59 protein-coding genes and 1 riboswitch (1 of these 60 only partly in view) are annotated in these 56259 nt (G+C 75.4%); of the genes, 24 read left to right on the forward strand and 35 right to left on the reverse strand.

Annotated features, from left to right (window positions below; genetic code table 11):
• The coding region (locus ACI78V_RS12165; protein ID WP_456851160.1) for a phage tail tip lysozyme at positions 1 to 705 on the forward strand (705 nt) is incomplete at its 5' end.
• Between the two features lie 36 nt (positions 706 to 741).
• Here ACI78V_RS12165 and ACI78V_RS12170 read toward each other — a convergent pair.
• Positions 742 to 1569 carry a hypothetical protein gene (locus ACI78V_RS12170; RefSeq protein ID WP_456851161.1) on the reverse strand — a complete coding sequence of 276 codons (828 nt, stop codon included), beginning with the start codon at positions 1567 to 1569 and terminating at the stop codon, positions 742 to 744.
• 221 nt (positions 1570 to 1790) lie between these two features.
• On the opposite strand from ACI78V_RS12170, the gene ACI78V_RS12175 reads away from it, so the two are divergent.
• Both ACI78V_RS12175 and ACI78V_RS12180 read left to right on the forward strand, forming a co-directional pair.
• Positions 1791 to 2966: an acyl-CoA dehydrogenase family protein gene (locus tag ACI78V_RS12175; RefSeq protein WP_456851162.1), complete on the forward strand. Its 1176-nt coding sequence runs from the start codon at positions 1791 to 1793 to the stop codon at positions 2964 to 2966.
• 7 nt (positions 2967 to 2973) lie between these two features.
• On the forward strand, positions 2974 to 4125 hold the full coding sequence (locus tag ACI78V_RS12180) for an acyl-CoA dehydrogenase family protein (protein ID WP_456851163.1): 1152 nt from the start codon (positions 2974 to 2976) through the stop codon (positions 4123 to 4125).
• A gap of 80 nt (positions 4126 to 4205) precedes the next feature.
• On the opposite strand, the gene ACI78V_RS12185 is transcribed toward ACI78V_RS12180, so the two are convergent.
• Both ACI78V_RS12185 and ACI78V_RS12190 read right to left on the reverse strand, forming a co-directional pair.
• Positions 4206 to 5060, reverse strand: coding sequence for an HDOD domain-containing protein (locus ACI78V_RS12185; protein ID WP_456851164.1), 855 nt, complete (start codon positions 5058 to 5060; stop codon positions 4206 to 4208).
• Entirely contained in the window at positions 5060 to 7123 is a 2064-nt protein-coding gene (locus ACI78V_RS12190) for a putative bifunctional diguanylate cyclase/phosphodiesterase (RefSeq protein ID WP_456851165.1), read from the reverse strand. The genes ACI78V_RS12185 and ACI78V_RS12190 overlap by 1 nt, the downstream gene beginning before the upstream one ends.
• A gap of 243 nt (positions 7124 to 7366) precedes the next feature.
• On the opposite strand from ACI78V_RS12190, the gene ACI78V_RS12195 reads away from it, so the two are divergent.
• Genes ACI78V_RS12195 through ACI78V_RS12215 form a run of 5 tightly spaced genes read left to right on the forward strand, consistent with a single transcriptional unit; the run spans position 7367 to position 12719 of the window.
• Positions 7367 to 8938, forward strand: coding sequence for a Re/Si-specific NAD(P)(+) transhydrogenase subunit alpha (locus ACI78V_RS12195; RefSeq protein ID WP_456851166.1), 1572 nt, complete (start codon positions 7367 to 7369; stop codon positions 8936 to 8938).
• On the forward strand, positions 8935 to 10341 hold the full coding sequence (gene pntB / locus ACI78V_RS12200; RefSeq protein WP_456851167.1) for a Re/Si-specific NAD(P)(+) transhydrogenase subunit beta: 1407 nt from the start codon (positions 8935 to 8937) through the stop codon (positions 10339 to 10341). Before ACI78V_RS12195 ends, pntB begins: the two co-directional genes overlap by 4 nt.
• A 46-nt stretch (positions 10342 to 10387) precedes the next feature.
• Complete coding sequence (locus ACI78V_RS12205; protein WP_456851168.1) at positions 10388 to 11260, forward strand: MEDS domain-containing protein; 873 nt, start codon at positions 10388 to 10390, stop codon at positions 11258 to 11260.
• A complete protein-coding gene (locus tag ACI78V_RS12210) occupies positions 11257 to 12213 on the forward strand; it encodes an anti-sigma factor RsbA family regulatory protein (protein WP_456851169.1) in 957 nt (318 codons plus the stop codon). The genes ACI78V_RS12205 and ACI78V_RS12210 overlap by 4 nt, the downstream gene beginning before the upstream one ends.
• 59 nt (positions 12214 to 12272) lie before the next feature.
• Complete coding sequence (locus tag ACI78V_RS12215; RefSeq protein WP_456851170.1) at positions 12273 to 12719, forward strand: hypothetical protein; 447 nt, start codon at positions 12273 to 12275, stop codon at positions 12717 to 12719.
• A gap of 7 nt (positions 12720 to 12726) precedes the next feature.
• On the opposite strand, the gene ACI78V_RS12220 is transcribed toward ACI78V_RS12215, so the two are convergent.
• Genes ACI78V_RS12220 through ACI78V_RS12230 form a run of 3 tightly spaced genes read right to left on the reverse strand, consistent with a single transcriptional unit; the run spans position 12727 to position 14332 of the window.
• Positions 12727 to 13278, reverse strand: coding sequence for a GXWXG domain-containing protein (locus ACI78V_RS12220; protein WP_456851171.1), 552 nt, complete (start codon positions 13276 to 13278; stop codon positions 12727 to 12729).
• Positions 13275 to 14105, reverse strand: a complete 831-nt coding sequence (locus tag ACI78V_RS12225; protein WP_456851172.1) for a pentapeptide repeat-containing protein — start codon at positions 14103 to 14105, stop codon at positions 13275 to 13277. The genes ACI78V_RS12220 and ACI78V_RS12225 overlap by 4 nt, the downstream gene beginning before the upstream one ends.
• A 17-nt stretch (positions 14106 to 14122) precedes the next feature.
• A complete protein-coding gene (locus tag ACI78V_RS12230; protein WP_456851173.1) occupies positions 14123 to 14332 on the reverse strand; it encodes a DUF4177 domain-containing protein in 210 nt (69 codons plus the stop codon).
• A 75-nt stretch (positions 14333 to 14407) separates the two neighbouring features.
• Between ACI78V_RS12230 and ACI78V_RS12235 the strand changes: the two genes are divergently transcribed.
• Positions 14408 to 14785, forward strand: coding sequence for a VOC family protein (locus tag ACI78V_RS12235; RefSeq protein ID WP_456851174.1), 378 nt, complete (start codon positions 14408 to 14410; stop codon positions 14783 to 14785).
• Positions 14786 to 14790: 5 nt separating this feature from the next.
• Here ACI78V_RS12235 and ACI78V_RS12240 read toward each other — a convergent pair whose 3' ends face one another.
• On the reverse strand, positions 14791 to 15207 hold the full coding sequence (locus tag ACI78V_RS12240) for a hypothetical protein (protein ID WP_456851175.1): 417 nt from the start codon (positions 15205 to 15207) through the stop codon (positions 14791 to 14793).
• Positions 15208 to 15268: 61 nt separating this feature from the next.
• Here ACI78V_RS12240 and ACI78V_RS12245 point away from each other — a divergent pair, with 61 nt between their 5' ends.
• On the forward strand, positions 15269 to 15643 hold the full coding sequence (locus ACI78V_RS12245; RefSeq protein WP_456851176.1) for a DUF2784 domain-containing protein: 375 nt from the start codon (positions 15269 to 15271) through the stop codon (positions 15641 to 15643).
• Here ACI78V_RS12245 and ACI78V_RS12250 read toward each other — a convergent pair.
• From ACI78V_RS12250 to ACI78V_RS12275, 6 genes are all read right to left on the reverse strand, one after another.
• Complete coding sequence (locus ACI78V_RS12250; RefSeq protein WP_456851177.1) at positions 15633 to 16361, reverse strand: DUF72 domain-containing protein; 729 nt, start codon at positions 16359 to 16361, stop codon at positions 15633 to 15635. The two genes, ACI78V_RS12245 and ACI78V_RS12250, sit on opposite strands and share 11 nt — an antisense overlap.
• Before the next feature lie 17 nt (positions 16362 to 16378).
• Positions 16379 to 17227: an SDR family NAD(P)-dependent oxidoreductase gene (locus ACI78V_RS12255; protein WP_456851178.1), complete on the reverse strand. Its 849-nt coding sequence runs from the start codon at positions 17225 to 17227 to the stop codon at positions 16379 to 16381.
• Positions 17224 to 18717, reverse strand: a complete 1494-nt coding sequence (locus ACI78V_RS12260) for a flavin-containing monooxygenase (protein ID WP_456851179.1) — start codon at positions 18715 to 18717, stop codon at positions 17224 to 17226. Before ACI78V_RS12260 ends, ACI78V_RS12255 begins: the two co-directional genes overlap by 4 nt.
• Before the next feature lie 61 nt (positions 18718 to 18778).
• On the reverse strand, positions 18779 to 19429 hold the full coding sequence (locus ACI78V_RS12265; protein WP_456851180.1) for a TetR/AcrR family transcriptional regulator: 651 nt from the start codon (positions 19427 to 19429) through the stop codon (positions 18779 to 18781).
• Positions 19426 to 20064 carry a class I SAM-dependent methyltransferase gene (locus ACI78V_RS12270; protein WP_456851181.1) on the reverse strand — a complete coding sequence of 213 codons (639 nt, stop codon included), beginning with the start codon at positions 20062 to 20064 and terminating at the stop codon, positions 19426 to 19428. The genes ACI78V_RS12265 and ACI78V_RS12270 overlap by 4 nt, the downstream gene beginning before the upstream one ends.
• A gap of 124 nt (positions 20065 to 20188) precedes the next feature.
• Positions 20189 to 21061: an aggregation-promoting factor C-terminal-like domain-containing protein gene (locus ACI78V_RS12275; RefSeq protein ID WP_456851182.1), complete on the reverse strand. Its 873-nt coding sequence runs from the start codon at positions 21059 to 21061 to the stop codon at positions 20189 to 20191.
• Between the two features lie 227 nt (positions 21062 to 21288).
• Positions 21289 to 21436: riboswitch (cyclic di-AMP (ydaO/yuaA leader) on the reverse strand.
• A 195-nt stretch (positions 21437 to 21631) separates the two neighbouring features.
• Between ACI78V_RS12275 and ACI78V_RS12280 the strand changes: the two genes are divergently transcribed.
• Together ACI78V_RS12280 and ACI78V_RS12285 are read left to right on the forward strand one after the other, a co-directional pair.
• Positions 21632 to 22780, forward strand: a complete 1149-nt coding sequence (locus ACI78V_RS12280; protein WP_456851183.1) for an LLM class flavin-dependent oxidoreductase — start codon at positions 21632 to 21634, stop codon at positions 22778 to 22780.
• The gene (locus tag ACI78V_RS12285) at positions 22777 to 23397 is read left to right on the forward strand and encodes an FMN reductase (RefSeq protein ID WP_456851184.1); all 621 of its coding nucleotides are present in this window, start codon (positions 22777 to 22779) and stop codon (positions 23395 to 23397) included. The genes ACI78V_RS12280 and ACI78V_RS12285 overlap by 4 nt, the downstream gene beginning before the upstream one ends.
• Positions 23398 to 23424: 27 nt before the next feature.
• Here the strand turns inward: ACI78V_RS12285 and ACI78V_RS12290 are convergent, their stop codons facing one another.
• On the reverse strand, positions 23425 to 24150 hold the full coding sequence (locus tag ACI78V_RS12290; RefSeq protein WP_456851185.1) for an AmiS/UreI family transporter: 726 nt from the start codon (positions 24148 to 24150) through the stop codon (positions 23425 to 23427).
• Positions 24151 to 24348: 198 nt separating this feature from the next.
• On the reverse strand, positions 24349 to 24615 hold the full coding sequence (locus ACI78V_RS12295; protein WP_456851186.1) for a hypothetical protein: 267 nt from the start codon (positions 24613 to 24615) through the stop codon (positions 24349 to 24351).
• Positions 24616 to 24737: 122 nt separating this feature from the next.
• Here ACI78V_RS12295 and ACI78V_RS12300 point away from each other — a divergent pair, with 122 nt between their 5' ends.
• Entirely contained in the window at positions 24738 to 24905 is a 168-nt protein-coding gene (locus ACI78V_RS12300; protein ID WP_456851187.1) for a hypothetical protein, read from the forward strand.
• Between the two features lie 60 nt (positions 24906 to 24965).
• Here ACI78V_RS12300 and fmdA read toward each other — a convergent pair whose 3' ends face one another.
• From fmdA to ACI78V_RS12330, 6 genes are all read right to left on the reverse strand, one after another.
• Positions 24966 to 26219 (reverse strand): formamidase, encoded by a 1254-nt coding sequence (fmdA, locus tag ACI78V_RS12305; RefSeq protein WP_456851188.1) that lies wholly within the window; start codon positions 26217 to 26219, stop codon positions 24966 to 24968.
• Positions 26220 to 26302: 83 nt separating this feature from the next.
• A complete protein-coding gene (locus ACI78V_RS12310) occupies positions 26303 to 26581 on the reverse strand; it encodes an FmdB family zinc ribbon protein (RefSeq protein ID WP_456851189.1) in 279 nt (92 codons plus the stop codon).
• Positions 26582 to 26747: 166 nt separating this feature from the next.
• Complete coding sequence (locus ACI78V_RS12315; protein WP_456851190.1) at positions 26748 to 28322, reverse strand: FMN-binding glutamate synthase family protein; 1575 nt, start codon at positions 28320 to 28322, stop codon at positions 26748 to 26750.
• A gap of 28 nt (positions 28323 to 28350) precedes the next feature.
• A complete protein-coding gene (locus ACI78V_RS12320) occupies positions 28351 to 29946 on the reverse strand; it encodes a gluconokinase (RefSeq protein ID WP_456851191.1) in 1596 nt (531 codons plus the stop codon).
• Between the two features lie 83 nt (positions 29947 to 30029).
• Entirely contained in the window at positions 30030 to 30896 is an 867-nt protein-coding gene (locus ACI78V_RS12325) for a hypothetical protein (protein ID WP_456851192.1), read from the reverse strand.
• 202 nt (positions 30897 to 31098) lie between these two features.
• Positions 31099 to 32430: an MFS transporter gene (locus ACI78V_RS12330; protein ID WP_456851193.1), complete on the reverse strand. Its 1332-nt coding sequence runs from the start codon at positions 32428 to 32430 to the stop codon at positions 31099 to 31101.
• A gap of 226 nt (positions 32431 to 32656) precedes the next feature.
• Here ACI78V_RS12330 and ACI78V_RS12335 point away from each other — a divergent pair, with 226 nt between their 5' ends.
• The 9 genes from ACI78V_RS12335 to ACI78V_RS12375 all read left to right on the forward strand — a co-directional run bounded on the left by ACI78V_RS12335 (position 32657) and on the right by ACI78V_RS12375 (position 43804).
• Positions 32657 to 34309, forward strand: coding sequence for a flavin-containing monooxygenase (locus tag ACI78V_RS12335; RefSeq protein ID WP_456851194.1), 1653 nt, complete (start codon positions 32657 to 32659; stop codon positions 34307 to 34309).
• 121 nt (positions 34310 to 34430) lie between these two features.
• Entirely contained in the window at positions 34431 to 34832 is a 402-nt protein-coding gene (locus tag ACI78V_RS12340; protein WP_456851195.1) for a cupin domain-containing protein, read from the forward strand.
• Between the two features lie 171 nt (positions 34833 to 35003).
• Positions 35004 to 36305 (forward strand): hydroxyacid-oxoacid transhydrogenase, encoded by a 1302-nt coding sequence (locus tag ACI78V_RS12345; protein WP_456851196.1) that lies wholly within the window; start codon positions 35004 to 35006, stop codon positions 36303 to 36305.
• A gap of 124 nt (positions 36306 to 36429) precedes the next feature.
• Positions 36430 to 37005, forward strand: a complete 576-nt coding sequence (locus ACI78V_RS12350; RefSeq protein ID WP_456851197.1) for a glycosyltransferase — start codon at positions 36430 to 36432, stop codon at positions 37003 to 37005.
• 182 nt (positions 37006 to 37187) lie between these two features.
• Entirely contained in the window at positions 37188 to 38588 is a 1401-nt protein-coding gene (locus ACI78V_RS12355) for a sensor histidine kinase (protein WP_456851198.1), read from the forward strand.
• Positions 38585 to 39226 carry a response regulator gene (locus tag ACI78V_RS12360; protein WP_456851199.1) on the forward strand — a complete coding sequence of 214 codons (642 nt, stop codon included), beginning with the start codon at positions 38585 to 38587 and terminating at the stop codon, positions 39224 to 39226. Before ACI78V_RS12355 ends, ACI78V_RS12360 begins: the two co-directional genes overlap by 4 nt.
• Before the next feature lie 43 nt (positions 39227 to 39269).
• On the forward strand, positions 39270 to 42116 hold the full coding sequence (locus tag ACI78V_RS12365; protein ID WP_456851200.1) for an FAD-binding and (Fe-S)-binding domain-containing protein: 2847 nt from the start codon (positions 39270 to 39272) through the stop codon (positions 42114 to 42116).
• 29 nt (positions 42117 to 42145) lie between these two features.
• Positions 42146 to 42631: a cation:proton antiporter regulatory subunit gene (locus ACI78V_RS12370; protein ID WP_456851201.1), complete on the forward strand. Its 486-nt coding sequence runs from the start codon at positions 42146 to 42148 to the stop codon at positions 42629 to 42631.
• Positions 42632 to 42643: 12 nt separating this feature from the next.
• Complete coding sequence (locus tag ACI78V_RS12375) at positions 42644 to 43804, forward strand: cation:proton antiporter (protein WP_456851202.1); 1161 nt, start codon at positions 42644 to 42646, stop codon at positions 43802 to 43804.
• Between the two features lie 35 nt (positions 43805 to 43839).
• Here the strand turns inward: ACI78V_RS12375 and ACI78V_RS12380 are convergent, their stop codons facing one another.
• The 10 genes from ACI78V_RS12380 to ACI78V_RS12425 form a co-directional block, all read right to left on the reverse strand.
• The gene (locus ACI78V_RS12380) at positions 43840 to 44496 is read right to left on the reverse strand and encodes a GDSL-type esterase/lipase family protein (RefSeq protein WP_456851203.1); all 657 of its coding nucleotides are present in this window, start codon (positions 44494 to 44496) and stop codon (positions 43840 to 43842) included.
• Positions 44497 to 44690: 194 nt separating this feature from the next.
• The gene (gene fabG / locus ACI78V_RS12385) at positions 44691 to 45461 is read right to left on the reverse strand and encodes a 3-oxoacyl-ACP reductase FabG (protein WP_456851204.1); all 771 of its coding nucleotides are present in this window, start codon (positions 45459 to 45461) and stop codon (positions 44691 to 44693) included.
• A 70-nt stretch (positions 45462 to 45531) separates the two neighbouring features.
• Positions 45532 to 45990, reverse strand: a complete 459-nt coding sequence (locus tag ACI78V_RS12390) for an AAA family ATPase (RefSeq protein ID WP_456851205.1) — start codon at positions 45988 to 45990, stop codon at positions 45532 to 45534.
• A 70-nt stretch (positions 45991 to 46060) separates the two neighbouring features.
• Complete coding sequence (locus ACI78V_RS12395) at positions 46061 to 46321, reverse strand: hypothetical protein (RefSeq protein ID WP_456851206.1); 261 nt, start codon at positions 46319 to 46321, stop codon at positions 46061 to 46063.
• A gap of 90 nt (positions 46322 to 46411) precedes the next feature.
• Complete coding sequence (locus tag ACI78V_RS12400; RefSeq protein WP_456851207.1) at positions 46412 to 47713, reverse strand: AI-2E family transporter; 1302 nt, start codon at positions 47711 to 47713, stop codon at positions 46412 to 46414.
• A gap of 226 nt (positions 47714 to 47939) precedes the next feature.
• Entirely contained in the window at positions 47940 to 48128 is a 189-nt protein-coding gene (locus ACI78V_RS12405; RefSeq protein ID WP_456851208.1) for a hypothetical protein, read from the reverse strand.
• Between the two features lie 124 nt (positions 48129 to 48252).
• Positions 48253 to 48999 carry a dienelactone hydrolase family protein gene (locus ACI78V_RS12410; protein WP_456851209.1) on the reverse strand — a complete coding sequence of 249 codons (747 nt, stop codon included), beginning with the start codon at positions 48997 to 48999 and terminating at the stop codon, positions 48253 to 48255.
• A 48-nt stretch (positions 49000 to 49047) separates the two neighbouring features.
• Positions 49048 to 49593 carry a hypothetical protein gene (locus tag ACI78V_RS12415; protein ID WP_456851210.1) on the reverse strand — a complete coding sequence of 182 codons (546 nt, stop codon included), beginning with the start codon at positions 49591 to 49593 and terminating at the stop codon, positions 49048 to 49050.
• Between the two features lie 96 nt (positions 49594 to 49689).
• Positions 49690 to 50256 carry a hypothetical protein gene (locus ACI78V_RS12420; RefSeq protein WP_456851211.1) on the reverse strand — a complete coding sequence of 189 codons (567 nt, stop codon included), beginning with the start codon at positions 50254 to 50256 and terminating at the stop codon, positions 49690 to 49692.
• A gap of 39 nt (positions 50257 to 50295) precedes the next feature.
• Positions 50296 to 50763 (reverse strand): PPOX class F420-dependent oxidoreductase, encoded by a 468-nt coding sequence (locus ACI78V_RS12425; RefSeq protein WP_456851212.1) that lies wholly within the window; start codon positions 50761 to 50763, stop codon positions 50296 to 50298.
• 75 nt (positions 50764 to 50838) lie between these two features.
• Between ACI78V_RS12425 and ACI78V_RS12430 the strand changes: the two genes are divergently transcribed.
• Together ACI78V_RS12430 and ACI78V_RS12435 are read left to right on the forward strand one after the other, a co-directional pair.
• Positions 50839 to 52164, forward strand: coding sequence for an AI-2E family transporter (locus tag ACI78V_RS12430; RefSeq protein WP_456851213.1), 1326 nt, complete (start codon positions 50839 to 50841; stop codon positions 52162 to 52164).
• A gap of 71 nt (positions 52165 to 52235) precedes the next feature.
• A complete protein-coding gene (locus ACI78V_RS12435) occupies positions 52236 to 53186 on the forward strand; it encodes a proteasome assembly chaperone family protein (RefSeq protein ID WP_456851214.1) in 951 nt (316 codons plus the stop codon).
• Positions 53187 to 53330: 144 nt separating this feature from the next.
• Here the strand turns inward: ACI78V_RS12435 and purU are convergent, their stop codons facing one another.
• From purU to ku, 4 genes are all read right to left on the reverse strand, one after another.
• Positions 53331 to 54227, reverse strand: coding sequence for a formyltetrahydrofolate deformylase (purU, locus tag ACI78V_RS12440; protein ID WP_456851215.1), 897 nt, complete (start codon positions 54225 to 54227; stop codon positions 53331 to 53333).
• A 72-nt stretch (positions 54228 to 54299) separates the two neighbouring features.
• Complete coding sequence (ligD, locus tag ACI78V_RS12445) at positions 54300 to 55220, reverse strand: non-homologous end-joining DNA ligase (protein ID WP_456851216.1); 921 nt, start codon at positions 55218 to 55220, stop codon at positions 54300 to 54302.
• A 37-nt stretch (positions 55221 to 55257) separates the two neighbouring features.
• Positions 55258 to 56244: a non-homologous end-joining DNA ligase gene (gene ligD, locus ACI78V_RS12450; protein ID WP_456851217.1), complete on the reverse strand. Its 987-nt coding sequence runs from the start codon at positions 56242 to 56244 to the stop codon at positions 55258 to 55260.
• Position 56245: 1 nt separating this feature from the next.
• On the reverse strand, positions 56246 to 56259 hold the end of the coding sequence (ku, locus tag ACI78V_RS12455) for a non-homologous end joining protein Ku (protein WP_456851218.1). Its footprint extends 1042 nt past the window's final position; 14 of the gene's 1056 nt are visible here — the last part of the coding sequence; its start codon lies off the right edge, out of view — the gene reads right to left on this strand; it ends in the stop codon at positions 56246 to 56248.

Below are 56259 nucleotides of genomic sequence, written 5' to 3' on the forward strand. Positions count from 1 at the left end.
GCCGCCGCCCTCACCGGGCGGCCCCCCGGGCCCGGCCCGACCCCCACCCCCCCGGCGCCGGTGCCCACACCTCCGGTCCCGGGCCCGGGACCGGACTGGAGCCAGGTGCCCGCGGAACAGCGCATGCGCTACGTCATGGGGCTGCTCGTGCAGCGCTACGGCTACCCGGTCAACGGCGCCGCGGGCATCGTCGGCAACCTCTGGGCGGAGTCGGGCATCATCCCCAGCCGGCTGGAGGGCAGCCGGCCCGAGACGCCGATGCGGGCACCCGACGTGCACGGGAGGCTCGTCGACTTCACCCCCGACGACGTCGTCGACCGCGGGCCCGGCCGCGGCCCGAGGCTGCCCGGCGTGGGACTGGCGCAGTGGACCTGGCGGCCGCGCCGCGAGGGGTTGTTCCGGCACGCGTTCGGCGGCCGCGTGCTCGGGGGCGCGATCCTGTTCGACATGGACGCCCAGGTCGACTACCTGGTCCACGAGCTGCAGCGCAGCTACCCCGGCGTGGACGCGGTGCTCCGGCGTCCGGACGTCACCGTGGACGACGCCTGTGACGAGGTGCTGTACCGCTTCGAGACGCCCGGCAGCGTCCTCGGACCGGACCGCGCGCTGCTCCCCCGGTCACACCCGCAGGTGCAGCGGGTCTTCGCCGAGCGCCGTCGGTACGCCCACCGGGCGCTGGCGGCGTACCGGGCGACCTCCGGGTGAGACGCCACCACCGGCGGCGTCGGCGGCCGGCCGGGGTCAACGGCCGGCGTCCAGGAGGGTGAGGACGGCGTCGGCGGTGCCCGGCGCCAGCGGCAGGTGCGGCAGGACGCCGCCCAGCTCGTCGGGCTCCAGCCCCTCGGCCAGGAGGGCGCCCAGCAGCCGGTCGGCGTCCCCCGGTGCCACCGGCTCGCTCAGCCGCGCCTCGGCCAGCGCCGCGCGGGCCAGGAACACCGCACCCGAGGCGGCCGGGTCCTCCGTGGCCGGCGCCGGCGCCGGGTCGGCCGCGCCCCGGGTGAGCGCCTCAGCGGCACGGACCAGCGACAACGGCAGCCCCTCGGCCTCGACGTCCAGCAGGGGGACGTCGGCCAGCGCGGCGAGCACGAGGTGCTCGGCCTCGGTGCGCAGCGGCGCCTCCCACTCCCCCGCGCGGACGACGCCGGCCGGGTCGCGGCCGTCCTCCCCCAGGTCGTCGAGCAGTTCGGCCCACTCGGCGTGGCGGGTGGCCCGGGCCCGCTCGACGGCGATCACGCAGGTGGCCAGCACGAACGGCTCGATGACCTCGCGGTCGAAGCGGTCGGCGTAGAGCACGCCGTCGGCGTCCACGGCGTTGAGCGCGTCGCGGAAGCTGCCGGGGCGGGCGTCGCCGAGGTCGAGGCGGCCGTCCTCCTCGCCGCTGAGCGGCTGGCCCCGGGCCACCCGGTCGGCGTTGGTGCCGCCGGTCTCCACCAGCCGGCCCCGCCGCCGTTCGTGGTGCGGGCGGTCGGAGATCCCGACGCTCCAGGCGCAGGCCTCGGCGATCAGCGCGGGCACCCGCTCCCGCAGCACCTCACGCGTCAGCTGACCCATCCAGTCGACGTCGAACACACCCCCGAGCGTCCCCCGCGGCGGCCCCCGACGCTCGCGCGGGTGACCGTGTGTGCGGGTCACGGGGAACCCGGGACCTGCCCGTCCGCGCCTGTCGAGCGCGGGCGCCGACGCGCCGCCGCCCCGGGACTACCGGCCAGTAGCAAGTGTGGGATCGTCGGGATCCCCACCTGCGAGACGGCGGCCACACCAGGGGTGGCCGTCGTCAGGAGAGAGGTCCGATGCGGTTGCAGCTGTCCCCGGAACTGGAGGCCTTCCGGGAGGAGATGCGGACGTTCTTCACCACCCGGGTGCCGCAGGAGATCCGCGACACCGTCGCGGCCCGGCGGCACGTGTCGAAGGAGCACTACGTCCGGACCCAGCGCGTCCTCAACGCCGCCGGGCTCGCCGTGCCGCACTGGCCGGTGGAGTGGGGCGGCCGGGACTGGACGCCGCTGCAGCGCCACATCTGGCGTGAGGAGATGCAGCTGGCCAACGTGCCGGAGCCGCTCGCCTTCAACACCAGCATGATCGGCCCGGTCATCGCGGCCTTCGGCAACCAGGAGCAGAAGGAGCGGTTCCTGGCCAGGACGGCCAACCTCGACATCTGGTGGTGCCAGGGCTTCTCCGAGCCCGACGCCGGCTCCGACCTCGCCTCGCTGCGCACCACCGCGGTACGCGACGGCGACGACTGGGTGGTCAACGGTCAGAAGACCTGGACGACGCTCGGGCAGCACGCCGACTGGATCTTCTGCCTCGTCCGCACCGACCCGACCGCGGAGAAGCGGCAGCGCGGCATCTCGATGCTGGTCTTCCCCATGGACTCCCCCGGGGTCACCCTGCGGCCGATCGAGCTCCTCGACGGCAGCTTCGAGGTCAACGAGGTCTTCTTCGAGGACGTCCGGGTGCCGGCGGAGAACCTCATCGGCGAGGAGAACCGCGGCTGGGACTACGCCAAGTTCCTCCTCGGCAACGAGCGGGTGGGCATCGCCCGCGTCGGCGCCACCAAGCGGCTGCTGGCCCAGGCCAAGGAGTACGCGCAGGCGATCACCGTCGACGGCCGCCCGCTGGCCGAGGACCCCCGCACCGCCGGACGCATCGCCGAGGTGGAGAACGAGCTGCTGGCCCTCGAGCTGACCGCGTTGCGGGTGGTGGCCAACTCCGCCGACGGCCGGCCGCACCCGGCGTCCTCGGTGCTGAAGCTGCGGGGCTCGGAGCTGCAGCAGGCCGCCACCGAGCTGATCGTCGACATCGCCGGCCCGCTCTCGGTGGCCTCGTTCGCCGACGGGGGCTCCGAGGTCCCCGACTGGGCACGGGTGGCCACGCCCGAGTACCTGAACTACCGCAAGGTCTCCATCTACGGAGGCTCCAACGAGGTGCAGCGCACCATCATCGCCGGCACGATCCTGGGGTTGTGAGGTAGCCGTGGACTTCGACTACGACAGCGAGCAGAACGACCTCCGGGAGGCCGTGCGCGGCCTGCTGGAGCGGGCCTACGGCGACAGCGAGCAGCGCCGGAAGGTCGTCGCGCAGGACCCGGGCTTCGACGAGAAGACCTGGGCGCGCCTGGCGGAGATGGGCCTGCTCGGCCTGCCCTTCGCCGAGGAGGACGGCGGCATGGGCGCCGGCCCGGTCGAGGTGGCGATCGTCGCCGAGGAGGTGGGCCGCGTGCTCGCGCCCGAGCCCTTCGTCGAGGCCGTCGTCCTCGCCGGCGGCGTGGTGGCCGCGGTCGGCACCGGCGCCCAGCGCGCGGCGGTGCTCGGCCCGCTGTCCGAGGGCACCAGCGTGCCGGCGTTCGCCCACGCCGAGCCGGGGACGCGCTGGAGCCCGTCGGCGTCCGCGGTCACCGCGACGCAGGACGGCGGCACGTGGCGGCTGACCGGCGTCAAGGAGCCGGTGCCGAACGGCGCGCGGGCCGACGTCCTCGTCGTCTCCGCGGTGGTCGACGGGGGCACGGCGCTGTTCCTCGTCCGGGGCGGTGCCGAGGGCCTGACCCGCACCGGGTACCGCACCCACGACGGCGGCCGCGCCGCCCACGTGCGGTTCGACGGCACCCCGGCCGAGCTGCTCGGCGAGGGCACGGCGGACCGCACCGCCGAGGTCGAGAGGGCGCTGGCCGTGGCCCGCATCGCCTACAGCCACGAGGCGATCGGCGCCATGGAGACCGCGCTGCGGACCACCGCCGAGTACCTCAAGACCCGCAAGCAGTTCGGGGTGACGCTGAGCAAGTTCCAGGCGCTCACCTTCCGGGCGGCCGACATGTACATCGCCCTGGAGCTGGCCCGCAGCACCGCGCTGTGGGCCTCGATGGTCGTCGACGCCGGCGGGGACGTCGTCTCCGCCGCCGACCGCGCCCGGCTGCAGACCAGCCGCGCCGGCCGGCACATCGGCAAGGAGGCCATCCAGCTGCACGGCGGCATCGGCGTGACCGCGGAGTACAAGGTCGGGCACTACACCAGCCGGCTCACCGCGATCGACCACCTCCTCGGTGACGGCGACTGGGCCCTGGGGCGGCTGGCCTCCGGTGTCACGGCCTACGAGACCGTCGACCCCCTGGGCGCGCCCTACACCTCCTGAGGCAGGCCCGGCACGGCGGCGGCCGGCGTCCCCCCGAGGGGCGCCGGCCGCCGCCGTCCGGGTCCCGGGAGCGGGGACGGTCAGTCGAGCACCGCCAGGCGCAGCTCCTCGGCCTCGGCACGCACCCGGTCCATGACCGGCGGGACGGCGTCCTCCCGGAGCACGCCCTGGGTGAGCTGCTCGACCGGCACCGCCTCGTGGTCCTCGACGGTGAGCCGGGAGGCCAGCTCCAGGGCGGAGCGCAGCAGCCCGGCGGCGGCGTTGGTCAGGTCGTCGACGGCGACCAGCGGCGCCACCATGCTGTGCGCGAACCCCCACTGCTCGAGGGCGACCGCCGTCAGCCGGTAGGCGTGGATGCCGTACCGGCGGATCTCCGCGGCGCGGCGGCCGGTGCCGGTCGGCTCGGCCGCGGAGAGCTCGAGGTAGCCCTCCGGGTCGTTGTGGTGCAGCAGCGCCATGCCCAGCGGGGCGAGCAGCCCGAGGCACAGCGCGTCCTGCGCGCGTTCGCCGAATCGGGGCGCCAGGGTGGCGGCGGCGAGGGCGACGCTGGTGCTGGTCCGCCAGAAGTCCTCGGGCAGGCGCGACTCGTCGTCGAGGTCGGTGAGGGCGACGGTGGCCATGGTGCGCACCGTGGTGAACCCGATGACCGTGACCGCGAACTGCAGGGAGGTCACCCGGCCGCGCATGCCGAAGTAGGCGGAGTTGGCCAGCTTCATCACGCGGCCGGCCAGGGCCACGTCCGCGGCGAGGACCTGCGCCAGCGCCTTGGCGTCGGTGTCGTCGGAGTTGGCCACCGACACGATCTGCGCCGCGACCGGCTTCTGCGCGGCCATGGTGTCGATGCTGGCGAGCACGCGCTCGAGGTCGAAGGTCGGCGCGGAGGCCAGGTTGGCGGGCACGTCGGCTCCCGGTCGGGCGAGGGGGACGGGGGTCATCAGGCGGAGCGCGCGGCGAACCACGCCGCGGTGCGACCACCGGTCATGGGCTGGGCCAGGCTGAAGCCCTGCAGGTAGGCGGCTCCGAGGCCGGCCAGCTGCTCGGCCTGCTCGGCGGTCTCCACGCCCTCGGCGACGGTGGTCAGACCCAGGTTCTTGGCCAGCGCGATGACCGCCGAGGCGATCTCGGTGTGCCCGTGCGCGAGCTCGGCGACGAAGGAGCGGTCGACCTTGAGGCAGTCGACCGGCAGGTGCCGCAGGTAGGCCAGCGACGAGTACCCGGTGCCGAAGTCGTCGATGGCCAGCTGGACACCGAGGTCGCGGAGCTGGGTGAGGACCTCCCGCGCCGAGGAGGGGTCCTTCATCAGGGCCGACTCGGTGATCTCGATCGTCAGCCGCGAGGGGTGCAGCCGGTGCCGCTCCAGCGCGGCGACGACCTGGGGGTGGAGGTTGGCGTCCAGCTGCAGCGCCGAGACGTTGACGTTGGCCCGCTGCGGTGCGGCGTCCCCCAGCAGCCGGTCCCACTCGGCGAGCTGGCGGCAGGTCTCGTCGAGCACCAGCAGGCCCAGCGGGCCGATCAGGCCGCTCTCCTCGGCCAGGGCGACGAAGGTCGCCGGGCTGATCGCGCCCCGTTCGGCGTGCTCCCAGCGAGCCAGGGACTCCACCGCGGTCGCGGTGCCGTCGACGGTGCTGAAGATCGGCTGGTAGAGCAGCGTGATGTCGCGGTGCTCGATGGCCGTGCGCAGCTCGGCGACCAGCCGCAGCTTGTCGCGGGCCTCGGCGCGGGCCTGCTGGTCCAGCACGGTGATCCGGCCCTTGCCGCCGGCCTTGGCCTGGTACATCGCGATGTCGCAGTCGCGGATGAGCTCCTCCGCGGCGGTGTGCTCGTCGGTCTGCACGGTGACGCCGACGCTGGCGTGCGGGCGGACGTCGACCCCGCCCAGCCGCACCGGCTCGGCCAGCGCCGCCCCGATCCGCTCGGCCAGGGTGACCGCGTCGGCCTCGTCCACGCCCTCGCACACGACGACGAACTCGTCGCCTCCGAAGCGGGCCACCAGGTCGCCGGGGCGCACCGTCGAGCGCAGCCGCCCGGCGATCTCGACCAGCAGCTCGTCGCCGGCCGCGTGGCCCAGGGAGTCGTTGACGACCTTGAAGTCGTCCAGGTCGAGGAAAAGGCAGGCCAGCCCGCCACCGCCGGGGGTGAACCGCTGGGCCACGTGCGCGGCGAGCAGGGTCCGGTTGGGCAGGCCGGTCAGCGGGTCGTGGTTGGCCTGGTGGGCCAGCCGCGCCTCGAACGCCAGCCGGTCGGTGATGTCCTCGATGGTGGCGACGAAGCCCGCGCCCACGCCGGGGGTGAACAGGTGGGCGAAGCGGATGACCGTCGTCCGTTCGGTGCCGTCCTCGCGCACCAGCCTGGCCTGCGCCTCGCCGTCCCCGCCGCCGAGGACGACGACGACCTGCTCGATGACGCCGTCGAGGTCCTCGGGGTGGACGGTGGCCATCCAGCCGGTGCCCAGCAGCTGCTCGGCCTGCAGGCCGACGAGGCCGCAGAAGGCGTCGTTGACGTGCGCCAGGCGCATGCCCTGCTCCGACAGCAGGGTCGGGACCGGCGACCGCTCGGTCAGGGTGGCGAAGCGCTGCTCGTGGGCATCGGCGGTCGCGCGCAGCGCGCGCTCGTGCTGGTTGGTGGCCGGCACCAGCCGCAGCGTCCACATCCGGCCCGACGGCGAGGGCGTGCACAGCACCACGACGTCGACCAGCGCCCCGCTGGCGGTCCGGACCGGCAGGCTCATCCGCGCGGTGCGCTCCCGGCGCAGCAGCAGCTTGACCTCCCCGCCGCGCAGCGTGGGCACCAGCGCGGCGACGGGGAGCGTGCGCACGTCCTCCAGGCCGTAGCCCAGGAGCTGGGTCGCGCCCTCGTTGCACCAGGTGATCCGGGCGGTGCCCCCGACCAGCTCGGCCACCAGCAGGACGAGGGTGTCGCTGACCGCGGCGCCGTAGAAGACGGAGGAGACGATCTCCGGTGGCACCAGCGGCTCGGCAGGCACGGTCGGCGCTGACACGCTCCCCCCAACGTGGTCTGGACCGGCTGGGCGCCGGTGCGTGATCCGGACGTCCCGGCTCACGGACGAGTACGGCAGCCGGCTGCGGCGTCTGCACGCGAGCGGCGCCGGGCTCACCCGCACGGGGGAGACCGGGCCCGGGCGGGAGGTGGCGGTTTCCGCGGCGCGGCGGCCGGGGCGCGCCGGCGGCCGTCCGGGCGGCATGATCGGCCACGGCTGCGCCCCCGTCAGGAAGGAGCGGACGTGCTCATCGGAGTGCCCCGGGAGACCCGCCCCGGCGAGACACGGGTGGCCGCCACGCCCGCCACGGTGCGCCAGCTGATCGGCCTCGGTTACGCGGTGGTGGTGGAGCGCGGGGCCGGCCGGGCCAGCAGCTCCCCCGACGCCGCGTACGCCGGCGCCGGCGCCCGGCTCGGGACGGCGGCCGAGGCGTGGGCCGCCGACGTCGTCCTGCACGTCGCGAAGCCGACGCCCACGGAGGTCGGCCTGCTGCGCGACGGGGCGGTGCTGGTGAGCACCCTGTCCCCCGCCCTGGACCCCGAGCTCGTGCAGGCCCTCGCCGCCCGACCGGTCACCGCGCTGGCGATGGACGCCGTCCCCCGCATCTCCCGCGCCCAGTCGCTAGACGTGCTCAGCTCGATGGCCAACATCGCCGGCTACCGGGCGGTGATCGAGGCCGCGCACGTGTTCGGCCGGTCCTTCACCGGTCAGGTCACCGCCGCCGGCAAGGTGCCGCCGGCCAAGGTCCTGGTGGTCGGCGCCGGGGTGGCCGGGCTGGCCGCGATCGGGACGGCGAGCAGCCTGGGCGCGGTCGTGCGGGCCACCGACGTCCGCCCCGAGGTCGCCGAGCAGATCGCCTCCCTCGGCGGGGAGTACGTGGGCGTGCCGGCCGACGAGCAGCAGGCCGGCGGCACCGGGTACGCGAGCGTGACCAGCGAGGACTACGACCGCCGGGCCGCCGTCATGTACGCCGAGCAGACCCGGGACGTCGACATCGTCATCACCACCGCGCTGATCCCCGGCCGGGCCGCACCCCGGCTGGTCACCGAGGAGATGGTGGCCGGCATGCGCCCGGGCAGTGTCATCGTGGACATGGCCGCCGCGCAGGGCGGGAACGTGGCCGGGACGGTGCCCGACCAGGTGGTGACCACCCCGGGCGGGGTGTCGATCATCGGCTACACCGACCTGCCGGGCCGGCTGCCGGGCCAGGCCTCGCAGCTGTTCGGCACCAACCTGGTGAACCTGGTGAAGCTCCTGACACCGGGCAGGGACGGGCAGCTGGTGCTCGACCTCGACGACGTCGTCCAGCGGGCGATGACCGTCGTCCGGGACGGCGAGGTGCTGTGGCCGCCCCCGCCGGTGGCGGTGTCGGCGGGCGGGTCGGGGGGCGGTCCGGCGACGCCGGCCCCACGGCCCGCCGTCGCGCCGCCGGCGCAGCGGCGCCCGCTGTCGCCGGTCCGCACGGCCGCGCTGGTGGGGACGGCGGCGGCGCTGCTGTTCGTGCTCACCGCGTTCTCGCCGAGCCAGCTGATCGGCAACCTCACGGTGTTCGCGCTGGCCATCGTGGTCGGCTTCTACGTGATCGGGAACGTGCACCACGCGCTGCACACGCCCCTGATGAGCGTCACCAACGCCATCTCCGGGATCATCGTCGTCGGTGCCCTGCTGCAGCTGGGCCACACGAGCACGCTGGTCACCGTGCTGGCGTTCGTGGCGGTGCTGGTCGCCTCGATCAACGTCTTCGGCGGGTTCGCCGTGACCCGCCGCATGCTCGGCATGTTCACCGCCGGCTCCCCCACCCGGACCCGGTCGTGACCGCGGCGTCGGCGGCCGCGGCGGCCTACATCGTCGCGGGGCTGCTGTTCGTCCTCAGCCTGGCCGGGCTGTCCCGGCACGAGACGGCGCGGACGGGCAACGCGTACGGGATCGCCGGCATGGCGATCGCGCTGGTGGCCACCGTCGGGCTGGCCGCCCGCAGCATCTCCGCGGCCGCGGTGGCCGCGATCGTCGTCGCGATGCTGATCGGGGCGGGGATCGGGCTGTGGCGGGCCCGCCGGGTGGCGATGACCGGCATGCCGGAGCTGATCGCCGTCCTGCACAGCTTCGTCGGCCTGGCCGCGGTGCTCGTCGGCTGGAACGGCTACCTGTCGGTGGAGGCCGCGGGCGAGGCGCAGACCGAGGTACCGGCGGACCTGCTCGGCATCCACTCGGCCGAGGTGGCGATCGGGGTGTTCGTCGGCGCGGTGACCTTCACCGGCTCGATCGTCGCCTTCCTCAAGCTCTCCGCCCGCATCAGGAGCAACCCGCTCATGCTGCCGGGCCGCAACTGGCTCAACCTCGGCGCGCTGGTCGCCTTCCTCGCCCTCACCGTCACGTTCGTGGTCACGCCGAGCCTGGGCGTCCTGGCCGCCGTCACCGTGCTCGCCCTCGCCCTGGGGTGGCACCTGGTCGCCTCGATCGGCGGCGGCGACATGCCGGTGGTCGTGTCGATGCTCAACAGCTACTCGGGCTGGGCCGCGGCGGCGTCGGGCTTCCTGCTGGACAACGACCTGCTGATCATCACCGGCGCGCTGGTCGGCTCCTCCGGCGCCTATCTCAGCTACATCATGTGCCGGGCCATGAACCGCTCGTTCCTGTCGGTCATCGCCGGTGGCTTCGGCAACGAGGGCGCCACCGCGGCGGCGTCCGAGGACGGCGTGCACACCGAGATCACCGCGGAGGAGGCCGCCGAGCTGCTGCGGACGGCGGAGTCGGTGGTCATCACCCCGGGCTACGGCATGGCGGTGGCGCACGCCCAGGGCCCGGTCGCCGAGCTCACCCGCAAGCTCACCGAGGCCGGCGTCCAGGTGCGGTTCGGCATCCACCCGGTGGCCGGCCGGCTGCCCGGGCACATGAACGTGCTGCTGGCCGAGGCGAAGGTGCCCTACGACATCGTCCTGGAGATGGACGAGATCAACGACGACCTCGCGAAGACCTCCGTCGTCCTGGTCATCGGCGCGAACGACACCGTCAACCCCGCGGCCCTGGAGGACCCCGGCAGCCCCATCGCCGGCATGCCGGTGCTGGCGGTGTGGGAGGCCGAGCACGTCATCGTCTTCAAGCGGTCGATGAACACCGGCTACGCCGGCGTCCAGAACCCGCTGTTCTTCCGCGAGAACACCCGGATGCTGTTCGGCGACGCCCGCGAGCGGGTCGAGGACATCCTGAAGTGCCTCTGACCTGCGAAGCTGTCGGCCGAGGGCACCCGCCACCTACGGTGGGCCCATGCGCCGCCAGGGAGAGGTGACCCAGCCGGTACCCGTCGGCCAGGCCGACCACCTCTGCTGGGTCTACGACGACCCGGACTCCCTGCGCGATGTCGCCGGCCGCTTCCTGGCCGGCGGGCTCGCCCGCGGTGAGCGACTGGTCTTCGTGGGCGCCGACGACGACGTCGAACGGCTGCGCCGGGAACCCGGCCCGCTGGGACCGGTCGCCGACCTCGTCGCCGGCGGCGCGCTGCTGCTGCTCCCGCTGGGCCGGGCCTACGACGGCGGCGCCGGCTTCGCCCCCGAGCAGCAGTACGACTTCTACGACACCCTCACCCGGCGCTCGCTGGCCGACGGGTACACCGGGCTCCGGGTGGTCGCCGAGCTCACCCCGCTGGCCGCCTCCCCCGGCCGGCGTGCCGACCTCGTCCGGTGGGAGCACCTGGCCGACGACTTCATGGCCGCCGGCTCCGGGATGTCCGCGCTGTGCGCCTACCGGCGGGACGCGCTCCCGCCGGAGGTCCTCGCCGACGTCGCCGCCGTCCACCCGCAGGTGCACGCCCCGGCCGGCCCGGGCGCCGACGTCCTGGCGCCGTTCCGGGTGTACCTGGACGGCGGCCGGGTGACCGTGGCCGGCAGCGTGGACGCCTTCGGCGCCGACCGGCTCCGGCGCGTGCTGGCCACCTCGCCGGCCGGCGCGGCCGTGCTCGACCTCACCCGGCTGGAGTTCGCCGACGCGGCCGGGACCCGGGCGATCGCCGCGTGGGCCCAGGACCGGCTCGCCGCCGGCCGGGACGCCGCGATCGTCGGTACCTCCCCGCTGTTCGCCCGCGTGTGGCGGCTGCTGGGCTACGACCGGATCACCCCGGTCTCCGCGCGGGGCCGCGCGTGAGCGCACCCGTCCTCGGTGCGACGGGCTCGCCCGCACCGGGCTTCTCGCACGAGACGTTCGCCTACCGCGGCGACGCCGAGTTCACCGGCGGCGTCGCCGCCTTCGTCCGGGAGGGCCTCGCCCGCGACGAGGCGGTCGTGGTCGCCGAGCCCCCGCACCGGCTGGCGCAGTTGCGCGCCGCGCTGGGCGAGGAGGCGGCCGCCGTCGACTTCCTCGACATGGGCGATATCGGGCGCAACCCCGGCCGGATCATCAGCGTGTGGGCCGAGGTCCTCCGCCGGCACCACAGCGCCGGGCGCACCCTGCGCGGGGTCGGCGAGCCCGCCTACCCGGGCCGCAGCCCCGCCGAGCTGGTCGAGTGCGAGCTGCACGAGCTGCTGCTCAACGACGCCTTCGACGGCGGCCCCGCCTGGCGGCTGCTGTGCCCGTACGACCAGCAGGGCCTCCCGGCGGCGGTGTGCGAGCGGGCGCTGCGCACCCACCCGTACCGCACCGGTGCGGACGGCGTCGTCCCCACCGGGGGCGTGAGCGGGCCGACGGCGGCCGAGCTCCTGGCCGGCGCGCTGCCGCCACCGGGCGACGTCGTCCTCCGCGGGGAGTTCGGCGCCGCCGACCTGCCGGCCGTGCGGCGCACCGTCGCCCAGTACGCCCGCACCAGCGGACTGCCCGCCGACCGCGTGGAGGCGCTGGAGCTGGCGGCCTCCGAGCTGGCGACCAACAGCGTCCGCCACGGCGGCGGCACCGGGGTGCTGGCGATGTGGAGCGAGCCCGGCGCCACCGTGGTCGAGTTCTCCGACGCCGGGCAGCTGACCGACCCGCTGGTCGGCCGCCGGCTGCCCGATCCCCGGCGCCTGGGCGGGCACGGCGTCCACCTGGTCCACCAGCTGTGCGACCTGGTCCAGGTGCGCTCCTCCCCCGCCGGGACGACGGTCCGCGTCACCACCTGGCGCTGACCCCTCCCGGAGGGGGTGCGGCGGTTGCGCGGCCGGCCCGCGTCGCCGACGGTTGCGGCGTGGACCCCTTCCGTGGCCTGGGCATGCCCCGCATCCCCGGCCTCTCCGAGCTGATCAGCACGCTGCAGGCCCAGACCGAGGCCCTGGCCCAGCTGCCGCGGACGCTGACCGACCTCAACACCGCCGTCCGTGAGCTGATCGCGGCCACCCGCGTCGCCACCGAGACCATCAGCTCGGCGCAGCGGACCGCCGAGCGGCTGGAGACCCTCGTGGAGGAGCTCGAGGACCCGGTGCGGGCGCTCAAGCCGGGTCTGGAGCGGGTGGGCAAGGTGCTCGACGACCCGGCGATCGAGACGGTGCCCGACACCCTGCGGCGGGTGTCGGAGGACCTCCTGCCCCTCGTGCACGGCCTGCGGCAGGCCAGCGACCGGCTCGGCTCGGTCACCGGCATGCTGCGCCGCCGCGGCCGGCGGGGAGAGGCGGCCGAGGAGGCGCCCGAGCCGTGAGCCCGGCTCAGCCGGCGTCCCGCTCCAGCACGAAGAAGTACGGCTCCGGCAGGCCCCGCAGGTCCATGAGGCCCAGCAGGACGTCGGCGGTGACCGCGCGCAGGACGTCGACGACCGGCAGCCGGTCGTAGACCACCGCGGCGGTGACCACCCCGCGGTGCGCCACCGCGCGGATGCGCGCCGCCGGGCGCCGGGTGCGCAGCAGCGGCCGGGCGGCGGCGAACGCGAGCCGGGCCGGCCCGCTGGCGGCCAGGCGCGGGGCGCGGCGCAGCAGCGTCAGCGGAGCCGGCGCCGGCTGCACCGGGCGGGGCCGGCCCGCCCGGTCGGTGAACAGCAGCGGGTGCACCGTGTCGGCGTCGACGACCTCCTTGCCCCACCAGCCGTGGGCGGTGAGCAGCCCGTCCAGCCGCGAGCCCGTGGGGAGCTCGGCGCCGCGCCAGCGGCCGACCACGGCCTCCGGGGCGACGGCGGGCAGCCGGTCGAAGAAGGCCAGCGCGTCCACCGGCGCGGCCCTCCCGCGGTGCCGGGCCAGCCAGCGGACGGCGTCGTCCCCGGTCACCGGACGCCCCAGTGGCCGGGGGGCTCCAGCCCCGCGGGGAGGCGCGTGGCCGCGTCGCCGCGGGCGGCGGCGACCTGCGGGCGGGTGAGGAAGAGGGCGCCGGAGAGGTCCGCGCCGCGCAGGTCGGCGGCCCGCAGGTCCGCACCGAGGAGGTCGGCCGCGGTCAGGTCGGCACCGCGCAGGTCTGCACCGATCAGGTAGGCGCCGCGCAGGCTGACCCCGCGCAGCGCCGTGCGTCGCAGGTCGGCGCCCATGAGGTCGGCGTTGCGCCGGTCCCGCGTGCCCCCGCGGCCGCGGACGCCGGCCCGCGCCAGCTCGCTCACCGAGGTCAGCAGCGCACCGGCCTCCGCGCGCAGGGCCGCGGTGTCCACCCCGGCCAGTTCACCGGCCGGCGCGCCGGTGAGCCGCTCGGTGCGGTCGCGGGCCGCCGTCAGCTCCCGCCGCAGCGGCGCGGCCGCCGGCAGGGCCAGCGCCTCGGTCAGGTACCAGAGCAGCTCGTGCAGCTGCCGCTGCACGCCGAAGGCGGCGAACACCGACGCGGCGCGGTCGGGGTCACCGCGCCAGTCCCGGCCGCCGAAGGTGACCTGCACCGTCTGCTGGCCGGCCCCGAAGCAGTCGAAGACGGTGCAACCGGGGAACCCGCGCTGGCGCAGGTCGGCGTGGATCCCGCAGCGGGAGTCGCCCTGCAGGTGCGGGCAGGCCCGGCCGGCGGGCTTGTCCAGGGCGAAGTCGGCCGACGCGGCGAAGGCCGGCGCCACGCAGCACAGCCCCGCACAGCGCGAGCAGTCCGCACGGAGCCCGGCCCGGGCGTCGGCGGCGTCAGGCACGGGCTCCTCCGGGTGGATCAGGTGGTGGGGCGCTCGAGGGTGACCAGCACGCCCTCGACGCCGCCGGGACCGATCCGGCCCTTGACCTCCACCGAGGTGATCGCCTTCAGCTGCCACCCCTCGCGGGCGTGCTCGTTGAGCACCTTCTCCAGCTTGTCACCCGACATCTTCCCGCCGAGGAGCCCCTCCCGGAGCTCGACCACCCTGTACTCGTAGCGCTGGGCCACCGGTCCTCCTCGCGTCGGCACGGCCGGTCGCCCTGTCCGTGGACGCCGGTCTGCCCTGATGATGCCGTGGTGGACGTGCTGAGCAGCAGGATCCTGCTGCGCCCGACCGACCCGGCCCGGTCGCGGGCGTTCTACCGTGACGTGCTGGGCCTGGCGGTGTACCGGGAGTTCGGCCCGCCCGACGCCCCGGGGCTGGTGTTCTTCCTCGGCAACGGGCTGCTCGAGGTGGCCGGGCACAGCGACGAGCGGCCCCGGGGACTCGCGCTGTGGCTGCAGGTTCGCGATGCGGCGGCCGAGGTGGCGCGGCTGCGCACCGCCGGGGTACCGGTGCTGCGGGATGCCGCCCCGGAGCCGTGGGGGCTGGTCGAGGGCTGGGTGGCCGACCCCGACGGCGTCCGGATCGTGCTGGTCGAGGTGCCCCCGGACCACCCGCTGCGCCGCGACCTGCGCTGAGGAGGTCAGGGCCGCCGGGCGGCCGGCGGGCCGGCGTCGGGCCCCGGCTCGTCGGTCTCGGCCCCCGGACGGCGGACGAGGTCGGCCACCGACTCCTCCAGCCGGGCCCAGGTGGAGCTCCACTCCACGAGCGGCTCGAGGATCCGCTCGAAGACGGCGAGCTGCTCGTCGAAGGCCTGCAGCTGCGCGGTCATCGCCTGGATCTGCTGCCGCTGGCCGCGGACGGCCTTGTCGATTGCCTGGAGCTGGGCCGCCGACATCGCGCCCGGCGGCGAGGGCAGCTTCGGCAGGGAGAACGGGACGGCGCCGGCGGCCATCCCGCGGGCGCGGTCGGTGAACCCGCGCAGCTGGGTCACGAACTCCTCGACCGACCGGGGCACCCGGTTGCCCGGGTCGCGGCCACTGTCCTCGCGCTCGCTCATGCCGCCCAGTCTCCCGCTCCGGGCCTCCCGCCGCGGCCTCCCGCCGTGCCACGCTGGGAGCGTGTCCTGGGCGTACGCCGTCGCGCTGGTGCACGCGCTGGCCGTCGTGCTCATGCTGACCGGCGCGCTGCTCGCGTTGCGGTGGCCGCGGCTGGTGCTCCTGCACGCCCCCGTGGCCGCGGCGATCCTGGCGGTGCACCTCGCCGGAGCGCCCTGCCCGCTCACCGAGTGGGAGCTGGCGCTGCGCGAGCGCGCCGGCGTCGCGCCCTACACCGGCGGGTTCCTCGGCCACCACGTGTTCTCGCCGCTGGGCCTGGAGGTGGGCAGCCCCGGCGTGCAGGCGGGCATCTACACCGCGGCGCTGCTGCCGAACACGGTCGGCTACGGGCTGCTCGCCGCTCGGGCCATGCGCAGCCGGGCCCGGGTCAGCCCGTGACCAGGCCGCGCAGGCTCTCGGCGTTGCGCACGGCGTGGCCGTGGCCGTCGTTGTTGAAGTAGACGTACACGTCGCGGCCCGACCCGTCCCACTCCCCCAGCCGGTCGGCCCACCAGCGCAGGTCGCCGTCGGCGTAGGAGCCGGCGTAGAGGTGGGTGGCGTCCGGGCCGTGCAGCCGGACGTAGACGAAGGGCGCGGTGGCCCGCAGCACGCAGGGCAGGCCCGCGCCGCTCATCACGCAGTAGGCGGCCCCGTACCGCTCCAGCAGGGCGAACACCTCGTCGACGTGCCAGCTGGGGTGCCGGAACTCCACGGCGACCCGCACCCAGTCCGGCAGCAGGCCGAGGAAGTACCGCAGCCGCTCGTCGTCCCGCTCGTGCGCCGGGTGCAGTTGGACCAGCAGCACCGCACGCCGGTCGCCCAGCTCGTGCCAGCAGGCGACCAGCCGCTCCACCCAGACCTCCGGCGCGTACAGCCGCTTGGCGTGGGTGAGCCCGCGGGGCGCCTTGACCGAGAGCTGGAAGCCCGGCGGGAGACGGCGGCGCCAGCCGGCGAAGGTCGCCGTCCGGGGCCAGCGGTAGAAGCTGGCGTTGAGCTCGACGGTGCCGAACCGCCGCACGTAGTGGGCCAGCCGGTCCCGCGGCGGGGTGCCTGGCGGGTAGAGGACGCCGTCCCAGTGGTCGTAGCTCCAGCCCGACGTCCCGACGTGCACGGTCACCGGCGACCCCTACCCCGTCACCGGCGGCCCCGTGCCGCGAGCGACGTCAGGCCCGCCAGCAGCCGGCCGTAGGACCCCGGCGCGACCCGGGCGAGCAGGTCCGGGACGACGGCGCTCCAGCCGACCAGCTGGCGCGGACGCCGCCGCTCGACCGCGGTGAGGACGGTCTCCGCGGCCCTCGCGGGGTCCATGGTGAGCAGCCGGGCGAAGTCGCGCTTGCCCTGCTCCCCCTCCTCGGCGGGCACGCCCGAGCCGACGCGGGCGTCCGCCGCGATGCGCGTGCGGATCCCGCCGGGGTGCACGCAGGTGACGCCCACGCCGTCGTCGGCCAGTTCGTGGCGCAGCGCCTCGGTGAACCCGCGGACGGCGAACTTGCTGGTGGCGTAGGCCGCCTGCCCGGCCGGCGCGATCAGGCCGAAGAGGCTGGAGACGGTGACGAGGTGGGAGCCGGGGTGTGCCTTGAGGGTGGGCAGCAGCGCGTGCGTGAGCCGGACGACGGCCCGCAGGTTGACCTCCTGGACCCACTCGAACTCCTCGAGGGTCACCTGGTCGAACCGCCCGCCGAGGGCCACGCCGGCGTTGTTCACCAGCAGCGTGACCCCGGGGTGCGCCGCGGCGACGGTGGCGGCCACGCGCCGGGTCTGCTCGGCGTCGGAGAGGTCCACGACGTAGGTCGCCACGGCCCGTTCGGGGTGCGCGGTGCCGATGGCCCCCGCGACGGTCGCGAGCCCCTCGGCATCCCGGTCGAGCAGGACCAGCGAGCTGCCGCGCCGGGCCAGCCCGTGCGCGAGGGCGGCGCCGATGCCGCCGGCCGCACCGGTGACGACCGCCGTCCCGCCGGCGAACACGTAGGGGGCGAGCCTCACGCGACGACCTCCTCGGCCGCGCGGGCCGGCTGCCGCGCGGCGAACCGCACGCCCTCGTCCACCACGGGGCCGCGGCGCATGAGCAGCACGTCACGGACGTAGTTCTGGTACAGCCGCCACGGCGCGCGGGCACCCTGCCGCGGCAGCGCGGCCAGGCTGCGCCGGACGTAGCCCGAGCTGAGGTCGATGAACGGCTCGGTGCCGCCCTCGGGTGGCGCGACCGGCGTGCAGGTGGCGTGGCCGTGCGCGGCCATGTGCTGCAGCAGGCGGCAGACGTAGCGGGCGACGAGGTCGGCCTTCAGCGTCCAGGAGGCGTTGGTGTAGCCGATGGTCATGGCGAAGTTCGGCACGCCGGAGATCATCATGCCCTTGTAGGAGACCCGCTCCGACAACTGGACCGGCTCGCCGTCGACGGTGAGGTCCATGCCGCCGATCGGCAGCAGGGTCAGGCCGGTGGCGGTGACGACGACGTCCGCGGGCAGCTCGGCGCCGGACTCCAGCGCGATCCCCGTCTCGGTGAAGGTCGTGATCCGGTCGGTGACGACGTCGGCCCGGCCCTGGCGGATCGCGGTGAACAGGTCGCCGTCGGGCACCAGGCACAGCCGCTGGTCCCACGGGTCGTAGGGCGGCCCGAAGTGCGTCGCCACGTCGAACCCGGCCGGCAGCTGCTTGCGGGCCAGCCGCTGGATGAACCGGCGCATCGCCGCCGGACGACGCCGGCTGAACTGGTAGGAGGCCATGGACACCAGCACGTTCTTCCACCGGACCACCGGGTAGACCACCCGCGCGGGCAGCCGGCGGCGCAGGGCGTCGGCGAGCGGGTCACGGCCGGGGAGCGCGAGCACGTAGCTGGGCGTGCGCTGCAGCATCGTCACGTGCGCGGCGGTCTGCGCCATCGTCGGCACGAGGGTCACCGCGGTGGCGCCGCTGCCGATGACGACGACCCGCTTGCCCGCGTACTCGAGGTCCTCGGGCCAGTGCTGCGGGTGCACGATCCGGCCGCCGAAGTCCTCCTCGCCCGGGAACCGCGGACGGTGGCCCTCGTCGTAGCGGTAGTAGCCGGAGCAGACCGACAGCCAGGAACAGGTCAGCCGCACCGTGTCGCCGGTGTCGGTGCGCTGCGCGGTCACCGTCCACCGGGCCTGCTCGGTGGACCACTCGGCGGTGACCACCCGGTGGGAGAACCGGATGTGCCGGTCCACGCCGTGCTCGCGCGCGGTCTCCTGCACGTAGCGGCGGATCGACTCCCCGTCCGCGATGGCCCGCGCCTGCGTCCACGGCCGGAACGAGTAGCCGAGGGTGAACATGTCCGAGTCCGAACGGACGCCGGGGTAGCGGAACAGGTCCCAGGTGCCGCCGACGGCCTCCCGCGCCTCGAGGACGGCGTAGCTGCGGTCGGGACACTCGCGCTGCAGGTGGCAGGCGGCGCCGATGCCGGAGAGCCCGGCGCCGACGATGAGGACGTCGACGTGCTCGACGGGATCGGTCATGGCGTTCCCCCTGGCTCGGCCGGTGACCCGCACCACGGTAGTCGACACCGTGTCGATCCCCTCAACGTCGCGTCGGCTCGTCGGTCCCGTAGATGGCGCGCAGCCAGACGGCGAGCAGGACGTCGATGAGCTCGTCCTCGCCGACCGCGGGCTGCTGGCCGGCGAGCGTGCCCTGGATGACCCGCTCGTTCATCCAGTTCAGCGCCGTGGCGAGATCCCGCGCCGCCGGCCCGCCCGGCGCCGCGCCGCGGGCGCGCTCCGCCTCGATCGCCGCGGCGGTCTCGGCGACGAACCCCTCCATGACCTGCGACCACAGCTCCCGGACCTCGGCGCTGGCGGCCAGCAGCTGCGTCGCGGCCGCGGTCAGCGCCCGGTGCGCGCGGAAGGTGTCACGGACCGCCACGAGCGCCGCGCGCCAGTTCGCCCGCACGTCGTCCGACGCCCCGGCCAGCGCCGCGGCGCGCAGCTCGTGGGCCTCGGCCACGACCCGGTCGAGCAGGGCCAGGACGACGGCGTCCTTGGAGGCGAAGTAGAAGTAGAACGTCGGCCGGGAGATCCCGGCGCCGCGGGCGAGGTCGTCGACGGAGATCTCGGCCAGCGGCCGCTCGGCGAGCAGTGCCTCCGCGGTCGCCAAGATGGCCCGCTCGCGGTCGTCCCCGGAGGGCCGGCGCGCCCGGCGGCCACGGTCACGCGCCGGCGCCGGGCCGGTCACGGCAGCCGCCAGACCGTCGTCCGCCGCAGCCCCGGACCCTCGGTCTCGGTGATCTCGTAGACCGCGGCGGCAGCCAGCCGCTCGTGCGGCAGGTACGGCCGGCCCGGGTCACCGACGTACACCTCGACCCCACCGGCGGCGGCGCGGTCGAGGAACGGCAGCACCCGCTCGGTCATCTCGCGGTCGTAGCAGACGTCCCCGGCCAGGACGACGTCGATGCCGGAGAGCTCCCGGCCCAGGACGTCGCCGGTCACGCTCACCGCGTCGATGCCGTTGAGGACCGCGTTGACGCCGATCGCGGTGCGGCTGAACGGGTCGACGTCGCTGGCCAGCACCCAGCGGGCGCCGGCCAGCCGGGCGGCCAGGGCCACCAGGCCGCTGCCGGAGCCGAGGTCGAGCACCGCGCGCCCCGCGACGACCTCGGGCCGGTCCAGGACGAAGCGCGCCAGCGCCTGCCCACCCGGCCAGGCCGCGGCCCAGAAGGGCGGCGCCTCGCCGGCGCCGCCGTCCTCGGTCTCCATCGCCTCCCAGAGGGCGACCACGTCATCGGCCACGTGCAGCCGGACCTCCGGGACCGACGACGGACGCCGGACCCGGGTGTGGGCGCGGACGAAGCCGGAGGGGACGACCCTCACCACCCACCTCCCCCATCGCCTCCGGCACCGTACCCAGGGGCGACCCGGACCCGGAGACGGCTCGAGGGGCCGTCCGTCAGGACGACCCCTCGAGCCGGGCACCCGGATCGGCCCCGGGCGGGGATCAGTACCAGTTGTGGGCCTGCGAGTGCGCCCACGCGCCACAGGGGCTGCCGTACCGGTTCTCGATGTAGATCAGCCCGGCGTCGATCTGGCGGTAGCCGTCGGAGGTCTTGGCGATCCCGGTGCCGGCCCAGGTGGAGTTCAGGAACTGCGGGATGCCGTAGGCGGTGCTGGTGGGGTTCTGCGCGTTGGGGTTCCAGCCGCTCTCCTTGCCCCACAGGTTCTCCAGGCAGCTGAACTGCTGGGCGCTGCCGACCTTGGACATCGCGTACTCCTTGAAGGAGCCGCGGGGAGCGGCGGACCCGCCGCTGCTCGGCGCCGGCGCGGACGCAGGCGCGGGGGCCGCGGCCGCCCGCTCGGCGGCGGCGCGCTCGGCGGCCTCGCGCTCGGCGGCCTCCCGGGCGGCCTGCTCGGCGGCGGCGGCCTCCGCGGCGGCGCGCTCGGCCGCCGCCCGCTCGGCGGCCTGGCGGTCCAGCTCGGCCTGGTCGGCCGCGGCCTGCGCCTGGGCGGCGCTGACCTGGGCGGCCTCCCGCTCGCTGCGCGAGGCGGCGAGCTCCTGCAGCGGGGCGAGGTCGGCGGCGCCCGGGGTGGCCGCGGGGGCGGCGCCGGCCGGGGCGTCGGCGGCGATGCCGAGCTGCTCGGCCACGCTCACCGACACGCTCCGGGTCGCGGTCTCGGCCTCGGCGTCGGGCTGGCCGGTGGCCAGGACGTTGACGACGATGGCGCCGGCGGCGGCAGCGGCCAGGAAGAACGCCGGGCGGCGCCCCTGGGCCGGCAGCCGCAGGCGGCGACGGGACGGATCGGTGGTGGGGGCGGCGTCGGCGGCCGGGGTGGCGGCGTCGACGGCGGGGAACTGCTGGGTGCGGTCGGTCATCGAGGAGGGTGCTCCGGGGCGCGAGGGCGCACGCGGGCCGGCCGCTCCGGTGCGGAGGGCAGCCCGGGACGCGGCGGTCTTCGGGAGGGGTGCCGGCGGCGGTCAGGGACGCGCGCGGCCGGTCAACGGCGAGGTGGGACCAGCAGGCCGAGGAAGGGGCGCGAGGTGCGCGTGGCCGGGTGTCCCTGCGAGCCGGGTGGGCCCGTGGGAGGCATGCGGATGCTCTCCGTTCCTTCCAAGGCCGCCTACCGAGTTAGCTGACGGGTTCGGGCGGGAAGGTGCCCTACCTGCTCGGGAGCAGGATTCACCCCGGTACTACGGTGGGTCCCCGGCTCACGCCCGCGGTGCGCGGACACGACTCGGCGGCGCCCGGTCAGGCTCCCCGGCTGGGGACCAGACGACCGACCGGACCCCTCCACCGTAGGCGCCGTTACCGTCCTGTGACAATCCCAGCCGCCCCACCGGTTGCGTGACCCTCGTCGCGGCGGGGTGCCGGCAGCACCGGAATACGGCGGGGCCGGCAGTGTTGCACGCAGCAGTAGTTGCGCTCTCAACCACTTGGAGCACGAGATGCAGTTCGGGATCTTCTCGGTCAGCGACATCACGACCGACCCCACGACCGGCCGCACGCCCAGCGAGGCGGAGCGGATCCAGGCGGTCGTCACCATCGCGCAGAAGGCCGAGGAGGTCGGGCTCGACGTCTTCGCCCTGGGCGAGCACCACAACCCGCCGTTCTTCTCGTCCTCCCCCACCACCACGCTGGCCTACATCGCCGCCCGGACGCGCACGCTGCAGCTGTCGACGGCGACCACGCTGATCACCACCAACGACCCGGTGAAGATCGCCGAGGACTACGCGATGCTGCAGCACCTGGCCGGCGGCCGGGTGGACCTGATGATGGGCCGCGGCAACACCGGCCCGGTCTACCCGTGGTTCGGCAAGGACATCCGCGACGGCATCCCGCTGGCCGTGGAGAACTACGCGCTGCTGCGCCAGCTGTGGGACACCGACGTCGTCACCTGGTCGGGGCAGTACCGCACCCCGCTGCAGGGCTTCACCTCCACCCCGCGCCCGCTGGACGGGGTGCCGCCGTTCGTGTGGCACGGCTCCATCCGCTCGCCGCAGATCGCCGAGCAGGCCGCCTACTACGGCGACGGCTTCTTCCACAACCACATCTTCTGGCCGCCGCAGCACACCCAGCGGATGGTCGAGTTCTACCGGCAGCGCTACGAGCACCACGGCCACGGGGCCGCCGACCAGGCGATCGTCGGCCTGGGCGGGCAGGTGTTCATGCGGCGCAACAGCCAGGACGCGATCGCCGAGTTCCGTCCGTACTTCGACAACGCGCCGGTCTACGGCCACGGCCCCTCGCTGGAGGACTTCTCCCGCGAGACGCCGCTGACCGTCGGCAGCCCGCAGCAGGTCATCGAGCGCACGCTGGGCTTCCGCGACTACGTCGGGGACTACCAGCGGCAGCTGTTCCTCATCGACCACGCCGGCCTGCCGCTGAAGACCGTGCTCGAGCAGCTGGACATCCTCGGCGAGGAGGTCGTGCCCGTGCTGCGCCGGGAGTTCGCCGCCCTGAAGCCGGCGCACGTGCCCGACGCCCCGACCCACGCCGCCCGGGTCGCCGCCCGCGGCGGGGCGCAGGACCCGACCGTGCACGCCGCCGGCGACGACGTCACCGGGCGCACCGCCGAGGAGGTGCCGGCCCGATGACCACCCGCACCCTCGCCGTCGTCAGCGCCGGGCTGGGCACGCCGTCGTCCACCCGGCTGCTGGCCGACCGGCTCACCACCGCCACCGTCGACGCCCTGCGGACGCGGGGCGACGACGCCACGGTCGAGGTCGTGGAGCTGCGCACGCACGCCCGCCACCTCGCCGACGACCTGGTGACCGGGTTCGCGAACGAGTCGCTGCAGACGGCGATCGACACCGTCGTCGGCGCCGACGGGCTGATCGCCGTCACCCCGGTGTTCTCCGGCTCCTACAGCGGCCTGTTCAAGACCTTCTTCGACGTCCTGGACAGGGAGTCGCTGACCGGCAAGCCCGTGCTGCTCGGCGCCACCGCCGGCACCGCGCGGCACTCGCTGGTCATCGAGCACGCGATGCGGCCGCTGTTCGCCTACCTGCGCGCCATCGCCGTCCCCACCGGGGTGTTCGCCGCCCCCGAGGACTGGGCCGGCGACGGAGGCGTCGACCGGGCGCTGGCCGTCCGCGTCGAGCGCGCCGCCGGCGAGCTGGCCGACCTGGTCGCCGGCCGGCCCGCCTCGGCCCGCCCGGCGGACCCGTTCACCGACTTCACGCCGTTCGACGAGCTGCTCCGCGGCACCTGACCGCCCGGCCGCGGTGCCCGCGACCGGTCAGGTGGTGCCGTGGGTGTCCGTGCGCCGTGCGCCGCCGCGCTCGGTGGTCTGCCGCGCCACCGGCACGCCCTCCGGCGCGGCCGGTGCCCCCGTCGGGACCGGTGCGGCCGGCGGCACGGCCGGCTCCGGCCGGCTGCGCAGCCGCCGGTAGGGCAGCACCAGGCTGGCGAGGAGGACGACGGCCAGCAGGACCGCCCACAGCCCGACGCGATCGGCCCAGACGCCGGTCAGCAGCAGGAACGCCGGGACGGCCGTGGTCAGCACACCGGCGACGACGGCGACCGCGCCGGTGTACCGGGTCAGGTCCTCGCGCTTGAGCCCCAGGACCAGGAAGAACAGCCCCCAGAGCACCGCCCAGTACAGCCAGATGACGCCGAAGGCGGGGTCGCGGGGCTCGAGGTAGAAGAAGTTCAGGCCCGCGTACACCACCGCGCACCCGGCGACGAAGGCCGAGAACCAGCCCAGCCCGGTGCCGTCGAGGTCGGCCAGCAGGTTGATCCCGACGTAGAGGTACGTGAAGCCGAACAGGTAGATGCCCGACGCCCCCAGGATCGCGGCCGGGTCCCCGCCGGAGTTGACGATCAGGTAGGTGGGCGTGAACACCTGCAGCGCCCCCACGAACAGGTTGAGCGGCGCCGCGGCGCGGGCGTCCACCCTCCCCAGGAGCATCAGGCCGTTGACGACCAGGACGGCTCCCACGTACAGCAGTCCGACGGCTCCCATGTGCGCTCATCTCCTCGGGTCCCGCGACGGTGCGGTGGTCCCCCGTGAGGCGTGCCGGCGCTGCGCGACCGGTCGGCGGACAACGATCGCGCCGCGCCCCTGTCGCGTCAACGGCGTGCGGAACGGGTCCCGGATCCGCCGGCCGACCGACGCGGCGCGCCCTCTCGACCGGCCTCCGGGAGCCGACGCACCGCCGCGTCAGCCGGCGCCCGAGCCCCCGGCCCCGCGCGCGGACGCCCCGCCCCGGTCGTCGCCGTGGTCGTCCGCGAGCGCCTCGTCCAGCAGCGCGGCCAGCCCGGCGAGGGACCGGTGCGGACCGTCGGTGCGCAGCACCACGGGGTCGGCGTCGGTCCCCCGGTCGTCGTCGGACAGCGCGCGGTCGAGGTCCGCCGCGGTCCGCAGCGCGGTCCTGCCGAAGCGGTCCACGGCCTCGTGCCGCTCGATGCGCGGGAACTCCTCGGCCACGGGACCTCCAGGGACGGGCACGGTCGGTGACGTCCGGCCACGGTTCGGGACGGCGCACGGGGGTACTACCCCAGACGGCCTCGAACACCCGGCGGCCGGGGACGGAACACCGAGGAGCACCCGTGGACAGCCGGATCGAGGTCTGCTGGACCTGCATGCCCTGCGAGGTCGGCGGCCAGGACGCCGTCGACGACGACCGCCCCGGGCCCATGTGCTGGAACTGCGGTGGGCCGGTGACTGTCACCGCCCGGCCCACGGTCCGGCGCCTCGCCGAACCGGACGCCGCCTGAGGACGGCGCCCGGTCCGGGGAGGCGCGGTCAGCCGGCCCGGACCGGCGCCCGCCGTGCGGTCACGACGTCACGGCGCACTGACCCCGGTCGGCGCGCACGGGACCCGACGCCGACGGACGGATGTCGAAGTCGAAGATCGCCGTGGGCAGGTAGAGGGACGCGCAGGCGTTCGGGATGTCGACCACCCCGCTGATGCGGCCCTCGATGGGCGCCGAGCCGAGCAGCAGGTACGCCTGCTCGCCCGAGTAGCCGAACTTCTCCAGGTACCGGACGGCGTTCAGGCACGCCCGCTTGTAGGCCAGCGTCGCATCCAGGTACTTGTTCGTGTTGGTCTCGTGGTCGACCGAGACCCCGATGAAGGTCAGGAACTCCGAGTAGCGGGGCTCGACGTTGCCCGGCATGAACACCGGGTTGGTGGTCACGCCGTAGGTCTCCATGCCGCCCTTGATCAGGTCGATGTGGAAGTCGATGAACCCGCCCATCTCGATGGCGCCGCAGAAGGTGATCTCGCCGTCGCCCTGGCTGAAGTGCAGGTCGCCGCCGGAGAGCTTCGCGTCCTGGACGTGCACCGGGTAGAAGACCCGCGAGCCCCGGGAGAAGTTCTTGATGTCGTGGTTGCCCCCGTTCTCGCGGGCCGGCACCGTGCGGGCGCCGTCCCGGGCGATGCCGTCGAGCACGTCGCCGCTGGCCGTCCCGCCGAGGGTCTGGTCCTCCAGGGGCGGCAGCGCGAGGGCCGGCACCCGGTCGGGGTCGGTCGCGATGAGCGCCCGCTCCCGCTCGTTCCACCTCGCGAGCAGGTCGGCCGACGGTGCCGTGCCGAACAGCCCGGGGTGGGTCAGCCCGGTGTACCGGACACCGGGGATGTGGCGCGAGGTGGCCACCTGGCCCTGGAAGTCCCAGATCGCCTTGTAGGCGTCCGGGAAGTAGTCGGTCAGGAAGCCACCGCCGTTGACCTTGGCGAAGATGCCGGTGTAGCCCCAGCCCTGGCCGGGGGCGTCGCCGTACTCCTGCGGCGCCTGGACCGGCCCCAGGTCGAGGATGTCGACCACGAGCAGGTCGCCGGGCTCGGCGCCCTCGACGCCGATCGGCCCGCTGAGCATGTGCGCCCGGTTCAGGTCGACGTCGCGGACGTCGTTGGCCGAGTCGTTGTTGCCGATCTGGCCGTCGGTCCACTCCCGGCACTCGACCCGGATGCTCTGCCCGGGCCGCACCATCGTGGCGACCGGCACGTCCGGGTGCCAGCGGTTGTGACCGGGTACGGCCTGGTCCCGCATGGACTTGGCCTGGTCGACGGTGAACACCACGTCTGGCATGTCGCCACTCTCCGATCTGCGTTGATGGTGAGCGTCAGCCCGTGGGGAGACGGGCCGTCCAGGGGGACGCGGGCCCGGGGCCGTCAGGGCCGGGGCAGCGCGTCCCATCGCGGGTCGCGGGGCGCCGGGCGGCCGGCGGCCCGCGGCACCGCCGTGGTCACGGTGGGCGCGTCCGCACTCGCCTCCTCGCGCAGCCGCGCGGCGGCCACCGGGGCGGCGGTGCGGCGGAGCAGGGGTGCGGTGTAGACGCGCCGGCCCTCCCGGCCGCACGCGGGACACCGCCCGGTGCTCTCGGCGGTGCCGATGGGACGGCGGACCTCCCAGGGCCCGCAGGTGTCGCACCGGTAGACGTAACCCGCCATGGAGGTCCTCCGGGGCTCGGGACCACAGGTGAACGGCGAAGCTAGCGGCCCGGGGGTGCCGGGCGGGCTCCACGGGGGCCTCCGGGCGCGGGCCGATCGGGGCGGCACGCGCGTCGCTACCCCGGGGCGCGCGGGCGTGACCGCCGGTGGACCGTTCCCGGAGCGGTCAGCCGGTGGCGTCGGGTGAGGACGGCGCCGAGCCGCCCTGTGGCCCGCGTCCCTCCATGAGCGCCACCACCGCGGCGCGGTCCTCGGCCGAGGGCAGGCCCCAGTCCGGCTGGTAGCCGTGGACCTCCGCCAGCGGCGTGGAGGCCGTGCGGCCGGTCAGCACCTCGACCGCGTCGGGTCCGATCAGGCCCGGGTGCAGCACCCCGCAGGCCTCGGCGACCTTGAACAGGTCCCGGCGCAGCGTCTCGACGTAGTTGGCCGCCCGCACCGACTTCAGCCCCGGGTCCAGCCCGTGGGCCAACCACGGGTTCTGGGTGGCCACCCCGGTCGGGCAGGTGTCGGTGTGGCACTTCTGCGCCTGGATGCAGCCGATGGCCAGCATCGCCTCGCGGCCGACGTTGACCATGTCGCAGCCGAGTGCGAACGCGACGATCGCGTTGTCGGGCAGGCCGAGCTTCCCCGCCCCGATGAAGGTCACCTGCTCGTGCAGCCCCGCACGGGCGAAGGTCGAGTAGACCCGGGCGAAGCCCAGCTGGAAGGGCAACGACACCGAGTCGGTGAAGATCAGCGGCGCGGCGCCGGTGCCCCCCTCGCCGCCGTCCACGGTCACGAAGTCCACGCCGCGGCCGGTGCGGCTCATCAGGTCGGTGAGCTCGTGCCAGAACCCCATGTCGCCGACGGCGGACTTGATGCCCACCGGCAGCCCGGTCTCGGCGGCGAGCAGCTCCACCCAGTCCAGGAGGCTGTCGACGTCGGAGAACTCCGCGTGCCGCGAGGGGCTCACGCAGTCCACGCCCTCCGGGACGCCGCGGGCGGCGGCGATCTCCGCCGACACCTTGGCCCCCGGCAGCACCCCACCCAGGCCGGGCTTGGCGCCCTGGCTGAGCTTGATCTCCAGCGCCCGCACCGGCGCCGAGGCGACGAGGTCCTTGAGCCGGTCGAGGTCGAACCGACCGTGCTCGTCGCGGCAGCCGAAGTAGGCGGTGCCGATCTGGAACACCAGCTCGCCGCCGTGCCGGTGGTGCACCGAGATGCCGCCCTCGCCGGTGTTCTGCAGACAGCCGGCCAGCGCGGCACCGCGGTTGAGCGCCTCGACCGCGGCCCCCGACAGGGAGCCGAAGCTCATCGCCGAGATGTTCACGACCGACGCCGGGCGGAACGCCCCCGCCCGGCCGCGCGGGCCACCGACCACCTTGGCCGCCGGCAGCGTCACGTCGTGGGCCGACATGGGGGACGACGGCGGGACGGCGGACCCGAACGTCTTGTGGTTGATGACCGGGTAGCCGGCGGTGTACTCGAGGTCGTTGTCGGTGCCGAACCCGAAGTAGTTGTTCGCCTTCTTCGCCGAGGCGTACACCCAGCGGCGCTGGTCGCGGGTGAACGGGCGCTCCTCGTTGTTGCCCGCGACCAGGTACTGGCGCAGCTCCGGGCCCACCGACTCCAGCAGGTAGCGCGCGTGGCCGATCACCGGGAAGTTGCGCAGCAGCGTGTGCTCACGCTGCAGCAGGTCACGGGCGGCGACGGCCGCGACGGCGGACAGAGCGGCGGCTGCGGCACGGGACCCGCGCTTCATGGCGGTCACCCTGCCACGGGACCGTTCCTCACGGTGGGTCGGCGGCCGCCGCGGCGGCGTCGGCGGGCGGGCCCCACCCGGGCGGGTCGGCGGGGTCGTCGAGCTCGTCGAGCGTGGACAGCACGTCGGCCAGCGCCTGGGTCGAGCGGTCGACCAGCGGGCGCAGCCGCGCGTAGAGGGCGACCTCCCCGGGGTCGGGCACCACCGGGTCGCGGACCTCCACGAGCGCGGTGGCCGCGTCGAGGTCGGGCAGCGCCCCCAGGGCGTGCAGCCCGAGCAGGCACGCGCCCAGGCCGGTGCCCTCCGGGGACTCGGCCACCCGCACCGGGAGGTCCAGCGCGGACGCGAGGGTGCGGACCCAGAGCGACGAGGCCACCGCGCCGCCGGTGGCGCGCACCTCCCGCACCGGCAGGTCGGTCGTGGCGAACGCGTCGCGGACCAGCGCCAGCTGCTGGCAGACCCCCTCGACCGCGGCCCGCACCAGGTGCGGACGGCGGTGCTCCCGGCGCAGCCCGATGTAGGCACCGCGCAGACCCGACCGCCACCACGGCGCCCGCTCCCCCAGCAGGTAGGGCAGGCAGAGCAGCCCGGCGCTCCCGGCCGGCGCCTGCGCTGCCTCGTCCAGGAGCCGCGCGTCGAGCGCGTCGGCGTCCTCACCCTCGGGCTGCGGCGTGCCGAAGCCGGCGGCCAGGGCGTGCGCGGCCCAGCGCACCACCGAGCCGCCGTTGTTCACCGCACCGCCGACCACCCAGTGCTCGTCGGTGAGCGCGTAGCAGAACAGCCGGCGCCCCGGGTCGACGGTCGGTCGCGGGACGACGACCCGCATGGCCCCGCTGGTGCCCAGGGAGACCGCCGCGACGTCCGGCCGCACCGCCCCGATGCCGAGGTTGGCCAGCACGCCGTCGGCCGCACCGACGACCACCGGCAGGTCGCGGGGCAACCCGGTCGCCGCGGCCACCTCGGGGCGCAGGCCGGGCAGCACCGCCGTCGTGGGCAGCACGTCGCCGAGCTGGGCGGGGCGGACCCCGGCGATCGCGGTCGCCTCGTCGTCCCACCGGGCGGTGTGGATGTCGTACAGGCCGGTGGCGGAGGCGCACGACCGGTCCACGACGTGCCGGCCGCCGTGCAGGGCCGCGACCACGAGCTCCTTGACCCCGCCCCAGCGCGGGGTGCGGGTGACCAGGTCGGGGTCCTCGGCCCGCTCCCAGGAGAGCTTCACCAGCGGGGACATGGGGTGCACCGGTGTGCCCGTGCGGGCGTGCAGGTCCGCGGCCCGGCCGTCCTCGACCAGCGCCGCCGCCCAGCGGGCCGCCCGGTCGTCGGCCCAGGTCACCAGCGGGCCGAGCGGCACGCCGTCGTCGTCCATCGGGACCAGCCCGTGCATGGCGGCGCTGAGGCCGACCCCGACCACGCGGTCGCCGCGTTCGCGGGCGCGTGCGGCGACCGCCGCGAGGGCCTCCACGGCGGCCGCCTGCAGGCGCCGGGCGTCGAGCTCGGCGCGGCCGGGTGCGGGGACCAGCAGCGGGTAGCCGACGCTGACGACGTCGCGCACCCGCCCGTCGGTGCCGGCGGTGACCGCCTTGGTCGCCGTCGTCCCCGAGTCCAGCCCGACGACGACGTCCACGACGACCCCCTGACCGGCTCCGCTGTCCTGCCGCGATCGTGCTCGGCGGGAGCGCGGGCCGCCAGGCGGGCGCCGCCGGGCGCTCAGGAGGCCAGCTGCTCCGCGGGCTGCGGTGGCTCGCCGGCCCGGGCCTCGGCGAGCAACCCGGCCAGGGTGCCGACCGCGTCGTCGAGCTGTGCGGCCAGGCGGCACACGGCACCGCGGGCCTCGCCGGTCAGCCGGTCGTGCTCGGCCCGGGCCTCCGCGAGCAGCCGCGCCCGCTCGGCGTCGGCCTCGGCGGCCAGCCGCTCCCGCTCGGCACGCGCCTCCGCCGCCAGGCGTTCCCGCTCCTCGGCCGCCTCGACGGCCAGCCGGTCCCGCTCGGCGGCGGCCGCGACGATGATCCGGTCGGCCTCCGCCGCGGCCTCCCGCAACCGCACCGCCGCCTCCTCGCGGACGGCGCGGGCCTCCTCCTCGGCCCGGCGGCTCTCGGCGAGGGCGGCGTCCTTGACCTCCGTGGCCCGGTGCAGCAGGGCGTCGGCCTCCGCGCGGGCCTCGGCGCGCAGCCGGTCGGCCTCCGCGGCTCCCGCCTCGGTGAGCCCGGCGGCCTCGTCGGCGGCCAGTCGCAGGATCTCACCGACCCGCTCGGAGGTCTTGACCAGCTCGCGGCCCTCGGGTGAGCAGGCCAGCAGCCGGCGGGAGATCTCCAGCTCCGCCGAGCAGGTGCCGTAGCGGGAGAGCAGGTCGTCGTTCTCCCTGCGGGTCGCGGTCAGCTCGGTCTCGGCCCAGGAGACGTAGTTGTCCACCTGCAGCCGGTCGTAGCCGCGCAGGGCCGTCCGGAACAGCGGCCGGCCCTCCAGGATGGTGTCGAGGTCCCCGGCGAGGTTGGGGCGCCGGTGCGCGCCCGCTCCGCCCGGGGGGTCGGCCTCCCGGACGCCGTCGGCGACCTCGACCTCGTCGTGTCGGAACACCGGGGCCTCCCTCCTGCCGCGGCGTGCGGCCGCGTCCGGGTCATGGACCGGCCGGACGCCCGGACAGCTCGATGTCGTGCTGGCGACCGCACGGTGCCAGACGGCGGCGGCCCGGCAGCGGGCCGCGATCGCGGCTGGCGGGGCTCCCCGGCGTAGCTCGCCACCCCGTACCGGAACGGCTACGGCCGGTGAGGCGGTGGACTCAGCGGTACGCGGAGCCGCCACGCATCCGGGCGCCGACGGCCACGTGGAGGGGGGCGAGGACGACGCCGTCCCGTGCGAGCCGCTGGCGCAGCTGCCGCCGGTGCCGGAGCACCCCCACGAGGCCGATCGCCCAGAACACGTACTGCACGGCGAAGGCGGCACGGAAGGCATCCAGCGAGTAGTCGGTCGAGGCGCCGGGGGTCAGCACGTCGAGCACCGCGCCGACGGCGAGGATGGTGAGCAGCGAGGCCAGGAAGCCGCCGACGTTCACCACGCCGCTGGCGCTGCCCTGCCGCTCGGCCGGGTTCCAGGTGCGGGCGAAGTCGAAGCCGATCATCGAGCCGGGCCCGTTGGTGCCCAGGACGACGACCAGCAGGACCAGCAGCGGCAGCGGCGCCGGGCCGGGCCACAGCAGGACGACGGTCCACGTGGCGGCCGTGAGCGCGAGGATCGAGAAGACCAGCGCCGACCGGCGCAGCGGCCAGTGCCCGCAGAGCCGGCCCAGCAGCGGTCCGACGAGGATGCCGACGACGACGAGCAGGGTGAGCAGGCCGGCCGCGGTGGCGGGGCTGCGGTCCTGGCCGACCACGAGGAAGGGATAGCCCCAGAGCAGCGCGAAGACCGTGCCGGAGAACTGGGTGACCAGGTGCGTGTACAGGCCGATCCGGGTGCCCGGCTCGCGCCACGTGAGCGCGAGGCTGCGCCGGACCTCCGACAGCCCGGCGGGGGTGGCCAGCTCGGTGCCCGGCGGCGCGTCCCGCAGGGCGAGGACGACCAGGACGGCGACCAGCACCCCGACGGCCGCGGCCCCGAGGAACGTGGCCTCCCACGACGTGGAGTGCAGCAGGGCCACCAGCGGATAGGCGGCGACGATCTGCCCGAACTGGCCGAGCATGCCGGTGAGCTGGGTGATCAGCGGCACCGTCGGCCCGGGGAACCAGAAGCCGATCACGCGCAGGACGCTGACGAAGGTCATCGCGTCGCCGGCCCCGACCAGCACCCGCGCCGCCACGGCGGTGGGGACGTCGCCGGCCAGGGCGAGCAGCGCCTGCCCGGCGGCCATGGTCACCGCGCCGGCCAGGATCAGGTTCCGCGAGCCGAAGCGGTCCAGGGCGACGCCGACCGGCACCTGCATGCCGGCGTAGACCACCAGCTGCAGCACCAGGAACAGCGAGACGGCGGAGGCGCCCGCGGAGAACCGCTCCTGCGCCTCCACCCCGGCGACGCCGAGGGAGGCCCGGTGGAAGACGGCGACGGCGTAGGCGGCCAGCGCCACCAGCCACACGGTGTAGGCGCGGGCCGTCGGGCGGGTGGCGGTCTCCGGGGTCACCCCAGAGACGACGTCTGCCCGGCGCGGGTGCTTCCGCCGCCGGGGGTGAGATCCCTCACCGGCCTCCGCACGCACCGGGCTGCATCCGCCCTTGACCAGCGGAGAACGCGACTCCTAGCTTGTGTGACCCAGGACACAGCGGCGTGCGCAGCCGCCGGTCCCCCCGCTCCCGCGACCCGGGCAGCCGGGTCGCGGGTCGCCCGCCCTCGACGAGGAGGACCCCTCCATGGCCCTGCCTGCCCACCAGGACACCGCCGCCCCCGCCACCGACAGCGCGACGCGCACGGTCGACGTCGTGGTCATCGGTGCCGGCTTCTCCGGCATGTACATGCTCCACCGGCTGCGGCAGCTCGGCTGTTCGGTCCAGGTCATCGAGATGGCCGACGGGGTCGGGGGCACCTGGCACTGGAACCGCTACCCCGGGGCCCGCTGCGACGTCCGGAGCATGGAGTACTCGTACTCCTTCGACCCGCAGCTGGAGCAGGAGTGGCAGTGGACGGAGAAGTACCCGACCCAGCCGGAGATCCTGCGGTACGCCAACCACGTCGCCGACCGCTACGACCTGCGCCGGGACATCCGGTTCGAGACCCGCGTCGAGTCGACGGTGTGGGACGACGACGCCGAGCGCTGGACAGTCCGCACCGACCGCGGTGACGTGCTCTCGGCGCAGTTCGTCGTGCACGCCTCCGGCTGCCTGTCGATCTACAAGAAGCCGGAGATCCCCGGGCTGGAGAGCTTCCGCGGCGACTGGTACCACACCGCCCGCTGGCCGCGGGAGGGCGTCGACTTCACCGGCAAGCGCGTCGGCGTCATCGGCACCGGCTCCTCCGCCATCCAGAGCATCCCGCTCATCGCCCAGCAGGCGGCCGACCTCACCGTGTTCCAGCGCACGCCCAACTTCGCCGTCCCGGCGCACAACCACCCCTTCCCGCCGGGCTACCAGGAGGAGATGAAGGCCCACTACCCCGAGTTCCGCGAGGACGCGCGGACCTCGATGCTCGGCATCCCGCACCCGCCGGCGGAGAAGGCCGCGCTCGAGGACGACGAGGAGAGCCGCCGTCGGCGGTACGAGAAGGCCTGGAACGACAAGGACAACACCCTGGTCGACCTCATGGCCGCCTACACCGACATGCTCACCGACCGGGGCGCCAACGACACCGCGGCGGAGTTCGTCCGCGAGCGGATCCGGGAGATCGTCCAGGACCCGGACGTCGCCGAGACGCTGTGCCCCAAGGACTACCCGATCGGCACCAAGCGGATCTGCGTGCACACCGACTACTACGAGACCTACAACCGCGACAACGTCCACCTGGTCGACCTGCGCAAGACCCCGCTGGTGGAGATCACCGCGACCGGCGTGCGGACCACCGACCAGGAGTACGAGTTCGACGCCCTGGTGCTGGCCACCGGCTTCGACGCCCAGACCGGCGCGCTCACCTCGATCGACATCCGGGGCCGCGGCGGGCAGAGGCTCACCGACCACTGGGCGGCCGGACCGCGCACCTACCTGGGCATCGCCGTCGCCGGGTTCCCGAACGCCTTCGTGATCACCGGGCCACAGAGCCCCTCGGTGCTGTCGAACATGATGGTCTCCATCGAGCAGCACGTGGAGTGGGTGTCCGACGCGATCCGGTACGTCCGCGAGCACGGCCTGCGCACCATCGAGCCCACCCCCGAGGCCGAGCAGAGCTGGGTCGACCACAACGCGGAGGTCGGCGACGCGACCCTCTTCCCGACCGCCAACTCCTGGTACATGGGCTCCAACGTCGAGGGCAAGCCCCGGGTCTTCATGCCCTACATCGGCGGGGTGGGCCCGTACCGCGAGCGGTGCGAGGAGGTCGCCGCCAAGGACTACGAGGGCTTCGTCCTCGCCGGGTGAGCGGTCGACTCCCTCGTCGGGACAGGACTAACCGTGCACGTCGGCGGGCAGGAGGACCGCCGTCCGCCGGGGCCGGCCGGCCCCGGCCGCACGAGACCGTCCGACGAGAGGAGCGCCCTCGATGGCGTCCGTCATCCACTACACGATCGCGACCGAGGCGGAGAAGTCCGCCGACTTCCGCCGCGTCCTGTGGACCGGGAAGAACACCCAGCTGGTGATCATGACGATCCCGCCCGGCGGCGAGATCGGCGAGGAGGTGCACGAGGACATCGACCAGATCCTCACCTTCGTCAGCGGGACCGGTGAGGCGCGGATCTCCGGGAACACGAAGAAGGTCGCGCAGGGTGACCTCGTCGTCGTGCCGGCCGGGACCAAGCACAACTTCGTCAACACCGGACCCAACCCGCTGGTCCTCTACACCGTCTACGGCCCGCCGGAGCACGCCGACGGGGCGGTGCACAGGACCAAGGAGGAGGCCGACGAGGCCGAGGAGTCGGGCCGGGACGAGCCGCCGACCGGGTGATCCCGTGGTGGGGGGGGGGGGGGGGGGGGGGGGGGGGCCCCCCCCCCCCCCCCCCCCCCCCCCCCACCCCCCCTCGCCGGGCTGGCCGACCTCCGGCCACGGCAGCAGACTCGCAGGTGCCACACGGACCGTGCCACCGACCGCCGCGACGTCCGAGGAGGGGCCCCGCCCATGTCCGCGACCTCGTCCACCTACGCCCCCGCCCACCCCGAGAGCGTCTTCACCTACGGCGCCCCGCAGCTGAAGTTCGGCTCCGGCGCCTCCGACGAGATCGGCTACGACCTCAGCCTCACCGGGGCGCAGCGGGTGCTCGTCGTCACCGACCCCGGCGTGGCCGCGACCGGCCACCCGCAGCGGGTCGCCGACCAGATGACCCAGTTCGGCATCGAGGCGCACGTCTTCGACGGCGCGCACGTCGAGCCCACCGACGAGAGCCTGCAGACCGCGGTCGACTGGGCCCGGGGACGCGGGCCCTGGGACGCGATCGTCGCCGTGGGCGGTGGGTCGAGCATCGACACCGCCAAGGCGATCAACCTGCTCACCACCAACCCCGGCGGGCTCATGGACTACGTGAACAAGCCCGTGGGCGAGGGCCGGGCGCCGGTGAACCCGCTCAACCCGCTGGTCGCCGTCCCCACGACCACCGGCACCGGGGCGGAGAGCACGACCATCTGCGTGCTCGACGTGCTGGAGCTGAAGGTGAAGACCGGGATCAGCCACGCCCGCCTGCGGCCGACCATGGCCGTCGTCGACCCGGCGCTGACCCGCAGCCAGCCCGCCGGGGTCACCGCGGCGTCGGGTATGGACATCCTTTGCCACGCCCTCGAGAGCTACACCGCGCGCCCGTACACGACCTTCGAGCACAAGCGGCCGGAGGAGCGGGTGCCCTACTGCGGCGCCAACCCGATCGCCGACATGTGGGCGGAGAAGGCGATGTCGCTGCTGGCCGGGTCCTTCCGCACCGCCGTCCGCCACGGCGAGGACGAGGACGCGCGCGCGGCGATGGCCATGGCCGCCACCTTCGCCGGGATGGGCTTCGGCAACGCCGGCGTGCACATCCCGCACGCCAACGCCTACCCGATCGCCGGCCGCGTCAAGGACTTCCACCCCAAGGACTACCCGGCCGACGAGCCGATGGTCCCGCACGGCATGTCCGTCGCCCTCACCGCACCCGAGGCGTTCCGGTTCACCTTCGACGCCGACCCCGAGCGGCACCTGCGCGCCGCCCGACTGCTGGACCCGGGCGCCGAGCAGACCGACGACCCCGCGGAGTTCCTCCCCGCGGTGCTGACCGCCCTCATGCGCGACATCGACATCCCCGGCGGGATCGGGGCGGTCGGCTACGACGAGGGCGACATCCCCGACCTGGTCGACGGCACGATGAAGCAGCAGCGGCTGCTGGCCACCGCGCCCAAGGAGGTCACCGAGGAGGACGTCGCCGGGATCTTCCGCCGCTCCCTGAGCCTCTGGTGAGCCCGGTCGTCCGGGGCTGACCGGCCCCTGACCTGGTCGTAGGACTCCCGTCCAGGTGCGTGGCCGACCGGCGGGCTGGTCCAGTGGACCCGGGGGCCGACGGGGGGCAACGGGAGGACGGGCCATGGCGACGACGTGGGTGGGTGCCGCGCGCCCTCTGCTGGGCGTCGCACCACTCGAGCCGGCCGGTGGGATCGACACGCTGCTGACCGCCTTCGGGCTGCTGGCCGACGACCGGCCCGGCCTGTGCCTGGAGGTCGTCGGCGGCGGCCCGCTGCGCCACGCGCTGCCGGCCCTCGCCGCGGAGCTCGGGCTGGACGACGCCGTGCGCTTCCGGGGCCCGCTGCCCGACGCCGCGGTCCGGGCCGCGGTGCACCGCTGCGCCGCGCTGGTACTCCCCCACCGGACCCCCTGCGGCCGCGAGATCCCTCCGCCGGCGCTGCGGCACGCGCTGGCCAGCGCGCGCCCCGTCGTCGCCACCCCCGCCGGCGCGCCCCCGCTCCTGGTCCGCCACGGGCAGACCGGTCTGCTCGTCGCACCGGACGACCCGGCCGCCCTCGCCCTCGCCCTCGCCGGGCTGCTCGACGACCCGGTGCACGCCGCCGGCCTCGGGGTGGCCGGCAGCCGGGCGGTGGCGGTCCTCCCACCGGCCACGGACGGCGGGTTGCTACGCCGCGCCTGGCAGCGGATCACCGGGTGAGGCGACTCCCCGTCCTGCCCGGCCCCCACTTCGGGGGGGCCGAGCCCCCGGCCCCTTGCGCCCGCACCTCGCGGGATGACACAACTCCCCGGCAGGCCGGCACCGGGCGGTCCGCGGCCGTCGACGCTCCCGCGTCGCGCCGGGCCGCGCAGGGTGCAGCGTCGATGCGGGAGGGGGACGTCATGGCCACCGGGACGGCGGCGAGCGTCGCCGCGCCCCCACCGCCGGCCGAGTGGGTGCCGCTGGTGCACGGCACCCCCAGCGCGCGCCCGCCCCGGACCTCGTCGGTGCGCCGCGTGGTCGGCCGCTTCGTGGTGGCCAACCTGGCGGCGGTGGTGCTGCTGCTCGGCGGCGGGGTCTGGGCCGGCGTCGAGGCGGCGGAGGACGAGGCGCTGGCCGATGCCCGCCGCACGACCGACCTGCTGGCCGCCGTGCTCGTCGAACCCCACATCCAGGCGGGCCTGCTCGCCGGGGACCCGTCGACCCTGCAGGAGTTCGACGCCCACACGCACGAGCGGCTCGCCGCGGTCGGGGTCGTGCGGGTGAAGATCTGGACCGCCGACGGGCGGATCGTCTACTCCGACGAGCCCCGCCTCATCGGCAGGACGCACCCGCTCGACGACGACGACCAGCAGGCGCTGCGCGACGGCGTCACCCGCGCCGAGGTCAGCGACCTCAGCCGCCCCGAGAACCGCTTCGAGCGCTCGTTCGGCCAGCTGCTGGAGGTCTACCGGCAGATCGACGGCCCCGCCGGGCAGCCGCTGCTGCTGGAGACCTACTCCGTGTACGAGGAGGCCACCTCGCGGCAGTTCGAGATCTGGTGGGAGTTCGCGCCCATCTCGGTGGCCGTCGTGCTCACCCTGCTCGCGGTCCAACTGCCCCTGGCGCACCGGATGGTCACCCAGCTGCGGGCCACCCAGCGGGAGCGGGAGCTGCTGCAGGCCCGCGCGCTGGACGCCTCCACCGAGGAGCGGCGGCGGATCGCCGGCAGCCTGCACGACGGGATCGTGCAGGACGTCTCCGCCTCCGCCCTGCTCGTCGCCCGCGCGGCCGACGAGCTGCGCGCCCCCGCCGCCTGCGCCCGCTCCCAACCGGTCGCCGAGGTCCTCGGCCAGGCCGCCGGGGCGCTGCGGGAGTCGGTCGGCTCGCTGCGCTCCCTGCTGGTCGAGATCCACCCGCCCGACCTGGCGCGCTCCGGCCTGCCCATGGCCCTGGCCGACCTCGCCGACCGGCTGCGCCCGCGGGGTGTCGACGTCCGGGTGCACGTCGCCGACGACCTGGACCCGCCCCCGGCCGCGGCCGCCCTGGTCCTGCGCACCGTCCAGGAGGGGCTGCGCAACGTCGCCAAGCATTCCCGTGCCCGGCACGTCGACGTGACCGTCGAGCAGCGCCCCGGCCGGCTGCTGTGCGAGGTGACCGACGACGGCGTCGGCTTCCAGGCGGCGCCCGACCCCGACGGTCGAGGTGGCCGGCTGGGGCTGCGACTGCTCGCCGACCTGGCCGCCGCCGAGGGCGCCAGCCTGTCGCTGCGCACCGCGCCGGGGGCGGGCACGGGCCTGCGTCTGGAGGTGCCCCAGCCGTGATCGACGTCCTGGTGGTCGACGACCACGCGCTCATGCGCTCGGGCCTGTGCGGGCTGATCGCCGCGGCCGGGGACATGCGGGTGGTGGGCACCGCCGCCGACGGCGCCGAGGCCGTGGCGGAGGTCGGCCGGCTGCGGCCGCGGGTGGTGCTGATGGACCTGTCCATGCCGGTGATGGACGGCGTCCTGGCCACCCGCCGGATCGTCGAGGAGCACCCCGACGTGGAGGTGCTCGTGCTGACCTCCTTCTCCGACCAGCAGCGGGTGATCGAGGCGCTCGACGCCGGCGCCGGCGGGTACGTCCTCAAGGACACCGAGCCCGCCGACCTGCTCGCCGCCATCCGCTCCACCGCCCAGGGGCACTCGCCGCTGGACCCGCGGGTCGCCCGCACCGTGCTGCACGCCCGCCGCTCCCCCACCCGGGCGGCGGAGCTCACCGAGCGGGAGCAGGAGGTGCTCGCCCTGGTCGGCCGCGGCCTGGCCAACAAGCAGATCGCCCGGGCCCTCGGGATCCGCGAGGGGACCGTGAAGGCGCACCTGACCAGCGTCTTCCAGCGGATCGGCGTCCGGGACCGGACCTCGGCGGCGCTGTGGGCGCGCACCCACCTCCCCGAGGACCCCGCGGGCCTGGCGCGCTGACCCCGGGTCGCCGCGCCCGTCCCCTCGGGCCGAGACTGGCAGGGTGACCGCGGCCGCTGCACCCGACGTCGACCTGCTGTCCGCGCTGCGCCGGGCCGGCGTCGGAGACGTCGACGCCTCCGGCCTGGCCCGCGCGCTGTACTCCTCCGACGGCTCGCTGTACCGGGTGCTGCCCCGCGTGGTCGTCCGGCCGCGGCACCCGGACGAGATCGAGGCGGTGCTGTCGGTCTGCCGTGAGACCGGCGTCCCGTTGACCGCGCGCGGGGCCGGCACCTCGATCGCCGGCAACGCGGTGGGGCCCGGCGTTGTCGTCGACACCAGCCGGTACCTCGCGCGGGTCCGGGGCATCGACCCCGAGGCCCGGACGGCGACCGTGGACCCCGGTGTGGTCCAGGCCGCGTTGCAGCGGGCCGCCGCGCCGCACGGGCTGCGGTTCGGCCCCGACCCGAGCACGCACAACCGCTGCACGATCGGCGGGATGATCGGCAACAACGCCTGCGGGTCCCGGGCGCTGGGCTACGGCCGGACCTCGGACAACGTCGTCGGCCTCGACGTGGTCACCGGTGCCGGGGAACGGCTGTCCGTGGGGGCGGGGACGGCCGGCTCTGCCCGTGCGGGTGGGGTGCTCGGGGAGCTGCGGGCGCTGGTCGACGGCGAGCTCGCGGCGATCCGCACCGAGCTGGGTCGCTTCGGCCGCCAGGTGTCGGGCTACTCGCTGGAACACCTGCTGCCCGAGCGCGGGTCCGACGTCGCCAAGGCCCTCGTCGGCAGCGAGGGCACGCTGGCGCTGGTGCTCGGCGCGACCGTGCGACTGGTCACCGACGCCCCCCACCGCGGGCTGGTCGTCCTCGGGTACCCCTCGATGGCCGACGCCGCCGACGCCACCCCGGGGCTGCTGCGGCACGAGCCCACCGCCTGCGAGGGGCTGGACCAGCGGATCGTGCAGCGGCTGCGCGACGTCCCCGCCGCCGTGGTGCCCGAGCTGCCCCGTGGCGAGGGCTGGCTGATCGTGGAGCTGACCGGGGAGACCGTCTCCGAGGTGGTGGCCAAGGCCGACGGCGTCCTCGCCGACGCCGGCGCGCTGGACTCGCTGGTGGTCACCGACCCGGCCGAGGCCGCGGCCATCTGGCGGATCCGGGAGGACGGCGCCGGCCTGGCCGCCCGGACCTCCGACGGCCGGCCGGCGCACGCGGGCTGGGAGGACGCCGCGGTGCCGGTGGAGCGGCTCGGCGAGTACCTGCGCGGGTTCGAGGAGCTGCTGGGTGCGCACGGCCTGCAGGGGGTCCCGTACGGCCACTTCGGCGACGGCTGCGTGCACGTGCGCATCGACTTCCCGCTGGGACGCGGACCCGACCGCGGCCGGGAGGCCTACCGGGCGTTCGTCACCGACGCCGCCGCGCTGGTGGCCCGCTTCGGCGGCTCGGTGTCCGGCGAGCACGGCGACGGCCGCGCCCGCAGCGAGCTGCTGTCGACGATGTACTCGCCGCACGTGCTGGGCCTCTTCGAGCGGGTCAAGGCCCTGTTCGACCCCGGCGACGTGCTCAACCCCGGCGTGCTGGTCCGCCCGGCCCGCGTCGAGGACGACATCCGGGTGGCCGCCGCGCCCCGCCGGCCGACGACCGGCCGGCCGCCCCTGGCGCTGGCCTACCGGCACGACGGGGGTGACTTCTCCGCCGCCGTCCACCGGTGCACCGGCGTCGGCAAGTGCCGGGCCGACCTGCAGGCCACCGGCGGGGTGATGTGCCCGTCGTGGCCGGCGACGCGGGAGGAGAAGGACACCACCCGCGGCCGGGCCCGCGTGCTGCAGGAGATGCTCGCCCCCGGTGGCCCGGTGCGCGACTGGCGCTCCCCCGAGGTGCACGACGCCCTCGACCTGTGCCTGTCGTGCAAGGGCTGCTCGCGGGACTGCCCCACCGGCGTGGACATGGCCTCGTACAAGGCCGAGGTGCTGCACCAGAGCTACCGGCGGCGGCTGCGCCCGCGGTCGCACTACACGCTCGGGTGGCTGCCACGGTGGTCCGACGTCGCCGCCCGGGCGCCGCGGCTGGTCAACGCCGTCATGACCTCCCGGGTCGGCGGCCGGCTGGCCAGGTGGGGCGCCGGCGTCGACCAGCGCCGCTCGCTCCCGGTCTTCGCGCCGCGCACGTTCCGGCAGTCCTGGGCGCAGCGCCCGGCTCCCGCCGGGGACGGCCGCCCGGTGGCGCTGTGGGTGGACTCGTTCACCGACCACTTCGCCCCGGAGGTCGCCGAGGCGACGGCGCAGGTCCTGGAGGCGGCGGGTTACCGCGTGCAGGTCCCCCCGGCCGAGACCTGCTGCGGGCTGACCTGGATCACCACCGGACAGCTGGACGCCGCCCGCCGCACCCTGACCCGCACCGTGGCGCTGCTGGCGCCGCTGGCCGACGAGGGCGTGCCCGTGGTCGGCGTGGAGCCCTCGTGCACCGCGGTGCTGCGCGGCGAGGCGCAGGACCTCGTCCCCGGCGACGCGGCGGCCCGCGTGGCAGCCGCCACCCGCACCCTCGCCGAGCTGCTGCGCGACACCCCCGGGTGGACGCCGCCGTCCCTGGCCGGCGTCGAGGTCGTCGCCCAGCCGCACTGCCACCACCACGCGGTGCTCGGCTGGGCGACCGACGAGCGGCTGCTGCGCGACGCCGGCGCGACGGTGCGACGGGTGGGTGGCTGCTGCGGGCTGGCCGGGAACTGGGGCGTGGAGCGCGGCCACCACGAGGTGTCGGTGACCATCGCCGAACAGCAGCTGCTGCCCGCCGTCCGCGACGCCGGACCCGACGCCGTCGTGCTGGCCGACGGGTTCTCCTGCCGCACCCAGCTCGACGACCTGGCCGGCCGCCGCGCCCTGCACCTGGCGCAGCTCCTCGCCGCCGCCCGGTGACCGGCGCCGCGGTCTGCCACGATGCGCCGGTGGACCTCGAGGAGACCCTGCTGCCGGGCGTCGGCGTCCGGTACCAGCTGCAGACCCGCGCCGGTGACCTCCTCGCGGTCGTCGTGCGGCGCGAGGGCGGCGCCGAGGTCGCCGTGTACGACCGGCGCGACCCCGACCGCGCCCGCAGCGTCATCCGGCTGGACGCCGAGGAGGCCGACGCGGTCGCCGAGGTGCTCGGCGCGCCACGGCTGACCCAGCGCTTCGCCGACCTCTCCCGCGAGGTGCCCGGGCTGGAGTCCGGCCGTTTCCCGATCCGCCCCGGCTCGCCGTTCGTCGACCGCCCGCTCGGGGACACCCGCGCCCGCACGCTCACCGGCTGCTCGGTCGTGGCGATCGTCCGGGGCACCGACGTCGTCCCCTCCCCCGGCCCGGCCGACGTCCTGCGGGCCGGTGACGTGCTGGTCGCCATCGGCTCGGACGCCGGCCTGGAGCAGCTGGACCGGCGCCTGGCCGGAGCGGCCTGAGGCGCGGCCGGGGTGGACCACGTCGCCGCGCTGCTGGTCGAGCTCGGCCTGCTGTTCCTCGGCCTGTCGCTGCTCGGCCTGCTGGCCCGCCGGGTCGGGCTGTCGCCGGTGCCCTTCGTCCTGGTGGCGGCCCTCGCGCTCGGGGACGGCGGCGTCGTGCCGCTGTCCACCGCGCAGCCGTTCATCGAGGCCGCGGCCGAGATCGGCGTCGTCCTGCTGCTGCTGGCCCTCGGCCTGGAGTTCTCCGCCGACGAGCTGTTCCACTCCCTGCGCCGGCACGGGCCCTCCGGCCTGGTCGACCTGCTGCTCAACGCCCCGCCCGGCTTCGTCGCCGGGCTGGTGCTCGGCCTGCCGTGGCAGGGCGCCCTGGCCCTGGCCGGGGTCACCTGGATCTCCTCGTCGGGGATCGTCGCCCGCCTGCTGGGCGACCTGGGCCGGCTGGCCAACCGGGAGACCCCCGCCGTGCTGTCGGTGCTCGTGCTCGAGGACCTCGCGATGGCGCTGTTCCTGCCCCTGCTGGTCGTCGCCCTGGCCGGTGGTGGCCCCGCCTCGGCGGTCGCCGGCGTGGGCCTGGCCGTGGGCGCCGTCGTCCTCGTGCTGCTCGCCGCCCGGCGGCACGGCCACCGGCTGGGCCGGTTGCTGGCCTCGCCCGACGACGAGCAGATGCTGCTCCGACTGGTGGGGCTGACCCTGCTCGTGGCGGGGCTCGCGCAGTCGATGGGCGCGTCGGCGGCGGTCGGCGCCTTCCTCGTCGGGCTGGCGCTCCCGGCGTCCTTCGCGGAGCGGGCCCGGGCTGTCCTCGGTCCGCTGCGGGACCTGTTCGCGGCGACCTTCTTCGTCGCCTTCGGCCTGTCCACCGACCCGGGCGCGGTGCTCCCGGTGCTGCCCGCCGTCCTCGTGCTGGCGGTGGTCACCACCGGCACCAAGGTGGCCACCGGCTGGTTCGCCGCCGGTCGGGACGGCGTCGCCGTCCCCGGGCGGCTGCGCGCGGGGACGGCGCTGGTCGCCCGTGGTGAGTTCTCGATCGTCATCGCCGGCCTGGCGGTCGCCGCGGGGATGACCGACCTGGGGCCGGTGGCGACCGGCTACGTGCTGGTGCTCGCCGTGCTCGGGCCGGTCCTCACCCGGTTCGCCGAGCCCCGCGTGCCGCGCGGCGCACCGGTGCCGGGCTAGGGGTACCCCGGCACAGCCGCTCGACGGGAGCGTCGTCAGGCGGCGGCGTCGTCCCGGCGGGCGACGGCCGCGGCCACGACGTGCGGGGCCAGCGCGTCGGCGATGACCGCGTAGCCGGCCGACGAGGGGTGGAAGCGGTCGGCGGAGAACATCCCCGGGTCGGCGGAGAAGGCCGCCGCCACGGCGTCGGAGACGCCGGCGACGGAGGCGCCCGCAGCCCGGGCGACGGCGGCCTGCTGGCGCTGCAGCTGTGCGGACGCGGCCTGCACCAGCGAGCGGAACGCCGGCGGCACGAACGGCACCATCGACATGTCCGGCGCCGGGACGACGACCACGTCGGTCCCGGCCGCGCGGAGTGTGCCCAGGGCCGCCGCCAGCGCCGCGGCCGCCTGCGCGGGGGGCACCATGCGGGCCAGGTCGTTGGCGCCGACCACCACCACGGCGAGGTCCACCGCCAGCGGCTGGGCCCGGCGGGCCTGCGCGGCGAGGTCCCCCGAGACCGCCCCCGGGACGGCGAGCACGGTGAGGTCGACGTCGAAGCCGGCGTCGCGCAGCACCGTGGTCAGCCGTGGCCCGAGGGTGTCCGCCACCCGGGCGGCACCGGAACCGAACGCGAGGGAGTCACCGAGCAGTGCCAGGCGCAGGGGCCGGCCGTGCGCCGGGGAGGAGCGGGGGGCGGAAGGGTCCTTCACCACGCTCCGTACAACGGCTCCCGGCGCTCCGCCATGCCCGGCGGGCACGTCCGCCGATGTGTCCGTCGCCATGCCCGGATCGGCGCGGGGCCCGGCCGGAACGCTCCCGGCCGGGCCCTGGTGACGTGCCGGAGCGGCCACCCTCCCGGGACCCGCGCCGGACGTGTGAGGCGTGGGGGGAGGGTGGTCCCTTCTCAGGCCTTCGGGCCGCCCGCGGCGTAGACGACCTGGCCGGAGACGAAGCCGGCGCCCTCGCTGACGAAGAAGGACACCAGGTGGGCGATGTCCTCCGGCTGCCCGACGCGCTGCACCGGGATCTCCTTGGCCGCGCCCGCGATGAAGTCCCCGAACGGGACGCCGATCCGCTCGGCCGTCGCCTTCGTCATCTCCGTCTGGATGAAGCCCGGCGCGATCGCGTTGGCGGTGACACCGAACTTGCCCAGCTCGATGGCGAGGGTCTTGGTGAAGCCCTGCAGGCCGGCCTTCGCCGCGGAGTAGTTGACCTGGCCGCGGTTGCCCAGCGCCGAGGTGCTCGACAGGTTGACCACGCGGCCCCACCCGGCCTCGATCATGTGCTTCTGCACCGCACGGGTCATGAGGAACGCACCCCGCAGGTGGACGTTCATGACCGTGTCCCAGTCGGCCTCGGTCATCTTGAACAGCAGGTTGTCGCGGGTCACCCCGGCGTTGTTGACCAGGACGGTCGGCGCGCCGAGCTCGGCGGCCACCCGGGCGACCGCGGCCTCGACCTGCTCGGCGTCGCTGACGTCGGCGCCCACGGCCAGCGCGCGGCCTCCGGCGGCCTCGATCGCCGCCACGGTCTCCTTGCCGGCGGTCTCGTCCAGGTCGAGCACGCCCACGGCGAACCCGTCCTGCGCCAGCCGCAGCGCGGTGGCCGCGCCGATGCCGCGAGCGGCCCCGGTCACGATGGCCACGCGGGCCCCGGTGCTGCTTGCCTCGCTCATTCGGAAGATCCCTTTCGTGTCTGCCCCGTCCGGTGCGCTCCCGACACGGTACGGCGGGCAGACGCGGGTCCTACCGACCGGTAGCCCCCGGCGCGTCGGTGTGCCCCGCGCCGATGACGTCCACCCGGTCGAAGCCCTCCTCCGGCGCAGGCGGCACGAACCGGGCGGCGGTGCCGTAGAGCCCGGCCAGGGGCACGCGGGCCCGCCCGGTCCGCGCCTCGTTGCGCGACACGCAGACCTCGACCGGCGTCTCCAGCCACACCGCGCGGACGCCGACACCGGCGGCCCGGGCCGCCGCGACGAGGGGGGCACGCTCCTCCGGCGTCGGGTTGGTGTTGTCGACCACGACGCTGGCGCCCTGCCCCAGCAGCTCGGCGACCACCCGACGCTGGCGCGCCTCGCGACGGCGGGCGTTGGGCCAGTGGTCCTTGCTCACCACCCGGTGGGTGCCGGCCAGGTGCTCGCGCACCCACGTCGACTTCCCGCTGCCCTGCAGCCCGGCCATGACGACGAGCTCCTGCCCGGGCACCGCCCTCACGCTCCACCCACCGGCTAGACCATCCCGGGAGCGGCCGGGCGACCCGCGGGGTGTCCCGGCCTCAGGCCGACTTCCGCAGCGGGGTGACCTCGGCGTCGTCCGGCGCCCGCCGCGGAGCCGGGTGCTCCACGAGCGCCAGCACCCGCCCGGCCATGAAGCGCGCGGTGCGGACCGGGGTGCCACCGCGGGTGCTCTCCGTGACCTCCACGACGCCACGGCCGTGGGTCACCTCCACCCGCCGTCCGGCACGGGTGGCCTCGATGTCGTACGTGCGGGTCGCACCGCCGGCGTCGATCACGACCTCTACGCGATCGCCCTTCATCGTCGTCCTCCGAAGACGTCAGGCCGGGCGGGGTGCCCGACGTGATGACAACGTCCTCCAGGGGTCTGACATTCCGCCTGACCTGCGCGTTCAGTCCTCGGAGTGCCGTCGGCCGGGCAGGTGCGGGTGGAGCGCCCGGACCGAGGCGATCGCCGCCCGGCGGGCGTTGGCGCGCTGGCGGGCCCGGCTGGTGCGCGGGGCACGCGGCTCCTCGCGCAGCAGGGCGTCGAGCCAGTGGCCACGCGGGTCGACGTCGACGAGCATCGCCTTGACCAGCAGGGTCAGCGGGATCGCCAGCAGGGCACCGAGCGCGCCGAGCACCCAGCCCCAGAACAGCAGCGCGACGAAGGTGACCGTCATCGACAGGCCCACCGAGTCGCCGACGAAGCGGGGCTGGATCAGTGTCTGGACGACGAAGTTCAGCGCCGCGTAGACGGCGACCACGGCCCAGAACTCCGTCCAGCCGCCGCCCAGCAGACCCAGGATCGCCGGGGGCACCAGCCCGAGGACGAAACCGATGTTGGGCACGTAGTTGGTGATGAACGACAGCAGGCCCCACACCACCGGCAGCGGGATGCCGATGATGGCGAGGGCGACGGTGTCGCAGACCGCGACGATCGCCCCGAAGACCGTGCTCACCAGCAGGTAGCTGCGGGTGCCGCGGGCGAACAGGCCCAGGGCGATCGGCAGGTGCGGCCGGTCGGCGGCGACGAGCGCCAGCCGCCGGCCGAACCCACCGGACTCGATGGACAGGAACACGATCGCCGACAGCAGCAGGACCAGCGTCGTCGCCGCGTCGCTGAGCCGGGCGAGCAGGCCGGTGGCCACGCCGACCAGCTGGCTGTAGTCGAACTGGGCGACGAGGTCGGACAGCTGCCCGGAGACGATGCCGCGGTCGTTGAGGTCGTCGACCACCGAGGCGAGCAGCCGCTCGGCGGAGCCGGCGTAGTCGGGCAGCAGGTTGGCGAACTGCGCTATCGAGACCACCAGCAGCGCCACGAACGCCAGCAGGATGCTCCACACCAGCACCAGCAGGACGGTGGCGCTGACCCAGCGCGGCCAGCCGTGCCGCTGCAGGAAGCGCTGCACCGGCATGAGGGCGATGACGACGACCAGGGCGAGCAGGACCGGGCCGACCAGCCACGCGATCGACCGGACGCCGGCGATCGCGATCGTGGCCGCCGCACCGCCGACCAGCAGCACCAGCCAGCGCGGCAACCCCGCGGTCGACGGGCCGACCTCTCCGGGGGTGCCGGACGCTGCGCCGGCCGACGCGGCCCCCGCGGACCCCGCCCCGACCGACGCCGCCTCGTCGACCACGGCCTCGGCCACCGAGGTCTCCTCGGCGGTGGCGGCCTCGACGGCGCCGGTCAGCTCGGAGGAGCCCCGCACGGGAGGGGTGTCGGCCCCGGTGCCCGGGAGCCGCTGCGCAGCGACCATCGTCCCCGCCGGTTCAGCCCGTGAGGCGGACGGCGCCCCGCAGGCCGCCGGCCGTCACGACGTCGCTCATGCCCATGTGCACTCCGCTCTCCCCCGTGCGGCGCCGCAGTACCCGGGCACCAGCGTGGCATGCCGGGCCCGCCGGCTCAGGAACCCGCACCGTCCAGCAGCGCGGTCATCACCGGCAGGTCGGAGGAGGCCGCGGTCTCCCGGGCGGTCGGGCCGCCGTCGTCGGTGAGGTCGGCCGGTACCCCGGCACCGAGGGGGCGACGAGTTCCTCGGTCGCGCCGAAGCGGGCGACGTCGAAGACCCGCGCGGCCGGCTCGATGACCCCGGGGTCGATGCCGCCGCTGTGCTGTCCGGTCACGGGACCGAGCCTAGGAGGTGCCCCACCCGGTCGCGGACCCCACGGGACACCCGCGCCCCGGGCGGTACCCACCGGCCCGGCCCCGCCCGCCGGTCCGCTCGCTGCGGTGCTGCCGCCGCTGTCGTCAGTCGGCGGCGACCCGGTCGGTCAACGCCAGCACCCGCTGCCAGACGTCGGTGCAGGCATCGGCCCAGTCGCCGTGGGCCCGGTCGAAGAACGAGTGCGGGGCGCCGTCGTAGACGGCGGTCTCCACCTCCGCGCCGCCGGCGCCCAGCTTCCCGGCCAGCTCCAGCTGCTCCTCCACCGGCGTGGCGGCGTCGGCGCCGGCGATGACCATCAGGGTGGGCCGCGTGGCCGGGGCGTCGCCCACCATCGACGGTCTCCCGTAGAAGCCGATGCAGGCGGCGAGGTCCAGGTCGCCGCCGGCCAGCCGCCACGAGTGGCTGCCGCCGAAGCAGAAGCCGACGGTCACCACCGGCAGGTCCGGCCGGGTCCGCTCCCGCAGGTGTGCGATGGCCGCGGCGACGTCGGCGTCCACCCCTGCCGGCGTCGTCTGCGGGATGTGCGTCTGCCAGTCGAAGTCCTGCTCGCGCGTGCCGGTGGGCGGCAGGTCCGCCGTCCGCCCGAAGTAGTCGACGGCGACGGCGGGCAGACCGGCCTCCGCGAACCGCTCCGCCAGCGCGACGTAGTAGGGGTGCAGCCCCCGGATGTCGGGCAGGACGACCACGCCGACCCGGGCCGCACCGGCGGGCACGGCGTAGGCGGCGGCGAACTCGGTACCGTCGGCCGCGGTCAGGGTCAGGGTGCCGCGCTCTGCGACGTCGCCGCTGCGGGGCGGCGCGGGCGGGCGGCTGTCGGTGTCGTGGCACATGAGCGCTGTTCTACCGGGCCGCCCCCCGCCCCGCCCGCCGGCCCCGGCTCAGGTGTCGGCGGCGTCGTCGGCCGCGGCCGGGGAGCCGCCGAACACGCGCGCGGCGACCTCGCGGCGGACGTCGGCGAGCCAGTGGTGCTGCTTGTCGGCCTGGGCGATCAACCGGTGGAACAGCCCGCCGTCGATGCGGGGGTCGGTCTCCGCCAGCGCGCGCAGCGTCTCGAAACCGGCCCGCTTGGCCAGGACGGCGGTGGCGATGAACTCGAACTCGACGAGGTCGGAGAGGGGCGAGCGGGAGAGCAGGTGCCCGTTGAGCTTGACCCGGGACAGCTTCTCCGCGACCCACGAGGCAGCCTGCTTGTACTGGCGGACGGGGACACCGATCGACTGCATGGTCGTCTCCAGCGCCGCCCGCTCCTCGCGCAGCTCACCGAGCAGCTCCTCCAGGCGCGGCTGGTAGGGCCCCCCGCGGTGCCGGCCGAGCATCCGGCCGACCAGCTCGATCCCACCGGTGGCCGCGGCCAGGTGGTCGTTGGTGTAGACGCCGAGGAGGTCGACGTTGCGGATCCCGCCTGACGCGGACGGCTCGGGCACGGGCTCTCCCAGGGACTGTGGGCGGTGGCGCCCCATTCTGGCCGCGCGGTGATCACCGCGCGCGACGACGGGCCGCGGTGCCGGCCGGCCGCACGGTCAGCCCTCGGCGCGGGCGAGCAACCGGGCGGCGGTGGGCCGCAGCTCCCGCTCCAGCTCCCACAGCCCCGCCGCGAGCCGCTGGCCGACGGCCTGCCGGGAGATGCCGAGCACCGCGGCCGCCCCCGCCTGGGTGCGGCCGCCGGCGACGAGCTCGACCGCCGCCCAGGCCTGGGGGCTGCGCCGCTGGACGACGACGGCCAGGGCGGTCAGCACGGCCTGCGCGTCGGCCGCCTCGGGCGGCACCGCGCCGCGGACGGCCAGCCGGGTGCCGCGCTGACGGGCGGCGTCCGCTGCGCGGCGGGCCGAGAGGAGGGCCGGACTGCCGGGACGCAGGCCGTCGGGCACCGGCCCGGCGCCCACCCCCACGCTCCAGCCGGGCGTGCGGACCAGCGCCAGGACGACGTCGACGACGGCGGCCGGATCGGCCAGCACGCCCTGCAGTTCGCCGTCCCCCGTCCGGGCGAACCGCCGCACCACGGGGATCCCGCCGAGGCGACGGAGGGCCACCTCGACCTGCTCGGGCCCGCCGTCGCCGGTCCACGCGGCGGTCACCACGAACGGCACCGGGCAAGCCTGACACCTTTCCCGGAGCCGGGCCAGGTCCTACATCCGCGCGGCGACGTCCGGGGGGAAGCCGCCGGTCGCGACCGGCCCCCACCGCTCGATGGTGATCCGCAGCAGCGACTTGCCCTGCCGGGTCATGGCCGCGCGGTACTCGTCCCAGTCGGGGTGCTCGCCACTGATGGACCGGAAGTAGTCGACCAGCGGCTCCAGCGCCTCGGGCAGGTCCAGCACCTCGGCCCGCCCGTCCACCTGCACCCAGGGGCCGTCGAAGTCGTCGGAGAGCACGCACAGGGACACGGCGGGGTCGCGGCGGGCGTTGGTCACCTTCGCCCGCTGCGGATAGGTGGAGACGACGATGCGCCCCTCGCCGTCCAGGCCGCAGGTCACCGGCGAGAGCTGGACTCCCCCGCTGCCGCGGCGGGTCACCAGCACCGCCTTGTGGCGGGGACGCAGGAACTCCTCGAGCGCGGCCCGGTCGACGCGGTCGGCTGTCGCGGTCTTCGGCATGTGCCGACGCTACGACGCGGTGACGAAGATCGTTCCCGCCCGGCTGGTGGCACCCATCTGTGTTGTGATCGACGTATGAGGCTCCGCCCGTTCGGCCGCTCCGCCGCACACCCCGAGGCGGAGAGCCCCGCGTCGTCGTCCACCCCGGCTGCGCGTTCCGGCCCCGTCCCGGCCGGCCGCTCCGACCGGGACGGCACGCCGGGGGCGGTCACCAGCGCCCCGGCGCCGGTGACCGGCCGCGGTCCCCGGCTGCAACGTGCCCTGCGCGCGCTGGCGGTCTTCTCCGCCCAGCTGCTGCTCATCGTCGCGGCCCTCGTCGTCGTCGGGTACGTGCTGGGCCGGCTGTGGGTGATCCTGCTGCCGATCGTGCTCGGGCTGCTCTTCGCCACGGTCCTGTGGCCGCCCACCCGCTTCCTGCGCAAGCACGGCTGGCCGCCGGCGCTGGCCGCCTCGGTGGTCACCGTCGCCGCCCTGGCCCTGTTCGGCGGGATCATCGCCGCGATCGCCCCGTCGGTGGCCGACCAGGTGGGCGAGCTCGCCGACCAGGCCAGCGGCGGGCTGCAGGAGCTCCAGGAGTGGCTGACCGGGCCGCCGTTCAACCTCGGCGAGGACCAGATCGGCCAGGCCGTCGACCAGGCGATCAACTCCCTCCAGAGCAACGCCCAGGACATCGCCAGCTACGCGCTCACCGGCGCCTCGGCGATCGGCAACGGGCTGATCAACCTGGTGCTCGCGCTGCTGCTGGCGTTCTTCTTCGTCAAGGACGGCCCCCGCTGGGTGCCGTGGCTGGCCGCCCAGACCGGCCCCCGCGCCGCACCGCACGTGGCCGCCCTGTCGTACAAGACCTGGTCCACGCTGTCGGAGTTCATCCGCCAGCAGGCCCTGGTCGGCTTCGTCGACGCCCTCTTCATCGGCATCGGGCTGTGGATCCTCGACGTCCCCCTGGTCCTGCCGCTGGCGGTGCTGACCTTCTTCGGCGCCTTCATCCCGATCATCGGTGCGTTCGTCGCCGGCGCCTTCGCCGTCCTCATCGCGCTGGTCAGCAACGGCTGGACGACGGCGCTGATCGTGCTGGCCATCGTGGTGCTCGTGCAGCAGATCGAGGGCAACGTGCTCCAGCCGATCATCCAGGGCCGCGGGTTCAACCTGCACGCCGCCGTGGTGATCCTGGCGGTGACCGCGGGTGGCAGCCTGGCCGGCATCACCGGCGCCTTCCTCGGCGTCCCGGTCGCGGCCCTGATCGCCGTCGTCTACCGGTACGTGCGCGACGAGCTGGACGGCCGCTCCCCCGAGGTCGCCGACGACGGCACCCGGCCCCGCGTGACCGGCGACGAGCAGGGGGCGGCGCTGACCCGGGAGCCGGCTCCGGCGGACGGCGAGCCCGACCTGCCCCGCGGGTGAGTCCGGGAATGCCCGCGCCCCGCCGCGGGCTGCACGTGCCGTAACAGCCGGACCCTGAGGAGGCAGCCACCGTGGCGCAGCGACCCGAGGACCTCGTCGAGCTCCTCGCCGAGGCGGAGCCCTTCCTGACCCGCGAGGCACGGGTGACCGGGGGCGAGGAGCGCCGCGGCCTCGTGCTGGTCCACGACCTCGCCGGTGAGTTCGACGCCGCACACGCCGGCGCGCTGGCCGGTTCGCACCTGCTGGCCACCCTGCCGCACGAGGTGATCGCGCGGTTCGACGTCGACAGCCTGGTCGACTACCGCGCCCACCGGCCGCGGATGACGTTCCACGGCGACCGGTACGAGTCCTTCACCGCTCCCGAGCTGCTGCTCCACGCCGTGGAGGACGACGCCGGCGAGCCGTTCCTGCTGCTGCACGGCGCCGAGCCGGACTTCGCCTGGGAGCGGTTCGTCGCCGCGGTGGCCGGGCTGGTCGAGCGGCTGGGCGTGACGTCGGTCGTGGCGCTGCAGGCCATCCCCATGCCGGTGCCGCACACCCGGCCGGTGACGGTGACCGCGCACGCGACCCGCCGTCAGCTCATCGCCGACTACCCCGTGTACTGGGGCGAGATGCGCATCCCCGGCAGCGTCGCGGCGCTCCTGGAACTGCGGCTCGGAGAGGCCGGCGTCGACGCGTTCGGCGTGGCCGCCCACGTGCCGCACTACCTGGCGCAGGCGACGTTCCCCGCCGCCTCGCTCACCCTGCTCGAGCACCTGTCCCGGCTGACCGGTCTGCACCTGCCGACCGAGGCGCTCCGTGAGGCCGCCGAGGCGCACCGCACCGAGGTCGACGAGCAGATCGGCCGCAACAGCGAGAACACCGCCGTGGTCGCGGCGCTGGAGCAGCAGTACGACCAGTTCACCAGTGCCCGGGAGGGCAGCGAGCTGCTCAGCGAGATCGGCGAGGTGCCCAGCGGCGAGGAGATCGGCGCGGAGCTCGAGCGGTTCCTGGCCGAGCAGGAGCGCCGCCGCGGCGACTGACCGGGGCCCGTTCACGCGACCGACCCCACTCGGTCGGCCCCGGTGCAGGGTCTCCCCACGTCCGCTCCACCGGGGTCCACTCGACCGCCCCTCCTCGACCGGGGTCAGGACGAGGCCCCGTCCCCGGCCGGGGGCGGGGACCGGTCAGGCGAAGACGATCGTCTTCTCGCCGTCCACGATCACGCGGTCCTCCACGTGCCAGGTCACCGCCTGGGCGAGCACCTGCCGCTCGACGTAGCGGCCGATCCGCCGCATGTCCTCCACCGATGCGCGGTGGTCGACCCGGGCGACCTCCTGCTCGATGATCGGGCCGGCGTCGAGTTCCGGCGTCACGTAGTGCGCGGTCGCCCCGATCAGCTTCACGCCGCGGTCGTGCGCCGCCTGGTAGGGGTTCGCCCCGACGAAGGCCGGCAGGAAGCTGTGGTGGATGTTGATCAGCCGCTCCGGGAAGCGGCTGCAGAAGTCGGCCGACACGATCTGCATGTAGCGGGCCAGCACCACCAGGTCCACGTCGCCGACCAGCTCCAGGGCGCGCGCCTCGGCCTCCGCCTTGGTCTCCGGGGTGACCGGCACGTGGTGGAACGGGATCCCCGCGGCCCGGGCGACCGGCTCCAGGTCGGGGTGGTTGGAGACGACGACGGCGATCTCGGCCAGCAGGTCGCCGGCGCGCACCCGGTAGATCAGCTCCTGGAGCACGTGGTCGGTCTTGCTCACGAACACCGCCAGGGTCGGCCGGTGCGCCGCCTCGGTCAGCCGCCAGGTGAACTGCCACTCGTCGGTGAGGGCGGCCAGCCGCTGCTCCACCTCGGCCCGGCGGGCGGCCAGGTCGGCGAGGAAGAACTCCAGGCGCAGCGTGAAGGTGCCGCCGCTCGGGTCGGAGGAGTGCTGCTGCGAGTCGATGATGTTCGCCCCCACGTCGGCCAGCAGGCCGCTGAGGACGGCGACGATCCCGGGCCGGTCGGGGCAGCGCACCACCAGGCGGCCGACGTCGGCCAGCCGGTCGTCGCGGGATCCGGTGTTCGGCAGCTCGGCAACTGACACGGGAAGGGAGGATGCCAGGCCCGGCGACGGCTCCCGCCACGGCACCGCCGGCGAGCCCGCGAGGGGTGCCCGTCAGGCCGGCGGCAGGACGGCGCGCCGCGCCCCGGCGATGTCGAACAGGTCGCCGTACTCCTCGACCCGGGCCAGCACCTCCTCGGTGCGGAAGCGCAGCGACCCGGGGTCGGCGCCGTCCACCACCGCCTCGACCTCGTCCCAGCCGATCGGCGCCGACACCGTGGCGTCGGGGCGGGCGCGCAGGGAGTACGGCGCGACGGTGGTCTTGGCCGGGTTGTTCTGGCTCCAGTCGATGAGCACCTTCCCGGGGCGCAGCACCTTCTCCATCCGCCAGACCACCTCGTCCGGGGTCTCCGCCGCCAGCTCCTGGGCCAGCTGCCTGGCGTAGCGGCTGGGGTGCTCGCGATCGGTCACCCGGATCGGCGCGTACACCTGCATGCCCTTGGACCCCGACGTCTTGACCACCGGGTCCAGGCCGTCGTGGACCAGGCGCTCGCGCAGCCGCTCGGCGACCTCGCAGCACTCCAGGATGCCGGTGTCCGGGCCCGGGTCGAGGTCGAGCACCAGCAGGTCGGGCAGTGCCGGCTGCAGCCTGCTGCCGACCTGCCACTGCGGGACGTGCAGCTCGAGCGCGGCCAGGTTGGCCGCCCACGCCAGGTCCGCGACCGTCTCGAGGATGACCATGTCCAGGGTCTCCCGCCCGCGGGAGCTGCCGGGGCTGGGCACCGTCACCCGCCGCACCCAGTCAGGGGCGTGCCGGGCGCTGTTCTTCTCGAAGAACGCCTGCCCCTCCACCCCGTCGGGCCAGCGGGTGAAGGTGACCGGCCGGCCCGACAGGTGCGGCAGGAGCACCGGCGCGATCCGCACGTAGTAGTCGATCACCTGGGCCTTGGTGAAGGAGACCTCCGGGAAGAGCACCTTCTCCAGGTTGGAGACGGTCAGCTGCCGTCCGTCCACCCGCACGAGTTGCCGGCTCACACCCCCCTCCGTGCCCCGGACGGCGACCGGCGACGCCTCACCACTCCTCCACGACGTCCTCGGCCGCGATGTCGTCGCGCAGGCCGCGCCACGACGGGTGCCGCAGCCGCCCGTCCGCCGTCCACACCGCGAAGGCCACCTCGCCGACGAGGTCCGGCTCGACCCAGTGCGCGTCGCGGGTCACCTCCCGCGGCAGGGCACCGCTGAACGGACTCGTGCGGCGCGGGGTGAACAGCGCCTCCAGGTCGCGCAGCGCCTGGGCGGTGAACCCGGTGCCGACGTGCCCGACGTAGACGAAGCTCCCGGCGTCGTCGTGCACGCCCACCAGCAGCGACCCGACTCCCCCGGCGCGCCGGCCCTGCCCCGGTCGCCAGCCCCCCACGACGACCGACTGGGTGCGGACGTTCTTCACCTTGCGCCAGTCCGGGCCCCGGAGGCCGGGCCGGTACGGGGAGTCCAGCCGCTTGGCCACCACCCCCTCCAGGCCGTTCTGCCGGCTGGCCGCGAGCACCGCCGCCCCGCCGCCGCGGAACCAGGGCGTGCCCGTCCAGCGCTGCCCGCCGACGGCGAGGGCGTCGAGCCGCCGGCGCCGGGCCTCGTAGGGCAGGTCGGAGAGGTCCTCGCCGTCGAGGGCGAGCAGGTCGAACACGAGGTAGGTGACCGGCGCGGCGGCGGCCATCCGTGCCACCTCGGGGCCGGTGCGGTGCATCCGGCCCTGCAGCGCACCGAAGTCCGGGCGGCCCCGCGCGTCGAGCGCGACGACCTCGCCGTCGAGGACGGCGTCGTGACCGGCCAGCTGCGCGGGCAGCCGGGCCAGCTCCGGGTAGCGCACCGTGATCTCCGTGCCGCTGCGCGCCCACAGCGCGAGGGCGCCGTCGCGCACGACCGCGACCGCCCGGACCCCGTCCCACTTGAACTCATAGCCCCACTCGGCGTCCTGGTCGGACGGCGGCAGCGACGCGGCGGTGGCCAGCATCGGCGTGGGCACCGCGACCGGCGCGGGCACCTCAGGCGGTGCGGGCACCTCAGGCGGTGCGGC

Source organism: Geodermatophilus sp. SYSU D00742 (assembly GCF_054049935.1).

Coding starts and splice junctions, on each gene's coding strand:
- ACI78V_RS12175 (WP_456851162.1), top strand. CDS start 1,791: ATGCGGTTGCAGCTGTCCCCGGAACTGGAGGCCTTCCGGGAGGAGATG.
- ACI78V_RS12185 (WP_456851164.1), bottom strand. CDS start 5,060: ATGACCCCCGTCCCCCTCGCCCGACCGGGAGCCGACGTGCCCGCCAAC.
- ACI78V_RS12205 (WP_456851168.1), top strand. CDS start 10,388: ATGCGCCGCCAGGGAGAGGTGACCCAGCCGGTACCCGTCGGCCAGGCC.
- ACI78V_RS12240 (WP_456851175.1), bottom strand. CDS start 15,207: ATGAGCGAGCGCGAGGACAGTGGCCGCGACCCGGGCAACCGGGTGCCC.
- ACI78V_RS12260 (WP_456851179.1), bottom strand. CDS start 18,717: ATGACCGATCCCGTCGAGCACGTCGACGTCCTCATCGTCGGCGCCGGG.
- ACI78V_RS12275 (WP_456851182.1), bottom strand. CDS start 21,061: ATGACCGACCGCACCCAGCAGTTCCCCGCCGTCGACGCCGCCACCCCG.
- ACI78V_RS12280 (WP_456851183.1), top strand. CDS start 21,632: ATGCAGTTCGGGATCTTCTCGGTCAGCGACATCACGACCGACCCCACG.
- ACI78V_RS12285 (WP_456851184.1), top strand. CDS start 22,777: ATGACCACCCGCACCCTCGCCGTCGTCAGCGCCGGGCTGGGCACGCCG.
- ACI78V_RS12290 (WP_456851185.1), bottom strand. CDS start 24,150: ATGGGAGCCGTCGGACTGCTGTACGTGGGAGCCGTCCTGGTCGTCAAC.
- fmdA (WP_456851188.1), bottom strand. CDS start 26,219: ATGCCAGACGTGGTGTTCACCGTCGACCAGGCCAAGTCCATGCGGGAC.
- ACI78V_RS12310 (WP_456851189.1), bottom strand. CDS start 26,581: ATGGCGGGTTACGTCTACCGGTGCGACACCTGCGGGCCCTGGGAGGTC.
- ACI78V_RS12315 (WP_456851190.1), bottom strand. CDS start 28,322: ATGAAGCGCGGGTCCCGTGCCGCAGCCGCCGCTCTGTCCGCCGTCGCG.
- ACI78V_RS12335 (WP_456851194.1), top strand. CDS start 32,657: ATGGCCCTGCCTGCCCACCAGGACACCGCCGCCCCCGCCACCGACAGC.
- ACI78V_RS12340 (WP_456851195.1), top strand. CDS start 34,431: ATGGCGTCCGTCATCCACTACACGATCGCGACCGAGGCGGAGAAGTCC.
- ACI78V_RS12345 (WP_456851196.1), top strand. CDS start 35,004: ATGTCCGCGACCTCGTCCACCTACGCCCCCGCCCACCCCGAGAGCGTC.
- ACI78V_RS12350 (WP_456851197.1), top strand. CDS start 36,430: ATGGCGACGACGTGGGTGGGTGCCGCGCGCCCTCTGCTGGGCGTCGCA.
- ACI78V_RS12355 (WP_456851198.1), top strand. CDS start 37,188: ATGGCCACCGGGACGGCGGCGAGCGTCGCCGCGCCCCCACCGCCGGCC.
- fabG (WP_456851204.1), bottom strand. CDS start 45,461: ATGAGCGAGGCAAGCAGCACCGGGGCCCGCGTGGCCATCGTGACCGGG.
- ACI78V_RS12395 (WP_456851206.1), bottom strand. CDS start 46,321: ATGAAGGGCGATCGCGTAGAGGTCGTGATCGACGCCGGCGGTGCGACC.
- ACI78V_RS12410 (WP_456851209.1), bottom strand. CDS start 48,999: ATGTGCCACGACACCGACAGCCGCCCGCCCGCGCCGCCCCGCAGCGGC.
- ACI78V_RS12425 (WP_456851212.1), bottom strand. CDS start 50,763: ATGCCGAAGACCGCGACAGCCGACCGCGTCGACCGGGCCGCGCTCGAG.
- ACI78V_RS12430 (WP_456851213.1), top strand. CDS start 50,839: ATGAGGCTCCGCCCGTTCGGCCGCTCCGCCGCACACCCCGAGGCGGAG.